We start from the raw sequence: 57,671 nt of genomic DNA on the forward strand, positions 1-57,671 counted from the left end.
GCGTGGCGGCCCGGACAGTCTCTGCGCCAGGTGATCGGCGCCGCGCAGGACTCCGCCTCGCTGTCCATGCAGCACTTCACGGTCGAGCCCGGGGCCGAGACGCCGCTGCACTTTCACGACGTGGACGAGGCTCTGCTGCCGCTGAGCGGCTGCATTCGAGTATTCCTCGACGACGCGTGGCACGCGGTGGGGCCGGGGGCGGTGTGCGTGTTTCCGGCGGGCGCGCCGCACGGCTTCACGGGTGCAGGTGACGGACCGGCGGAAATTCTGACCGTGTTTCCCGTGCCCGACGCCCTCACGGACGTGCACACCACGTATCTCGAAGGCGAGCCGCCGATTCCCTGGTCAGAGCCCTAGGGATCCGCGAGCAAGCGGCATCATCAGGAGTGGATGCCTCCGCCCCCTAGACCGCGACTTCGTCCCAAGGTTTGCCTACCCGCGAGACCGGCTCCTACACTTCCAACGCGAACTTGATTGAGTGCGGTAAGAGTTACGGGCGGGCCTGGCTGGCCTCGGTCCGAGGAGGGAATCTCGTGAACGTCTTTTCATGGAAGCGAACCGTCTCCCTGGGGCTGCTGGCCGTGCTCGTGGTGGCCGCCGTGGGATGCGGTGAGGCCGGCAGCGACGAGCCGTTTCGGATCGGCGTGATGGAGTCCGTCACGGGCCCCGGCGAGACCTACGGCACCGTGGCGGTGCAGTCCAAGGAAATGGCCGTGGCCGAGATCAACGCCGCGGGCGGCATCAACGGGCGCATGCTTGAGCTCGTCGTCGAAGACTCGAAGTGCAACGCCCAGGACGCCATCACGGCCTACACCAAGCTCACCGACGTGGACGGGGTGAAGATCATCCTCGGCACGTCGTGCAGCGGCGCAATGCTCGGCGCCGCGCCCCTGGCCGAAGCGGATGGCGTCGTCATGTTCTCCGGATTGGCGACCAACCCGGACATCGCGGAGGCCGGCGACTACATCTTCCGCACCTCGTTGAGCGACGCGACCGTGGGCGTCGACACGGGCAACGTGCTCTGGGCCGACGGGATTCGCCGGCTGGCGACCATCAGCGAGTCGACCGACTACGCCGAGGGCGTCCGGCGGACCACGGCTGAACACTTCCAGAGCCTGGGCGGTGAGGTTGTGGGTGAGGAGCGCTACGCCTCCGACACCACCGACTTCCGCACCCAGTTGGAGAAGCTGCTCGGCGCGAACCCGGACGCCGTGCACATCGCCGCCCAGTCCGAGTTCACCGGCGGAACCGTCATCAAACAGCTCCGAGAACTGGGCTACGACGGTCCGATCTACGCCGACGTGGTGCCGATCGGGACGACGGCCCTGGAAATCGCGGGCGAAGCCGCGACGGGCGTGAAGGCCATCACGCCGGACCTCGACCCGGCCAACGCCAAAGCGCAGGAAGTGCTGGCGAACTTCAAGGACCGCTATGACTACGTCACGCTGCCCTGGTTCCTCGGCTCGGCGTATGACAACGTCTACATCGCCGCCGAGTGCCTCAAGAAGACCGGCGACGACCAGGATGCCGATGGGTTCCGCGACTGCCTCTACGAGATCACCTGGAGCGGGACGATCGGCGACAACTACAGCTTCGACGAGAAAGGCGAAGTCGTCGGCCTGTCCAATGCGGTGCTGGAGGTGCTGCCGGTAGCCGAGCGCACCGAGGAGAACGGGGGCTACAAGGTCCTGGGCGCCGCACCGACCGGGTGAGCCCGTCCGCATCGTCGGCAGATCCGAGGGGGCGGCCCAGCTTTGGTGGGCCGCCCCACGGTCGCCTCAGCTGAAGCCGTGGGCCGCCACTCTTCCGCACCCGGAGCGCTAGCGAGGCGACGCCCACGCCCTGTTGCCCAATGAGTTTGGCGCAACTCAAGGTGGCCGCGCTGTCCAGCGCGCTGCGCATTCGCGAGCACCACAACCGGGCGTTGGCGACCACGCTGTCCACGGCGGTCATCGCCTACGTCGGCTGGAAGATCGTCCAGTCGCCCGAGCAAGCGTTGCAGTTCGCCTTCAACGGCCTGCCGGTGGGCGCCGTCTATGCGTTGCTGGCGCTGGGATTCACCCTCGTCTACAGCACGGTCTGGTTCTTCGATCTGTACTACGGCGCGGCCGCCGCGCTCGGCGCCTACGGCGTCTTCTATTTGCGGTCGCAGGACTTTCTGGGCGGTCGCTACGACGTCAACAATCATTTCGTCAATATCGCGTTTGCAGCCGTGGTTGCCGGGGTCGTCGCATGGGCGCTCCACGAAAACTTCCACAGCCGTCTGCGGAGCCGCGTCAGACCGAACGTGCTGCTCGGGGTTGGCGCCCTGCTCACCGGGGCGGTTGGCATCTATATGTGGCTGGTCCTTGCCAATCCAAGCAACCTCAACGGCCTGCTCAGCCCGGTCATCGGCGTGTCCGTCGCGACGGTGGCGCTCTGGGCGTTGCAGCGGGCCTACCGGCGCCTGTCATTCGGCAGGGGCCGGTCGGCCATCGTTGCTCTTGTCCCAGCCGCGACGGCCCTCGGGGCCTACTGCGGCTTCCTCGTGGCGGTTACCCCCGAATCCAAGCTCTACTTGAGCTGGGGCGTGTCCTGCCTGCTGGCGGGGGCCGTGAGCCTGGCTCTCTACCGAGGTCTCTACGTGTACATGCGCCTCAGGGCCAAGTCGCCATTGATCATGCTGGTTGCCTCGCTCGGGATCCTGTTGGCGATCACCGCCATCATCACCATCGTCTTCCGAGCCGCGCCGCGCCCCCTGCCGGAAGCCTTCGGCAGCGACGTGTGGACCATCGCCGGCGCGAACATCAAGGGTTTCAACGTCTTCGCGATCGGCGTGGCGCTCGCCGGCTTCACCGGCCTGCTGGTCCTCCTCAAACGGACCGCCTTCGGGACGGCGGTACGAGCCATCGGCGATGATGAAGAAGTGTCGAAGGTCGTGGGCATCAACACCACGGTCGTCATTGCCGTCGTCTTCTTCATTGGTGCGATGTTCGCCGCCCTCGCCGGGATTCTCAGCGGCCACGACACCGCCATCCAGCCCCGCATGGGCCTGCTGCTGCTCCTCAAAGGCTGGATCGCCTCTGTGATCGGCGGCATCGGGAATCTGCACGGTGCCATCATCGGCGGCTTCGCCTTGGGCATGATCGAGCAGTTCGGCATCTGGGATCTGGCCGGCGAGTGGAAGGACGTCATTTCGTTCGTGGTCCTCATCATTTTCCTGTCGTTCTGGCCTCAGGGCCTCTTGCCGCGGAGATAGCGCCGTGGCAATGAGTACCCAGGCCATCGGCAATCTGCTGCGGCGGACACGCGATCTGCGGCGGCGCCCCCGATTTGGCAAGGGAAACATCGAGCTCTGGGCCAACCTGGTCATCCTGTCCTGGGCGGCGGGGTTCATGCTGTGGCAAGGCGTCGGCTTCGCCATCAACGTGAGCACGTTCTTCGCCATCTGGGCGATCTTGGCGGTCAGCCTGAACCTGGTGGTGGGCTATACCGGCCTGCTGTCCGTGGGACACGTCGGATTCTTTGGCATCGGGGCCTATGCGATGGCGATCCTCAGCTCCGACGCCTCATACGAGCAGCTGCGCACGGAAGCCATCCCCACTTTCGGCTGGCCCTTCTTTGCCGCGCTGCCGGTCAGCGTGATCCTGGCCGGGTTGGTGGCGATCGTGGTGGGCGTTGCCTTCAACCGATTCCGAGACGACATTTACGTCCTCGTCTCCTTCGGTTTCGCCGTCATCGCCTTCAATATCTTCTTGAACTGGCGCGCGCTGACCCGGGGGGCCTTTGGCATTCATGAGATCGCCAGGCCCGAGATCGGCGGGTGGACGCTCAACGGCGCGTTCGAGTTTCTCGTCCTGGTGCTCGTGTTCCTCGCCACCGTCGTAGTGATTTCGTGGTTCATCGTGACCTCATCGTTTGGACGGGTGCTCAAAGCCATCCGGGAGGATGAGCAAGCCATCGAGGTCTTTGGCTACCAGACCGCCCACTACAAGCTCGCCGTCTGGGTGATCTCCGCGATGATGGCGGGACTGGCGGGCGCGCTGCTCGCCAGCAAGACCAGCTTCATCGATCCCAATTCGTTCATCCTGCTGGAATCGATTCTCCTAGTCTCCATCGTCATCCTCGGCGGGCTGGCCACGATCTGGGGATCGCTGCTGGGGGCCATGGCCTTCGTGATGCTCGAAGAGGGCATGCGCTTCCTGCCGTTTCTGCCCAACGAGCACATCGGTCAGGCCCGGCAGGTCGTGCTGGGAATCTTGCTCGTGCTGATGATGTTGTTCCGGCCGCAAGGCCTGGTCGGGAAGTTCAGGCTATGAAAACCGAAGTCGATCCCCGCGTATTCGCCCTGGAGACGAAGGCGATCTCCAAGAGCTTCGGCGCGGTTCGCGCCGTGGACGAACTCTCGATGTCCATCTTCCGAGAGTGGATCACCTGCATCGTGGGTCCGAACGGCTCGGGCAAGTCGACCTTGATCAACCTGTTGAGCGGGATGCTGCCCATTGACGAAGGCATCGTCGTCATCGACACCGTTGGAATCCGCGTCCTGAAGGCGCACGAGACGCCGGATCACGGGATCACCAGGACCTTCCAGGAAGTGCGGCTCTTCGACCAGATCAGCGTGTGGGACAACATCATGGTCGGCCTCACCGAACGCCGCCTGTTTCCCTCGCTCCTGGAGCGGACGAAGCGCCGCCACGAAGAGAAGGCCGAGGAGATTCTCCGGAGCGTCGGGATGTGGGAGAAGCGCGACGCCATGGCCGGCGATTTGTCCTACGGCCAGCGCAAGCTGCTGGAGATCGGCCGCGTGATGGCCCTGGACGTGAACATCTATCTGTTCGACGAGCCCTTTGCCGGCCTCTTTCCCCGGATGCTGGAACGCGTCAAGGCCATCCTGAAGGAGATGCGCCGGCAGAAGCGCACCGTCATCTTCGTCTCCCACAACATGGATATCGTGCGCGAGCTGTCCGACCACATTTTCGTGCTGGACAGCGGCAGCCTGCTTGCCGTGGGAGAGGTCGACGAGGTGCTCGGCAGGTCCACCGTCATCGACGCCTACCTGGGCCACTAGCTATGGACGGCAATGCCGGAACGATGTTCCTCGAGATGGTCGACATCTCCGTGCGCTACGGGGCCGTGCGCGCACTGACCGACGTGTCGCTGGGGGTCCGGAAGGGCGAAGTCGTCGCGGTGATGGGTCCCAACGGGGCCGGAAAATCCACCGTGCTCAAGGCCATCATGGGCCTCGCGCCCGTGGTCGGCGGCGAAGTCTACTGGCGTCAGGAACCGCTAGATGCGGCGACCCACGAGATCGTCAAACAGGGCATCGCGTTCGTGCCGCAAGGCCGGCGCGTCTTCACCCATCTCACCATTCAAGAGAACCTGGAGATGGGCTGCCTCTATCTGAACGACGACACCGAGAAGGCCCGCCGCCTCGATTCAGTCCTGGAGCTCTTCCCGATCCTGCACGAGAAGCGCCGCGACTACGCCAGCCAGATGTCCGGCGGGCAGCAGCAAATGCTGGCCCTGGGCCGCGGGCTCATGGCCGCCCCGGACGTGCTGCTGCTCGACGAGCCGACCCTGGGCCTGGCGCCAGTCGTGGTCAAGGAGGTGTTTCAGAAAGTCGCCGAGATCAGCGAGCGACTCAACACCACCATCATGGTCGTCGAGCACAACATCAAAGGCGTGCTCGACATCGTCGACCGCGCCTACGTCCTCGACATGGGCCGCGTCGTCCACGACGGCACGCCCCAATCGGTCCAAGAGACCGACATCCTGACCCAGGTCTTCTTGGGCAAGGTCGACGCGGGGGAAGACCAAGACGCGGAGTAGGGGTGCGAGGCACCATCAAGCGAGATCCGACGCACCACGCACGGCCTCGGGATCGTCGCACGGATCAATCCTAGACTCTCGCTCTGGGAGACGCTTGCAAACCCCGGTAGTGCTGATCACAGTCGGCGCAGGCTGGATTCCGGCCTTCGCCGGAATGGCGGACCGATTTGCAACGGAAGCCTCTCGCGACAACGGCGTGAGGATTGCGAAAGGAAGAACCACATGCCACACGTTCCCAATGATGCATTGCGGCAAGTCCAAGAGGCCCTCGAGAGGTACGAAAAAGTAGTCGAGGATAGTTGCCTAAAGAGATCAACGCGGGATACGTACATAGTGCATGCGCGAAACTTCGTACGCTGGCTCGACGATGACTTCGAGCCAGGCGGGACGTTGAAGAGCCAAGCAGGCGCCGCAAGGTAGCGATGTTCCGCCACTATGGCCGGGCGCAGTCTGGCGCAGATCCGAAATGCCGTCTCGGGGCGGCGCCACGCCTACACGTGGACGTCTAGCTCGCCGTCGTCCACTTCGACCGTGCCTGACCTGAGCCACACCTTCACAATTCGGACCGAACCAGTTCGAGCAGCATGATCTTGGGCACCGGATCGTCAGGCAAATGCGGATCGGACGGGTTGGGCGGGACGTCCACCAGGCTCCGAAGTAGGAATCCCTGCTGCCGATACGCCGTCATTAGGTCCTCGAACGATCGGTAGTAGAACGGGACTTCATACCGCGCTTGCTCCGTGCCAAAGGTTTGCGCGAGCGCTCCTGATCCGAAGTAGTCGTCCACCTTGCCGCGTGCCGCGACCGCGTAGGGGTTGTTGAGCGAAAGGAGAAACCGACCGCCGGGCTCGAGGGCATCGGCAATCGCGCCTAGAACGCCGACGTGATCCTCGCAGTCTTCGAGCACCATATTCGCCGTCGCCAGATCGAATGACCCTCGGTGGGACGGCAACCCCTCGGCCAGGTCCGCCTCGACGTACTCGATGGCAAGCTGATCCTGCTCCTCGAAGCCCCGCGCGAGGTGCAGGAGATTCGGCGAGATGTCGACGGCCACCACGTCGGCCCCTTGGCGCGCGAACAGGCGGGCCAGGTGACCTTCACCGCAGCCTGCGTCCAAGACCCGCTTGCCGGACACGTCGCCCGCCATCTCCAGCAGACGAGAGGCGAGGTGGTGGAGAAAGGCGCTCAGCGATCCCGAGCGAACTTCGGTTGCATACCAATCGGCGATGGGGTCGTACGCGGCCATCACCTCAGAGCCCTCAGGTCGGTCCAGCTCGGGTCACGCGGCTCGAAGGGCGCCCACTCGAAGGCAATGCGCCAGCGGGCGAATCCGGTCAACGGACCGCCGCTATCCGTAAGCACGCAAATCCCCTGGTACCACGGCCCCAGACCGTCGCCGGGCCGGTAGCCGGAGCTGCGAACCACGAGCGCCGCCCGGCCATTTGGAAGCGCGATACGCAGAAGCGTGGGGCCCGGAGTGTGGCCGCACAGGATCAGGTCGGCCGATGCGACGCCGTCGCGGGACAGCGCCGCGTCGATCTCTTGATCGGAAAAAGCCGGAGTGAAGGCCGGGCCAGAGTCCCAGATCGCGACGAGCGGATTGCCGGGCATGCCATGGCACACGAACACATCCCCTTCCCGCGTCCCAGCGAGCGACAGCTCGGCCGGCAAGGCCCGCAGCCATTCGAGGTCCGAGGAATTGATCGCAGCCTGCCCTCGCTCGATGTGGGACAGGAAATAGTCAGGCGAGTCCGGCCGGCGCCGCCGGGCGGCGACGGTCGATTCCCAGCGGGGCGTTCCCCAGTCACGCAGATAGGCCTCGTTGTTGCCATAGATGACGTCGACGCCCTCCGCGCGCAGGAGATCCATCGTCTCGCCGGGCGGGTCGGGCGAAAACGGTGCAGTAAGAAAGTCGCCGCAATGCACGATGCGATCCGGCGAATGGCGCCGGCATACCTCGATCGCCGCTTCGAGTCCCGGCACGAAGCCGTGCGTGTCACCAATCAGGCATATCCGCATGCCGCACACCACAAGACGCTGCCGAGCACAGGCCCCACCTGCGCAAGTCTACGGACGGTGCTGCGCTGCCATCGTCCAACCGCGGCGCCGCGCCTACTGTGGTGGAAGGCCCCGCCTAAACGTGGACGTAAAGCTCGCCGTCGTCCACCTCGACGGTGTACGCCCGGAGCCGCTCGCCGAGTCCGCGGATGCGCTCGCCGGTGTCGAGGTCGAACTCCACCTGGTGCCAGGGGCAGAGCAGCACGCGTCCGTCGAGGACCCACTCCAGCTGCCAGTCGGTGTCCGCCGAGCCCATCAGCGTGCCGCTGATCGCGCCTTCGCAGGCGGGGCCGAGCTGGTGCGGGCAGCGGTTGCGATAGGCCCGGAACTTGCCGTTGACGTTGAAGACGCCGATCTCGAAGTTGCGGTGCTTGACGAACGTGCGCTCGCCGGGCGCCAAGGCGTCGGCGGATCCGGCGTGGATGCGCGCCATCGGGGCTAGGCGGCGCGCACGGGCGCGTCAATGCCGAACAGCGCCAGCGCGTTTCCGCCCATGATCTTCCGCTTCGCGTCCACCGAAAACGGCATGTTGAGCACCTGGCGCGGATGATCGAAGTCGTGGTGGGGCCAGTCGGACGCGAACAGCACTTGGTCGGCACCGTCGAACATGTCGAGCATCGTCACCAGGTCCTGGGGACGCTCGGGCTCCTCGATCGGCTGGGTCGAGAAGTAGAACTTCCGGATGTAGTGGCTCGGCGGATGTTCCAGCAGGGGCGCCAGCGAGCGGTATTCGTGGTACTCCTTATCCAGCCGCCACATCGTAAATGGCACCCACGAGATGCCGCCCTCGGTGAAGACGATGCGCAGGTCGGGAAATCGCGCCGGTATGGCCGATTCGAGCATGCTGAACATGTTGGCCATCAGGGCAAACTCGTGCTGGATCGGGTGGCGGAACAGAATCGTGCGGAACTGCTCGACGTTGAAGGGGAACGCGGCGTGAATCAGGCCCACGCTGTGGAGCATCACCGGCAGCCCCATCTCGGCGGCGGCCTCGAAGATCGGCGTATAGCGCCGGGCGCCCCACAGCGGACTGACGCCCGCCGTCGGCAGGTAGACGCCGACGAATTCGTCGAGCGCCCCATAGCGGCGGATCTCGCGCGCGGCGTTCTCCGGGTCTTGCGGCGCGGCGACCACGGCCCCGTAGAGACCATCCGCGCGGCTCACCCACTCCTCGGCCAGCCAGGCGTTGTAGGCGCGGCCCAGCGCCGCCGCGTAGACGTCGTCGGGCAGCGCCGCCATCGTGAGCAGGTGGTCCGGGAACAAGATGCCGATATCGACCGCCAGCGCGTCCAGGTCCTCGCGCATCTGCCGCGGCGTGTGCACGGACCGCGCACCCGCCCCGCGGTCGGGCAGGGGCAGATCGATCGCGAGCCGGAGCGCATATCCCGGAATGTCCAAATAGCGGCGCGGCAACGTGCTGATGTGCTCCAGCACGCGGCGATAGGGCGGGTCCACGTAGGGCGCCAACGCCTCGGGCGTGTCGTTGACGTGGACGTCGACATCCACGATGACCATGTCGTCGCGGGTGGTGGACGGTCGATCGGCGGTGACCGCCATGCGGCAAGTCCCTCGGCAGCGAGCCAGGCGGGCCATTCTATGCCGGATCGCGAGCGGCGACCTACCGGCGACCGGAGACGCTTGTCTGGATGGTCGACATTCCACCTCCAAGCCCCGGATCACCCTCGCCCTAGCCCTCTCCCATCAAGGGAGAGGGGACCGGACCTGTCCCCCGATCTCCACTGGAGGGATGGCGCAAGCGTCTCCAATCGCGGGATTGCCGCATGACTGCCGACGGCATGGCGCGGCGCCGCACCAAGATTGTCGCCTCGATCGGTCCCGCCAGCGTTGGCCGGGTCGATGAGCTGGTGGCGGCCGGCATGGACGTGGCGCGACTCAACTTTTCGCACGGCACGCCTGCCGACCACGAGGCTGCGGCGCGGGCGGTGCGCGACGCGGCCGCGCGCGCCGGTCGGCCGGTGGCCGTGATGGTGGACCTGGCAGGTCCAAAGGTTCGGCTGGGCCGGCTGCCGCCCGGCGGAGTGGCGCTCACGACAGGAGCGACCTTCACGCTGAGACGCGGCACGGCGATCGGCGATGCGCAGGGCGCGTCATCCAATCACCACGGGCTGGCGCGCGACCTGGAGCCGGGCGATCGGATTTCGCTGGCGGACGGCGCGGTTGAGCTGCGCGTGACGACTACCGGCGACGACGTGGCGTGTGAGGTCGTGACCGGCGGCGTCCTGCGATCACGCGCTGGCGTCAACGTGCCCGCCGTGAGGCTCTCGCTGCCGGCCATCACGGACCATGATCGCGAAGACCTCGTGCGAGCTCGCGCGCTCGGCGCCGACTACATCGCGCAGTCCTTTGTGCGTCAGGCGTCCGACGTGGACGACCTGCGCGCCGCGCTTGGCGAGCCGAAGATCCCCATCGTCGCCAAGATCGAGACCGGCGCCGCCGTCGAGGCGGCAGCGGATATCCTGCACGCGGCCGACGCCGTGATGCTCGCCCGCGGCGACCTGGGCGTGGACGTGGAGCTCGAACGAGTGCCCCTGATCCAGAAGCGCCTGACCCGCCAGGCCGTCGCGCTAGGCGTTCCGGCGATCATCGCGACACATATGCTGGAGTCCATGATTGAGGAACCGCGTCCCACGCGCGCCGAGGTGAGCGACGTCGCCAACGCCGTTCTCGACGACGCAGACGCCGTGATGCTGTCGGCCGAGACGGCGATCGGCCGGCATCCCGTCGCCGCCGTGCAAACGGCCGCGTGCATTGCCACCGAAACCGAGCGCCACGGCGACGAGTTCTCGACCCCGGCGCGGCAGCCGGAACCCGGCGATTCAGCCGCGGCGGTGGCCCGCGCGGCGGCGGACGTGACGGCCGCCAACTCAGAGATCGCCGCGATCGCCTGCTTCACCAAGACCGGCGCCACCGCGGAGTTGCTCGCGGCAGCCAGGCCGCGCGTCCCCATCGCGGCCTTTTGCGCGGACGAAGCCATTGCCCGCCGCCTGACGCTGCACCGTGCCGTGCATCCGCTGCTCACCGACCCCATGCCCGATACGGACGCCGTGATCGGGATGCTGGACGCCGGCCTGAGCCGCAACTTCGGGCTGGCAACGGGAACTCCGGTGGTGCTCGTGGCGGCGTCGCCGGTGGGCAAGGCCAGCACCAACCTGCTCAAGCTGCATCGCGTCGGCGAATGGTTGGCCACGTGAGCCACGCGGTTGCGCCTTTCAAAAAGCGGCTCAGGGACGCCCTGGACTCGGACTCGCTGCCGATGGCGCTGGGACGGGTGCTGCCGCTGCTGGACGGACGCCGGCGCGAGGCGTTCCACGGACGCGACTTTCCCGCCGAGCAGGCGCGGCTAGCGGCGATCCGCAAGCGCGACGTCGCCGACGGCCCCCGCCTGCTGGAGCAGTTCACCGCGGTTGCCGAGAAGGCCGGCATGGTGGTGCATCCCCCGGCCGACGCGGACGCGGTGCGCGAAACCGTGGCGGAGCTGCTGCGCAATGCGTCGGCGCGCATGGTGGTCAAGAGCAAGTCCATGGCCACCGAGGAAATCGGTCTGAACCAGGCCCTCGAAGCCGATGGCGTGGAAGTGGTCGAGACCGACCTGGGCGAGTTCCTGGTGCAGATCGCCGACGAGCTGCCGTCGCACATTGTCGCCCCAGCGCTGCACATCACCCGCGAACGCGCCGCCGAGCTGATCGGCAGCGTCACGGGACAAGACCTGCCGCCGGATCCGGACACGCTGGTTCGGGCGGCGCGCGAATACCTGCGGGACAAGTTCATCACTGCCGACGCCGGCATCACGGGCGCCAACGCCCTGGTGGCCAGCACCGGCAGCGTGATGCTGGTGAGCAACGAGGGCAACGCGCGGCTCTGCAGCAGCCTGCCGTCGTTGCACATCGTGGTCGCCGGCGTGGACAAGCTCGTCGCCACCATGACGGACGCGGCGGCCACGCTGGACATGCTGCCGGCGAGCGCCACGGGACAGACGATGTCCAGCTACGTCTCGTTCATCAGCGGACCCAGCCGCAGCGCCGACATCGAGATGTCCCTGTCGCTGGGCGTCCATGGACCGCGCGACGTGCACGTCGTGCTGCTCGACAACGGTCGCGAGGCCATGCGGCGCGACCCCATGTTCCAGACCGCGCTGCAGTGCGTGCGCTGCGGGGCCTGCTCGAACGTCTGCCCGACCTATCAGCAGGTCGGCGGCCACGCCATGGGCCACATCTACACCGGTCCCATCGGCCTGCTGCTCACGTCGTTCCATCACGGCATGGAGAACGTGGCCGGGCCGCAGTCGCTCTGCGCGGGCTGCGGCGCCTGCGCCACGGTTTGTCCCGCCGGCATACCGATTCCTCAACTGATTCAAGAGGTGCGGACACGCGCCGTTGACGACGGCGCCGCGAAGAATCGGCTCAAATCCCTGGCGCTGGGCCTGCTGGCTAACCCACAGACATTCGAGCGCGGCCTGCGCACCTTCACCCGGATTCCCGGGGCGCAGGCGCTGGCGCGCCGGCTGCCGGGATCGCCGCTGCGAGCGCGTCCGTTGCCGCCGGTGGCGGCGCGTCCCTTCCGCGATCGACTTCCGAATCTGATCGCCGAGGACGGCGAACAGGCACAGGTGGCCTACTTTCCCGGCTGCCTCACCGACTGGCTCGCGCCGGAAACCGGCGAGGCGGCGGTGCAGGTGCTCGGCGCCGGCGCCGTCGCGCCCGTCGTCTTCGAGTCCTGCTGCGGGCTGCCGGCCATCAACGCCGGCTACCGCGAGCCTGCCCAGCGCATGGCCAAACAGACTATCGAGGCCATCGAACAGGCCGGCGTCGAGACCGTCGTCAGCACGTCCACCAGCTGCCTGGGCGCCATTCGTGACGACTATCCGCGCCTGCTTGCCGACGAGCCGGAGTGGCGGGAACGCGCTCAGGCGGCGGCTGGTCGGCTGGTCGATTTCGCCACCTACGTCGAGAGGCACGCGCCGAAGCCTGACGCGATGCCGGAGCCGCGCGGAGTTGTGACCGTGCACGACGCCTGCCAGTCGCGTCACGGGCTCGGCCTCGGGGACGGCACGCGCGGGCTGCTCGAAGCCGCGGGCTATGACGTGCGCGAGGCGCCCTACAGCGGCGAGTGCTGCGGGTTTGGCGGGTCGTTCTCGTTCGACTTTCCCGAAGTGGCCGGCCGCATGCGCCAACGCAAGCTGGACGCCTTCGAATCCACCGGCGCCCGGTTTGTCTGCGGCGACAATCCCGGCTGCCTGCTGCACCTGGACTCGAACGGCGCGACGCCCGACGCCCCGCGCCCGGTCCACCTGGCCGAGCTTCTGCGAGACGCCGCCCCGGACGCTACGTGACCGCCGACCGCCTCCAGCATCAGCTTGCGTTCATCGTCGAGATCGACAAGGCGAAGTCCATCCTCCGGAACTCCCTTGTCATCGAGGAGGGCCGGCGCGAAAACGACGCGGAGCACGCCTGGCATCTGGCGCTGATGGCCCGGCTGCTCGCCGAGTACGCGCGCGAGGAGATTGACATCAATCGGGTGATCGAGATGCTGCTGGTCCACGACCTGGTCGAGATCGACGCCGGTGACACGTTCGTCTACGACACGGTGGCCCGCGAACAGAAAGCCGTGAAGGAACGCGCCGCGGCCGACCGCATCTTCGGCCTGCTGCCGCCCGATCAGGCGGCCGCGCTGCGCACGGCGTGGGAGGAGTTCGAAGCGCGGCAGACGCCCGAAGCCAAGTTCGCCTTCGCGCTGGATCGCCTGCAGCCGCTGCTGCTCAACTTCCACACCCAGGGCCACGCCTGGCGCAGGCACGGCGTGCGCCAGGCGCAGGTCATGGCGGTGAACGCCACCATCGCCGACGGCGCGCCGGAGCTTTGGGAATTCGCGCGAGGGCTGATTGAAGAGGCCGTTCGACGTGGCTACCTGTCGGAGTAGATTGTTCCCGCGGCCGTGGCGCCAGTCGGCGAGCATTGCGAGGGGAACACGAGGGGACTTGCCATCACAAGAACCATCCGTGTACGCTCGCCTATATATATGACTCGACCGCAACCCTATATATATGACTCGACCGCAACATTGTGATACCGATTAGATTCATGAATAGAGCCTTAGTCGATGATTAGATATACCGCTCGCCAAGTATTCATTGCAGTCCAGCTCTTCCTGGGGATATCGATCGTCATATTCATTGTGATCAGCTTGTATCCCGGCGACCCGATTACAAATCTCTTCGGCCCCTACGGCCAAGCATGGAGTAATGGGCATGACACTGGCGAGCTACAAGCTCGCTTCAGCGGCGACACTCCCGGACCAGTGCGGTACTTGTTCTGGATGAAGGAGGTATTGACCGGGAATCTGGGCCACGTCGGTCAGTGGGCTCGCCCGGTTGGGGACGTAGTCCGCGAGGCGCTTCCGGTTACGCTCGGGCTAGTCGCCGTCTCCCTCGCCGTCGCCTTGATTATCGGCATTGCATTCGCGCTGATCTTGATCCTATGGCCGCATTCAACCCCGAGCCGTTTCCTGGGTGCCATTCCCATCTTCCTTGCTTCAATCCCGACAGCCTTCCTGGCCATTTGGGGAATCTACCTGTTTGCCGTTCGGCTGGGATGGCTGCCGGCAATGGGGCTCTGGACGCCCGGCGCCGAGGAGACGCTCAATCTCGATCTCGTACGCCACGCCATCCTGCCGACTGCGGTCTTGGCTCTGCCCTTCATCGCCATCTACATGCGCAACGCGCGGCATGCGATGTTGAACGCGCCCGTGGACGAACCGGCAGGACCAGGAGCCGAAGAGAGCTCGGCGAGCGAGACGGCCGTGCGCTCGTTGTCCCTGCTGCCGACTGTCGGTGTGCCGTTGCTGAGAAACCTCAGCCTATCCCTGGCGCCCCTGGTGGGCAGCGCCTTGGTGGTCGAGTCGCTGTTGTCCTTGGGCGGCTTGGGGCACGTGGCGTATCGGTCGCTGTTTCAGCGCGAATACCCGGTGGTGACGGCGGTCATCCTCGTCGGCGCGGTCGCGGTGATTGCGGCAAGGCTGCTGATCGACGTGATTTGCGGCTGGCTCGACCCGAGCACTCGCCAATCCCCCAGGACGTCGACGCCAACGCCCGGCGGGCATCCCGCGGCCGGCCGCGACGCCACCGCGCGACAGCTCGGCCCGCCGCTGGAACTGATCGACCGTCCGCTGGAGCACCGTCCATGGAGTACCGCGCGACGCCGCTTCCGGTCACAGTGGTCGGCCATGGCCGGGCTTGTCGTGCTGCTTGCCTTCCTTGCCGTTGCCATTCTTGGGCCGTTCGTGGCTCCCTTCGACCTCCACCAGGTCGTCGCCTTGCGGTCGATTGGTGATTCGAGCGCTTCCCCTTGGCTTGGGACCGACAGCTATGGTCGGGATGTCTTCAGCCTGCTTCTGCACGGGGCCCGCGGGTCGGTCGGCGTGGGAGCGGCGGCCGCGGTCATCAGCCTCGTGATCGGCTTGGCCGTCGGTGTGCCGGCGGCGAGTCGCGGGGGCTTGGTCGACGGAGTCTTGATGCGGATCACGGACGTCGTCACGACCGTTCCCGCACTATTCCTCATGATGTTCCTCGTAATCCCGCTTCTATTCGGAGTGGCCGGACCAGGCAGCGTGGTGGCCATAACGATTGGGATTGTCAGCTGGCCCGGATTTGCCAGGCTCATCCGCCGGCAACTCCTCATCCAGCGTCAAGCGGGTGCCGCCCCTGATTCAGAGGGATCGGAACGTCGAATGCCCGGCAACCTGGCGGGCCCGTTGATGGTGGCCGTCGCCTACGGTTTCGCCGCGGCGCTCTTGGCGGAAGCCGCGTTGAGCCTTCTGGGCCTTGGCAGCTCCATCCCGCCAATGACCTGGGGACAGATGATCGGGCAATCGCGAGGTCTCGCGTTCTTGACGACTGCAACAGGGGTCATACCTACGATCCTGATCGTTCTCTTGGTCTTGTCGGCTCATCTCGTCGGCGGCGGTCTTCGGCATGCCTTTGCCACGGGAATTGCGGACCCTGAGCCGGCCGGGTCCGGCGACGACCGGGCGGCGCCCGACCGTTAACTCAGTTCACGGCCAGAAGGCCGTCGTCGGCTGCGCGCCGAGTCCGACTAGCCCGGTCCCTCGGCGATGCGCTCTACGTGCCAGGGGTGGCGGTTGGCGTAGTAGGTCATCGACTCGTGCAAGGCGCGGTCAGGCGGATCGAGCACGAGCTCGAACAGGCACAGGTCGACCCAGGCGTCTCCGTCGCGGATGCGATTCGGCAGACGCGCCGCCTCGGTGAAGGCCGCGGCGTGTGCGATATCCGCGAGATCCTCGTCGGTGGCTGCGATCGGGAACTCGAGCACGCTCACGCCGATTTCGCCGGCTCGGTCGATCGCCGCCCGCAGCAACGTCACGGCGTGGTCCATGTAAGCCGGCGCCACGCGCAATGAGAGCGTGGCCACGTGCTGCTGCGAGAACGTGTCGCGGCACACGAAGACCGTCTGTCCGACCACGCGGTTCTTCGGCGTGGCTAGAACCAGCATGGCGCCCTTTGAATCCTGGACGCGGAGCTTCAGGCGCGCGAAGTGGTACTCGTAGCGGGTGTCGCGGAGACAGTCGTCCAGGACCTCCTTGAGCAGCCAGGCCGGCTCGCGCATGTTGTAGAGAATGGCGGCGCGCGGCAGATCGCCCCAGACGGCGTCCCGCACCACCGGCTCGCCGTCGAAGGCCAAATACGTCGCGTCGAATTCGTCCGCGTCCGCCACCGTGAAGCGCATGCCGTCGCCGACGCGATACCAGAAGCCGTGGTTCTCATAGAGGTGGCCGGCGACCGGATTGGTCGTGCACAGGTGAAGCGCCTGGCCACCGTTCGCCACGAACTCTTGCAGCATGCGCCCCATCAGCGCGTCGGCCACGCCCTTGCGGCGGTGCCGGTCCTCGGTCGCCACGAACTCCACGATGCCGACGTCGCGCGTGTCGGCGGGGACGTAGTAGCCCAGCGATCCGGCGTAGTCACCGTCGATGATTCCCACGAAATAGGGCGTGTAAAGCGTCTCGGCCAGCGCCCCGCCGAACAGGTCGTCTTGCAGCGGCTCCCAGGTGCGGACGCGGCCGCCGAACGTGTCCATCGGCGGGAGCAAGCGCACAATCTGCATGCGCTCGCCGTTCCGCAGCGTGACGCTTTCAGGGGCCATGGCATCGCTCGGCGTGGGCGGACGCGCGATTCTACGCGCGGGCCGGTGGTCCGGGACCGCGCGGTGCGCCACTATGGCGGGAACGGCCCCCTGCTAGGCATTGACCGGAGGATCCACCAATGGCACAGGCAACGGCGGCGAATCCCGAAGTGATCGACCAGCTCACGGCGTCGCGCGTGTACGACCTCGGCACGCGCTACGAGATGGACATGCCGGTGCATCCGGCGCACCCGCCGTACATCTTCACGCTTCAGCGACGCCACGGCGACACCTTCCGGCCCGGCGGCTACAGCTCATCCAACGAGCTGATCGTCATGTGCGGTCACACGGGCACGCACATCGACTCCCTGGCGCACGTCTCCGAGCACGGGCAGCTCTTCGGCGGCGTGGACGCGAGCTGCAACCAGCAGGGCGGCCGGGGCATGAAATCGATAGGCGTGGACACCATTGAGCCGGTCGTACGGCGCGGCGTGCTGCTCGACGTGGCGGGCGCGGAGGGCGTGGACATTCTGCCGCCGGATTACGGGGCCGATGCCGAGACCCTGCAGGGCGTCTCCAAGGCCCAGGGCGTGGAGATCCAGGCCGGCGACTGCGTGCTGGTGCGCACCGGGTGGATGCGCCATTGGGACGATCCGCCGGCGTACTTGGCCGAGAGCGAGGGTCAGCCCGGCGTCAACGCCGACGCCGCCGAGTGGCTGGTCGAGCGCGGAATCTTCCTGGGCGGGTCGGACACGGCCGCGTTCGAGCAGGTCATCCCCGGCGCGGCCATGCCGGTGCACCTGATCTTCCTCGCGCGCAACGGCATCCACATCCTCGAAATGGCCGACCTGGAAACCCTGGCCGCCGACGGCGTCTACGAGTTTGGATTCGTGCTCTCGCCGCTCAAGCTGGTCGGCGCGACGGGCTCGCCGGTGCGCCCGCTGGCGCTGGTTTAGGGCGCCCCTGCGGCTATCCCGGACCGCGCCTAGCCCAGAAAGAGGTCGTAAGGTCCTGGAATCGGCGACTCGACCGCGGCGCGTTGGAGCAGTTCACGCGAGGGGCTGAGCGCGCGCGCGGCGATGGCGCGGTTGATCTCGGGAACCTTGTCGAGCGCGTCGATCTCCTCCATGGTGAGGAAGCGGGCGGCGTCGACTTCGTCGCCGGGCGTGGGCTCGCCGGCGACGCGCCGGAGCAGGAACACCACGTAGGTGGAGTGGTCCTCGGCGTGCCGCGAGCGCACCGCCAGCAGCCCCTGGACCTCGGTCGTGATACCGGCTTCTTCCTGGACCTCGCGGACGGCGGCCTCGGGCAGCGTCTCGTCGGCCTCGCAGAACCCGCCCGGAATCTGCCAGCTGCCGCGCCCGTAGTCGGTGGCGCGGCGCACGAGCAAGACGCGGTCACCGTCCACGACGGCGCCGCCCACGCCGACGTTGTAGCCGGTGTTGTAGCGCGCGGGAATCGGGCTCATCGCGCCATAGTACCGGCGTGATGAGCGCCGACACGTCTGGAGACGGCACCGGCAGACTTCAGACCGCGGCGCATTGAGTCCCCGGCATGCAGGCTCATAGAATCAGGAGCCTCCCCGGACATTCGGCGTGGCTTTCGTGCTCTTCGACTTTCACACGCACACGTTTCTCAGCGACGGCGAGCTTTCGCCGATCGAGCTCTTGCGGCGCTGCCACGTCGCGGGCTACACCGCCGTGGCCGTGACGGATCACGCCAGTCCCGCCAACGTCCACACGCTCGTGCCGGCCCTGGCCCGCGATTGCCGCATCGCGGAGGAGGCATGGGGCATCGTGGCCATTCCGGGCGTGGAGATCACGCACGTGCCGCCGGGCGAGATCGACGCGGTGGCGCGAAGCGCGGCGGAAGCGGGGGCCGAGATCGTGGGCGTCCACGGCGAGACTATCGCCGAGCCGGTCGCCGCCGGCACCAATCGCGCCGCGCTGGAGTCGGACTACGTGCACGCGCTGGTGCACCCGGGTCTGCTGAGCCCGGAGCTGGCGCAGTTGGCGCAGCGCAACGGCAAGTGGTTGGAGCTCTCGGCGCGCCGCGGGCACTCGCTCACCAACGGGCACGTGGCCGCGCTGGCCCGGGCGTCGGGAGCGCGGTTGCTGGTGAACAGCGACGCGCATTCCCCGGGTGACCTGCTGTCGGAGCCCTTGGCCCGACGCGTGGCGCGCGGGGCGGGTTTGAACGCCGACGAAACCGAGACCGTGGTGGCGGACAACCCGCTGGAGTTCCTGCGCCAAATTGGGCGCTCGGTTCCAGAGATCAGCCCGGTCCCGTGACCATCCTCGAGCACGAGCCGATTCCGCCCGAACTCGAGATCATCGACCCCGACGATCAGGACGCAACCGGGACCGAGCGAGTGGAGCTGCCGGTGCTGCCCCTGCGCGCCGAATCGCTCTACCCCATTCCCGAGACCATGACGCCGTTTCTCGTTGGACGCGAGGGCTCCGTGTCGGCCATCGAAGACGCGTTGGCCCGCGACCGGCGCATCCTGGCCGTGGCCCAGCGCGAGCCCAACAAGGAGGAAGTCGGCTTCGAGGACCTGCACGAGATGGGGACCGAGGCGCGGATCATCCGCATGTTGCGGTTGCCCGACGGGACGACCAGCGTGCTCGTGCACGGCGTGCGGCGCGTCCGCGTCGTCTCGGTCCTCAGCGAGTACCCCATCGTGCGGGTCGTGGGCCAGGTCGTGGAGGACCTGGACGAGGACCCCGCGGCCTCACGCGCGGCGATGCCGGAGGTGCTGGAGCTCTTCCAGCGCGTCGCCCGGCTCAGCGACACGATTTCGGAAGAGGCGCAGATTCGCGCCATGAACGCCGAGACACCCGGGCTGCTGGCGGACGTGGTGGCGGCGTCGCTCAGCCTCTCCTTGGACGATCACCAGACGCTGCTGGAAATGCGCGACGTGGCGGAGCGGCTGGATCGCGTGCGCACGTTGCTGGACGAGGAAATCCGCGTGCTCAAGCTCGAGCAGGAGATCCGCGAAAGCACCCGCAACGACGTCGATATCAAGCAGCGCGAGTTCTACCTGCGCGAGCAGATGCGGGCGATCATCAAGGAAATCGGGGAAACCAACGCCCAGAACGCCGAGATCGCCGCCATTCGCGAACGGCTGGAGTCCGGCGCATACCCCGAGGCCGTCGTCGCGCGTGGACTCAAGGAGATCGACCGCCTCAACGCTCTGCCGCACGGATCGCCCGAAACCAGCGTGCTGCGCACCTACCTGGAGTGGCTCACGGAATTGCCCTGGCGGCGCCGATCCAGGGACAAGACGGACGTGGCGCGGGCGGAGGACATCCTCAACCAGCACCACCACGGCCTGAAGGACGTGAAGGAGCGCTTGCTGGAGTACATCGCGGTGCGCCACCTCGCGCGACGCTCGCGTAGCCCCATCCTCTGCTTCGTGGGACCGCCGGGAGTCGGCAAGACGAGCCTGGGTCGCTCCATCGCCGAGGCCCTGGGCCGGACCTTCGTGCGCGTGTCGCTGGGCGGCGTGCGCGACGAGGCCGAGATTCGCGGCCATCGCATGACCTACGTGGGCTCCATGCCCGGCCGCATCCTGCAGAAGATGCGAGAAGCCGGGACCGTCAATCCCGTCTTCATGATCGACGAGATCGACAAGCTGGGGCTGGATTTTCGCGGCGACCCCGCCGCCGCCCTGCTCGAAGTGCTGGACCCGGAGCAGAACCACACCTTCAGCGATCACTATCTGGAGTTGCCCTTCGACCTCAGCAAGGTGATGTTCATCGCCACGGCTAACACGCTGCACGGCCTGCCGCCCGCGCTGGTCGACCGCATGGAGGTGATCGAGCTTCCGGGCTACGTCGAAGACGAAAAGGTGGCCATCGCAGAGCATTTCCTCGTCGCCCGGCAGCTGCATGAGCACGGGCTGAGCGCCGATGCGCTGGAGTTCGAACGGGACACCCTGCGGCGCATCGTGCAGGCCTACACCCGCGAGGCCGGCGTGCGCGAGCTTGAGCGCGCCATCGCCACCATCGCCCGCAAGCAAGCCCTGGCCCGCGCCGAGGGGCGCGAGGCGCAGCAACGGATTCGACCCGCGGACATACCGGAATACCTCGGCCCGCCGAAATATCGCTATGGAAAGGCGGAGAGCGAAGACGCGCACGCCGTGGCGACCGCGGTGTTCACTACGCCGGCGGGCGGAGACTTGTTGCCGATCGAGGTCTCCATTGCCGAGGGCGCCGGCAAGGTCACGCTGACGGGCTCCCTGGGCGACGTGATCCAGGAGTCCGCCCACGCCGCCATCACCTATGCCCGGGCGCACGCCGACGAGTTTGGCTATGGCGCGTCCGACTTCGACGCCGTGGACATTCACGTGCACGTGCCCCAGGGCGCCCTGCCGAAGGAAGGCCCGGCGTCGGGCGTGGCCATCGCCGCCGCGCTGGTCTCGGCCCTCGCCCGGCGCAAGGTGCGCGGCAGCGCGGCCATGACCGGAGAAATCACGCTGCGCGGGCGCGTGCTGCCGGTCAGCGGAATCAAGGAGAAAGTCCTCGCCGCCCAACGCGCGGGCATTGAGACCTTCGTGCTGCCGCATGGCAACCGGCAAGACTTGGACGAGCTGGACGCGGACACCCGGCAAGGCCTCGAATTCGCCCTCGCGACCACGGTTGACGAGGCGCTCGCGCACGTTCTGGTGGGCTAGCGCGGCGGGATCCGCCGCCAGGGGCGACTCTGGCGACCGAAGGGAGTGGCTATTCTGCGTTACGCGTCCGCGGCGCCGCCCGCGGAATGGAAGAGCTGAGCAAGCGGTCTGATGTTTGGTCCGTTCAACACGCTTCTCGGGCTCTTCTCGCGCGACCTCGGCATCGACCTTGGCACGGCGAACACCCTGGTCTATGCGAAAGACCGCGGCGTGGTGCTGTCCGAGCCGTCGGTGGTCGCGACCGACCAGAACACGATGCGCGTGCTGGCCGTGGGCGCCGAGGCCAAGAAGATGGTGGGCCGAACTCCGTCCAACATCACGGCCATGCGACCGCTGCGCGACGGCGTGATCGCCGATTTCGACACTGTGGAAACCATGCTGCAGTACTTCATCAGCCGCGTGCACGATGAGCTGCCGTTCGCGCCGCGTCCCCGCGTGATCGTCGGCGTGCCCTCCGGCGTCACCGAGGTTGAGAAGCGCGCCGTCCACGAGGCGAGCCTGCAGGCCGGCGCCCGCGAGGTGTACCTGATCGAGGAGCCGATGGCTGCCGCCATCGGCGCCGGACAACCGATTCAGGAGGCCACGGGCAACATGATCGTGGACATCGGCGGCGGCACGACCGAGGTCGCCGTGATTTCACTGGGCGGCGTGGTGGTGAGCCACAGCATTCGCGTGGCGGGCGACGAGATCGACGAGCAGATCGTGGAGTACTGCCGCAACGAGCACATGCTGCTCATCGGCGAGCGCACGGCGGAGGCTTGCAAGATCGCCGTCGGATCGGCCTACGCCGGTTTGCAGGAAGACACCGTGCTTGTCCGCGGCCGTGACCTGCAGAGCGGGCTGCCGCGCCAGGCCGAGCTGACCTCCGGGCACATCCGCGAGGCGATTGGCGGGCCGGTGACCGAAATCGTTGACAACGTGAAGCTCGCCATCGAGGCCACGCCCCCTGAGCTGCTGGCCGACATCATGGAGCACGGCATCTATCTCGCCGGCGGTGGGGCGTTGCTGCGCAATCTGGACAAGCGCATCGAGCAGGAGGCCGACATTCCGGTACACGTCTCGGAGAATCCGCTTGAGGCGGTCGTGCGGGGCACGGGAGCGTGCCTGCACAACCTCGAGGCGTACCGCGAAGTCTTCGTCGCCGAGAACAGATCGCCCTACGGCTAGGTGGTCACGAGCATGCGGGGGGGGCAACGAGCCGCGATCGTGCTGATCGGGCTGATCGTCGCGGCGGTCGTGCTCTCGATGCTGCACAACACCGGCGCCAGCGTTCCGGTGGAGGGCCTCGTCCTGCGGGTGGTGGAACCCGTGCGGAGCGCCTTCACGACGGTCGCCAACGGCGCCTCGCGAGCGCTGACCGACCTCGAGCGGTTTGGCGAAATGCGCGAGGAGAATGCCGCGCTGCGGGTTGAAGTGGCCGAGCTTCGAGCGCAGGCCACCCGCCTCAGCGACGCCGAACGCGAGAACGAGCGCTTTCGAGAGGCCCTGACCTACCTGGACGAAAACCCCGAGCTGGAGTTGGTGACCGCCCGCATTGTCGGGCGCGACAGCCTCGACATGCTGGACACGATCGTGATCGATCGCGGCGCGTCCTCAGGCATCCGGGCGGGTATGGCGGTGGTGGCCAACGGGGGATTGGCGGGCCGCGTGACCAAGGTGACCGACACCACCGCCGACATCCTGCCCGTGCACAGTCCGCAGAGCACGGTGAGCGTGCTGGCTCAGGGTGACGAGGCCACGGCGGACGGCACATTAGACGGGACCAACGGCGCCGATCTGGTGATGCGCCACATTGACGCCGAGGCCGCGATCATGGTGGGCGACCCGGTCGTGACCTCCAGCCTTGGCGGCAGCCTCCCGCGCGGGATCCCGGTGGGGCGGATCGTGGCCATCGAGGTCTCGCCCACGAGCGTGCTGCGCCAGGCGATCGTGGCGCCGCTCGTGCAGCCCGAGCACTTGGACGTCGTCCAGGTCATCCTCGGGCAGACCGCCGGGGCGTAGGCATGGTTTCGCATCTGGGCACGGCCGCGCGCGGTGTGCGCTGGCTCCCATCGCCCGGCACATTGGCGGCGGCGCTGTTTCTGGCGCTGCTGGCCCTGGTGCAAACCTCGGTGCTGCCCTACTTCGAGATCATGGGCGCGCAACCGTCGCTGGTCCTCGTCAGCGTCGTGATTCTGGCCACGATGCAGGTGGGGACGCGGGCCCTCGGCTGGGGCTTCGGCGGCGGGCTGCTGGTCGACCTGTTTTCAGCCGCGCCCCTCGGAACCAACGCCCTGCTGTTCACGCTGATCGCCTACGTGGCCGGAGGGGGCTTTGGCGGTGTCGACCGCGCGAACCTGCTCATCCCGGTCGTCGCGGTCGCGCTCGCAACCGCCGCCTACTACCCAAGCGTGCTGCTCGCCCTTCAGCTGCAGGGGTTCGATGTCGCGTGGGAGGCCCATCTGCCCGCCCGCCTGTGGCCGGCGATCGTCGTCAATCTGGGCGCCGCGGCGGTGCTCTACTACCCCGTGCGGGTGCTCGAACGCTGGACGCACGGTCGCCCAATTCCGACGTTTCGAGGAGTACGCTAGAAGCTATGGCGGCGAACAGCGGGCCGGGCGATCAATCGGCGGCGGGGGCGCCCGGAACCAAGAGCGACGGCGGCGCGAGCGCCAATCGCAAACTCCGGCGCGGCCTGATCCTCGGAGGCGCCGTGGTGGCGGCCAACACGGCTCTGGCGGGACGACTCTGGCAGCTCCAGGTCGTTGAAACCGAGGCCTACCAGGAACAAGCGGCGCGGAATCGCCTGCGAACCGAACCGGTGCGGCCGATCCGCGGTCTGGTCTTTGACCGCAACCGCGAGCCCCTGGTGCGCAACATCCCCGTTTTCGGCGTGTGGGTCACACCGGCCGACGTGCCAAAGTCTCGCGAAGGCTCAATCATCGCCAGCCTGGCCGCCCTCACGGGCGAGCGACCGGACGACGTGCGCCTCAAGCTGTCGCAGGCCCGCTACGATCCGGGTCGCCCGGTGCAGGTGGCGGCGGACGTGCAGCGGGATTCGGCGCTGGCGATCGAGGAGCGACGCCACGACCTGCCCGGCGTGCAGGTTCGTTCCGGGATTCGCCGGAACTATCTCCACGGCGACGTCTTTGGGCACATGCTGGGATTCGTCGGCCCCGTCCCCGCCGAGGCGCTGGAGGAGTACCAGGCGCTTGGCGTGGGCTTCGATGAGACGGTCGGGCTGGCCGGCTTGGAACGCCAGTTTCAGGGGGCGCTGCGCGGCGCCGACGGCTCGCGGAAGGTCCAGATCGACGCGCTGGGGCGCGAGCTGAACGAGATCGAATCCCAAGCGCCGGTCGAGGGACGGCACCTCGTGCTGACGGTCTCCGTTCGCGAGCAGCGGGCCATCCGCGAGATTCTGGCGCGGCATCTGGCCCTCCGTGACTCCGGCGCCGGCGTCGCCGTCGTCATTCGACCGGAGGACGGATCGGTCGTGGCGCTCGCCAGCCTGCCGGACTACGACAACAACGCGTTCGGAGTGGGCGGAGACCGCAGCGTGCTGACGCGGCTGGTCACGGACTCGCGCCGCCCCCTCATCAATCATGCGGTGGCCGGCCTCTACCCGCCCGGCTCCAGCTACAAGGTCATTGCGGCCTCGGCGGCGCTCGAAACGGGGATCGTCTTACCGCAAACCAAGATCCGGTGCGACGGTCAGTTGGTGCTGCCAACCGGCTGGGCCTTCAACGACTGGCTGGCGACCGGACACGGCATGGTCGACCTGCACCGGGGCATTTCGGAGTCCTGCAACATCTACTTCTACAACATCTCCGGGGGCAATCCATATACCAATCTCACCGGGTTCGGCAATCGGCGGCTGGTGGAGTTCGAGCGAGGGTTTGGGTTCGGCGAAGTCAGCGGAATTGACCTTCCCGGCGAGGCGGCCGGACTGGTGCCAACCGCCGAGTGGAAGCAGGGCAACCTGGGACAGTCTTGGGTGACGGGCGATACCTACCACGCGGCCATTGGCCAGGGGCTGGTGCAGGTCACGCCGCTGCAGATCGCCATGATGTATGCGGCCGTCGGCAACGGCGGGCGCCTGCTGCGCCCGCGCCTGGTGGACCGCATCGTCGACACGCAGGGCAACGTGCTCCAGCGCCTGCCCATCAGCGAGCGTGGGCGATTGCCCGTCTCGGATGAGCACCTGCGCCTGATCCGCAATGCGCTTCTGGAGGCCGTCAACGGTCGCAATGGCACCGGCAAGTGGGCACGCTCGGAGTTCGCCGTCGTGGCGGGAAAAACCGGCACCGCCGAATACAGTGGAACGCGGGACTCCCAAGGCAAGCTCCCCAGCCATGCGTGGTTTGCGGGCTACGCCCCGGCAGGCAAGCCCGAATACGCATTCGCCGTCCTGGTTCGCGACGGTGGCGAGGGCGCATTCGCAGCCGCGCCGATCGCACGGGACATCATCGACTACTTGATGTCGGGTGAAATGCCTCCGCTGCCCCAGGACCGTCCGGACTTCATCCCGCCAACTCGGCGGCTGGCATGACGCACACCCTGCGGCGCTTCGATCTCGCCGTCATCATTCCGTCGATCGCGCTGGTTTCGGCGGGAATTCTCATGCTCTCCACCACCGGCGATCCCGGCCAAACCGGCCTGGACCACAAGGCGGTGCAGCAGGGCGTGTTCGTGGCCATCGGTTTCGCCGTCGCCCTGGTGATGGCCTTCCTTGACTATCGCCTGCTCAATGCCGTGGCCCTGCCGGCGTTCATTCTCGGGACGATCCTGGTTGCCGCCGTGGTGGTGTTCGGCGACGCCAGCCTGGGCGCCCAACGCTGGTTCGTGGTCGGTCCCATCGTCATCCAGCCGTCCGAGATTATGAAGCTCGCCGTCATCATCTTTCTGGCACGGTTTCTGGCGCGGCGCGGCGAAGGCGTTCGTTCCATTCGGACGCTGCTGCTGAGCTTGCTCATCGTGCTGGCGCCCGCGGCACTGGTATTCATCGAGCCGGACCTCGGCTCGGCGTTGGTATTCGTGGCGATCTGGTTGGCGATGGTGTTCGTCGCCGGCGCGCGCTGGTGGCATGCGCTGATTCCGGCGGGGATGGCCTTGGCCGCATTCCCCTTTGGCTGGTTCTTTGCGCAGGACTATATGCGTGAGCGCTTCGTCGCGTTCCTCGACCCTGGGAGCGATCCACTTGGCGCCGGCTATAACGTGCTGCAGGCTCGGATTTCGATTGGCTCGGGCGGCTGGTGGGGACAGGGCATCGGCCAGGGCACGCAGTCGCAACTCGAGTTCTTGCGCGTCCGCGACACCGACTTCATCTTCGCCGTGCTCGGCGAGCAGCTGGGATTCGTCGGCGCCCTGGGCGTCATCTTGTTTTTCGCCATCCTGCTCATTCAGGCCGTGATCATCTCCATTCGCGCGCGCGACGATTTTGGCCGCTACCTCGCCATCGGCATTGCGGGCATGCTGTTCTTCCAATCCTTCGTCAACATCGGCATGAACGTGGGGCTGATGCCAGTGACCGGAATCACGCTTCCGCTGCTGAGCTTCGGCCGAAACTCTCTGGTGGTCACGCTGGCGGCCATCGGCATTCTGCTCAGCATCAATGCGCACCGAATGGCCGCCCCGCATCGGCAACAGGGCGTCTGGTGGGTGTCGAGCGTCAGGCGGCTGACGGCCGGTCCCGGGACTTCGCCGCGGCCGTGAGCGGCCCCGGATGGGCCGAGGTTGCCGTCCCGGCGTCGTCGGGGAATCTGGGCGCCGGGTTCGATGCGCTTGGGCTGGCCCTGGAACTGCGGAACACCTACAGGTTCGAGCCCAGCAGTCACGACCACATCGAGGCCACGGGAAAGTTCGCCGAATTCGTGCCGCGCGATGTCCGGCGCAATCTGGCCTTTCGCGCGTTCCGGTCTCTCGCGCCGCCGGCGGCCGGCCCCTATCGGCTCCACGCTCGGCGGATCATCCCCGCCCAGGGGGGCCTGGGCAGCTCGGCCAGCGCCATCGTTGGCGGGCTCGTGGCGGCCACGCTCGCCTTCGACCTCGACGTACCCCAGGACGACCTGCTGCGGCGGGCGGTCGAGCTCGAGGGGCATGCGGATAACGTGGCGCCCGCGTTGCTCGGCGGCATGGTGGTCACCGTACCGGACGGACCCGACCTTGACTGGCTGCGGCTCGAATTCCCGGCAACGGTGGGGATTGTGCTGGTCGTGCCGGGCTACCGGGTACCGACCCACCGCGCGCGTCAGGTCCTGCCCGATCAGGTTCCGCGGGCCGACGCCGTGGCCAACCTCGCCCGCGCGGCGTTGATGGTGGGCGCCGTGAGCCAGGAGCGTTTCGACCTGTTCCAAGAGGCAATGACCGACCGGATCCACCAGCCCTACCGCGCCGCACTCAATCCGGCGCTGGAGCCCTGCATGGCGGCGGCGCTGGAAGCGGGCGCCCATGGGACAGCCCTCAGTGGGTCGGGGCCCACCGTCATTGCGTTCGGTCCGCGCGACCGCAACCTCTCGGTGGCCAGCTCGATGGCCGACGCCTGCCTCGACAGCGGTCACTCGTGTGAGACCTACGTGGTCAGCGCAGCCGTTGAGGGCGCCCATCCAACCGAGGCCTGGCGAACGCAGACACGGCCAGCCGATCTATAATCGGGCGTCGGCGTGCACCGTCGCCTGAACGCGCGACGGGCGCCGCAGGGAGGCCTACTGCTCACCGAATCGAGCGCCCGCGGAGTTGTCCCACGCCCGGACGCGATCGGCGCCGGCGCGGACATCGCTGCATCGATCGGACACGAGACCATCGCGGTCCTCGATTTCGGGTCGCAATACAGCCAGCTCATCGCTCGGCGGATTCGCGAAGTCGGCGTCCGCACCGAGCTCCTTGCCCCTGACCAACTGCGCACGGTCGACCGCCGCAACCTGCGCGGCATCGTGCTCTCCGGCGGTCCGGCCAGCGTCTATGCGCCGGGCGCGCCTCAGCTTCCGGCGGACGTGCTGGACGCGGGCGTTCCGGTCCTGGGCATCTGCTACGGCATGCAGCTCCTCAGCCACAGCTTGGGCGGCCGCGTGCAACGCGCGTCGCGGCGCGAGTACGGCCCGGCGCGCGTGCGCGTCGCCGACGGGGCGCATCCGCTGTTCGCCGGCCTGCCGCCGGCGTTTGACGTGTGGATGAGCCACGGCGATGTGGTCGAAGAGCTGCCGCCCGGCTTTCGCTCGGTCGCCGCAACCGCACACTCGCCCACGGCGGCCATGTCCAACGGCAACGGCGTCAGCGCGCTGCAGTTCCATCCCGAGGTCCGGCACACATCGCATGGGCTGGATCTGCTGCGCAATTTCGCGCGCGACGTTTGCGGCTGCCGCGGTGATTGGACCCCGGCGTCCCTCGTACGCGAGGCCATCGCCGACATCCGCCGCCGTGCCGCCGACGCCCGCGTGATTTGCGGGCTCAGCGGCGGCGTCGACAGCGCCGTCACCGCCGCGCTGGTGCACGCCGCGATCGGCGACCGGCTCACCTGCATCCTCATCGACACCGGCTTGCTGCGCGCAGGCGAGGTCGCGCAGGTCCGCGACGCGCTCCGCACCAGCCAAGACCTCGATCTCATCGTCGTGGACGCGGCGGAGGAGTTCCTAACCGGCCTGCAAGGCGTGACCGAGCCCGAGCGGAAGCGCGCCATCATCGGCGAGGCCTTCATTCGCGCCTTCGAGCGCGAGGCCGCCCGCATCGACGACGCACGCTTCCTTGCACAGGGCACGATCTACCCCGACGTGATTGAAAGCGGTGGTCGCGAGGGCGCGGCGGTCATCAAGTCGCATCACAACGTCGGCGGGTTGCCCGATCGCCTGGGCCTGGAGTTGCTGGAGCCGCTGCGCGAGCTCTTCAAGGACGAGGTGCGCGCCGTGGGGCGCGAGCTTGGCCTGCCGGGATCGATCGTCGACCGCCAGCCTTTCCCCGGGCCGGGCCTCGCCGTGCGCGCGCTCGGCGACCTGACGCCCGCGCGGGTCGAAACGCTGCGGGCGGCGGACGCCATCGTGCTCGAAGAGTTAGAGCCCATCGCCGCCACGCATTCCCTCGCGCAGTACTTCGCCGTGCTGCCGGGAGTGCGCAGCGTGGGCGTGATGGGCGACGAGCGAACCTATGGCGAGCTGGTGGCGGTCCGCGCCGTCACCTCCGACGACTTCATGACCGCCGACTGGGCCCGCATCCCGGCCGAAGTGCTGGCGCGAATCTCGAGCCGGCTGGTAAACGAGGTTCCGGGCGTCAATCGTGTGGTCTACGACATCACCTCCAAACCCCCGGGGACCATCGAATGGGAATGAACATTCAGCAGGCGGCCCCCAAGCTGCTGGTCGTGGGCGGCGGCGGTCGCGAGCACGCGATCTGCTGGCGGCTGCGCCAAGACCGACCGCATGCCGAGATCTACTGCGCGCCGGGCAACGCAGGCACCCAGGATGTCGCCCGAACGCTCGACATCGGCGCGGGCGACATTGACGACCTTGTCCGGTGGTCCCGATCGGAACGTCCCGACATGGTCGTGGTCGGGCCCGAGGATCCGCTGATCGACGGTCTTGTGGACGCATTGCAAACAATCGGCGTGCCGGCCTTTGGACCGACGCGGCGCGCGGCGGAGATCGAAGGCAGCAAGGCCTTTTCGAGCGCCCTGGCCACGCAGCTCGGCGTGCCGGCGCCCGCCCACGCCACGTTCAACGATGTCGACGAGGCGCTGGCCTACGTGGAGGACGAACCGGGAGGAGTGGTGGTCAAGGCCGACGGTCCGGCTCTTGGCAAGGGCGTGATTGTCTGCGGCACCCCCGAGGAAGCCGATGCGGCGATTCGCCACATGATGGTCGACGGCGCGTTCGGCGCCTCCGGCGCGCGCGTGGTGGTGCAGGAGCTGCTGCATGGTCCCGAGCTATCCGTGCTCGCGCTGTCGGACGGCACGACGTTTCGCACCATCGGCGTGGCCCGCGACTACAAGCGCATCGGCGATGGCGACCGAGGACCGAACACCGGAGGCGTCGGCAGCTACACACCCGTGCCGGACGCGCCCGCGGCGCTCGTGGCGCGCGTCGAGCGCGAGATCATCGCCCCGGTCCTGGCCCGCATGCGGGCGCAGGGACGCCCCTACGTCGGAATCCTGTTCGCCGGACTCATTCTGACGGCCGAGGGACCCAAGGTGATCGAGTTCAACTGCCGCATGGGCGACCCGGAGACCCAGGTCGTGTTGCCCGTGCTGCAAGGCGACTTCGTTGACCTCATCGACGCCGCGGTGAGCGGCACGCTGGATCGCGCAAGCATTTCCACTCCGACACAGGCGGCGGTGGCCGTCGTGGTGACGTCCGAAGGCTACCCGGGCCCATCCGAGAGCGGTCTTCCGATCGACGGGCTGGACGCCATCGACCGCGGGCTGGTCTTTCATGCTGGCACTGAGCGCCGAGACGGCGCGGTGCGGACGGCGGGAGGGCGCGTCCTCGCCGCCGTGGGCATTGCCGACGACCTGGGTGAGGCGCGCGACGAGGCTTATGCCCTCGCCGCCTCGATTCGCTTTCGGGGCGCGGGATACCGGTCGGACATCGCCGCCGACGCGCTCGGCATGGCGGTCGCATCGTGATTCCGCGCTATACCCGGCCCGAGATGGGCGCGATCTGGGACCGCCAGATGTACTTCGAGTTCCAGCGGCGCGTCGAGCTGGCGGCGGTCAACGCCTGGGCACGGGACGGCCGCATTCCCGCCGACGAGGCCGAGCTGCTGCAGCGCGCCAGCTTCACCCTCGAGCGCATCGACGAGCTCGAACGAACCAGCGACCACGAGACCAACGCATTTGTGGATGCCCTGGCCGAGTCGGTGGGTCCCGAGGGCCGCTGGCTGCACCTGGGCCTCACCTCGTCCGACGTGCTGGACACGGGGCTGGCGCTGCAACTCGTCGCGTCCGCCAATCAGTTGCTCGAGCGCCTGGACGACCTGTCGCGAGTCCTGACACGGCTGGCGCTGGAACATCGCCGCACGCTCATGATCGGGCGCAGCCACGGCGTGCACGCGGAGCCGATCACCTTCGGTCTCAAGCTGCTGATTTGGATCGACGAGGTGCGGCGCCAACGTCAGCGCCTGTGCGACGCGAAGGCGACCGTGAGCGTGGGCAAGTTCTCGGGCTCGGTGGGCACGCATGCCCACGTGCCGCCGCGGGTCGAGGAGTGGGCCTGCGCCGAGCTTGGGTTGACCGCGGCGCCGGTTACGAACCAAATCGTCCAGCGCGACCGCCACGCGCATTTCATGACCACGCTGGCCGGCATCGCCAGCTCGCTCGACAAATTCGCCACCGAGATCCGCAGCTTGCAGCGCACCGAGATTCGCGAGGCCGAAGAGCCGTTCGAAGAGGGCCGCCACGGGTCGTCCTCCATGCCGCACAAGCGCAATCCGTCGCGCTGCGAGCGCGTTTCCGGCCTCGCGCGGCTGGTCCGGTCCAACGCTCAGGCGGCGCTGGAAAACGTGGCGCTGTGGCACGAACGCGACATCAGTCATTCGTCGGCGGAGCGCGTGCTCATCCCCGACTCATGCATGGCGCTGGACTACATCCTGTGGCTCTTCACCAACGTCATGCGCGACCTGCGGGTCTACCCGGAACGGATGCGCGCGAACGTGGACATGACCGGCGGCCTCATCTACTCGCAGGGGGTATTGCTGGCCCTGGTGCGCGCCGGCATGTCGCGCCAGGAGGCCTACGCCATCGTGCAGGACCACGCCGGCACGGCTTGGACCAGTGGAGCGTCATTCCGCGACCTGATCACCGGGGATCCGCGCGTAACCGATCGGCTCACACCCGACGACTTGAATTCGGCCTTTAGCCCGGATCCGCATTTGAAATGGATCGACGCCGCGTACGAGAGACTAGGCTTGAACGAAGACGCCGCGCCGGACGCCCCGGCGCCATAGGCGGAGGTGAGCGCGACATGACAAACACGGTTACCCAAACCGATCTGGAGGGCTTGCGGCTCATCAACCGCGGGAAAGTGCGTGACATCTACGACCTAGACGACAAGCTGCTGATCGTCACCACCGACCGCATTTCGGCATTCGACCACGTGCTGCCAACGGCCATTCCAGACAAGGGCGCCGTGCTCACGGGCATGTCGGAGCGCTGGTTTGGTCTCACCGAGGACATCGTGCCGAACCACCTCATCACGACCGACGTGGACGCCATGGGCGACGACGTGCGCCGGCACGCCGACGTACTGCGCGGCCGGACCATGCTGGTCAAGCGCGCCGAGCGCATCGACGCGGAGTGCGTGGTACGCGGCTACATCACCGGCTCCGGCTGGGTGGACTATCAGCGCACGGGCCAAATCTGCGGCATCGACATCCCCGAAGGCATGCAGGAGGCCGAGCCCTTCGCCGACACGCTGTTCACGCCCGCGACGAAAGCCGAGACCGGCCACGACGAGAACATCAGCTTCGCCCAGCTGAGCGACCTGGTGGGAGCCGAGTTGGCCGGGCGCCTGCGGGACGTCAGCATTGCGGTGTACTCCCGCGGCCGCGACTACGCGGGCGAGCGCGGCATCATCCTCGCCGACACCAAGTTCGAGTTCGGCTGGGTCGATGGCGAGCTGACCCTGATCGACGAGGTCCTCACGCCGGATTCGTCCCGCTTCTGGGACGTGGCGGAATACGATGTCGGCCTCTCGCCGCCGAGCTTCGACAAGCAGATCGTGCGCAACCACCTGATCGAGATTGGCTGGGACCGGGAGCCCCCGATTCCGGCGCTGCCGGACGCGATCGTGGAGCGCACCGCGGCGCGCTATCGCGAGATCCGCGAGCGCCTGGCGGCGTGAGCGGCCTGCCCCAGATCTACACCGCGCACGTATTCGTGCGCCTCAAACCCGGCGTCAACGATCCGCAGGGAGCCACCGTCGCGGGGGGACTCGGAGATCTTGGTTTCGACGGCGTTCGCGACGTGCGCGTCGGGAAGATCGTCGATGTCGAGTTGGTCGCGCCGGACGCCGCCACCGCGCGCGAGCGCGTCCAAGCCATGTGCGAGCAGCTGCTGACCAATCCCGTGATTGAGGACTTCGAGCTGGAGCTGATCGAGCCGCAACCGCTCAAACTCAGCGACACCGCCTGGTAGACGGCGTGCGCGCGGCGGTCATCGTATTTCCGGGCAGCAACTGCGACACCGACACGCACCATGCGCTGGCGGAAGTGATGGGGGTGCCGACCGACTTGGTCTGGCACGCGACATCGTCGCTCGACGGCTATGACCTCGTCGTGCTGCCCGGCGGATTCAGCTATGGCGACTATCTGCGCACCGGCGCCATGGCGGCGCAGGCCCGCGTGATGCGCGCCGTGCGCGAAGCGGCCGAGCGCGGCATACCGGTGCTCGGGATCTGCAATGGCTTCCAGATCCTGCTCGAATCAGGCTTGCTCCCCGGCGCGATGCTGCCCAACGCCTGCGTCGAGTTCCGTTGCGAATGGGTGCACGTGCGCGTGGAGACGCAGCGCACGCCGTTTACCGGATCGGCCGACGTGGGCCAGGTCCTGCGCATGCCCATCGCACACGGCGAGGGCAACTATGTCGCGGACCGCGCCACCCTGGAGGAGCTGCACGACAACGACCAGATCGTCTGGCGCTACATCGACGCCGACGGCAGGCGCGCGGCGGAGGCCAACCCCAACGGCTCAGTCGGCGATATCGCGGGCATCTGCAACGCTCGGGGCAACGTGGTTGGACTGATGCCCCACCCCGAGCGCTGCAGTGAGACCGCGCTTGGCGGCACGGACGGGCGAATGGTGTGGGAGTCCGTGCTCGCTCGCGTGGCCGCGTGACCGCGCCCACCGATCGGGCCGTCCCCGACGACGCCACCCTGCGCGAAGTGGCGCTGACGCGCGACGAATATCATCACGCCTTCGACCTGCTCGACCGCGCCCCCAATGCGGTGGAGCTCGGAATCATCGGCGGCATGTGGAGCGAGCACTGCGGCTACAAGCACTCGCGCCCGCTGCTGCGCCGCTTTCCCGGATCCGGCCCGCGAGTGCTGATCGGTCCCGGAGAGGAAAACGCCGGGGCCGTGGACATCGGCGACGGGCTGGCCATCGTGATGAAGGTCGAGAGCCACAACCACCCGAGCGCCGTCGAGCCGTTTCAGGGCGCGGCTACCGGAGTGGGTGGGATCCTGCGCGACATCTTCACGATGGGCGCGCGGCCCATTGCCATTCTGGACAGCCTGCGATTCGGATCCCTCGACGACGCCCGCAGCCGATTCTTGGCAAACGGCGTGGTCGGGGGCATCGCCTGGTACGGCAACTGTGTGGGCGTGCCCACGGTCGGCGGCGAGATTCAGGTGGCGTCGTGCTACGCGGGCAATCCGCTGGTCAACGCCATGTGCGCGGGCCTCATTCGCCATGAAGACCTGACCAGCGCCGCCGCCTCGGGACCGGGCAATCCCCTGATCCTCGTTGGCACGGACACGGGTCGCGACGGCATCCACGGCGCCACGTTCGCCTCGGTGGAAGACCCTGAGGCCTCGCATCGCGGCGTGGTGCAGGTCGGCAATCCCTTCATGGAAAAGCTGCTGCTCGAGGCGTGCCTGGAAGCGCTGACGACGGGAGGCGTGGCCGGACTGCAAGACCTGGGAGCGACCGGCCTCACCAGCGCCACGATCGAAGCCGCGGAACGCGGCGGCTGCGGCGTCGCCATCGACGTGGCCCGCGTCTCGCGGCGCGCCGACCGCATGACGCCTTATGAAGTTATGTTAAGTGAAAGCCAGGAGCGCATGCTCGTCGTGGCGCACGCCGGGCGCGAGGATGACGTCCGCGCCGTCTTCACCAAGTGGGGACTGCATAGCGACGTCATCGGCCACGTGGCCGACGGGAGCGACATCCGGGTTACCGAGGGTTCGGTCGACGTGGCGCAGCTGCCGGTGTCGATGCTGGTCGATGCCCCGACTTACGAGTTTCCCGTCGAGCGACCGGCCTACCTGGACGACGTGCAGCGGCTGAACGTTGAGGACGTGCCCGAGCCGGAGAATCTCTCGCGGACCCTCCTCACGATGCTGGCGTCCCCCAACATTGCCAGCCGGCGCGGCGTCTACCGGCAATACGACCACATGGTGGGCACCCGGACGATGGGTCCGCCGGGCGGAGACGCGGCGGTGATGCGCATCAAGGGGACGGACCGCGCGATCGCGCTGTGCACCGACGGCAACGCGCGGCATTGCTACCTGGACCCGTTCCACGGCGGCGCCATGGCGGTGGCCGAGGCCGCGCGCAACGTGTCCTGTACCGGCGCCACGCCGCTCGCGATCACCAACTGCCTCAACTTCGGCTCGCCGGAAGACCCGGCGGTCTACTACCAGCTGGCGCGCGTGATCGACGGCATGACCGCGGCCTGCAGAGCGCTCGGCACCCCGGTGATCAGCGGCAACGTGAGCCTCTACAACGAATCGGGCGACCAGGCCATCTGGCCCACGCCCGTGGTCGGCATGCTCGGCCTGCTGGCGCACGCCGACGCGAGTTGCGGAGTCGCGCTGGGCACCGAGGGCGATGTCGTGGGATTGCTCGGCGACACGCCGCCGGCGCTCGATGGCAGTGAGTATCTGGCGGTTGTCCACGGGCAAGTTGCCGGCGCCCCAACCATCGACCTTGAAGCCGAGTTGGCCGTCCAGACCGCGCTCCGTGACCTGATCCAGGCCGGGCTGCTGGTCTCGGCCCACGACTGCAGCGACGGCGGACTGGCCGTCGCCGTTGCCGAGAGCGCTTTCGCAGGCGGCATCGGCGTGCGGCTCGAAATCGGTTCGTCTCACGAGCGAGACGACGTCGCGCTCTTCGGCGAAGCTCCGTCGCGAATCGTGATCAGCTCCACCGCCGCGGCGTGGCCGGACGTGGAACGACTCGCTCTAGCGGCGGACGTCCCCCTGCGCGCGCTGGGCCGCGTCGGCGGCGACCGGCTGCGCCTCGGCTCCATCGACGTGCCGCTCGACGAAGCTCATCGAGCATGGGACCAGGGCTTGGATGCCGCACTCGCCGGACGCCAGCCGAACGGTTAAGATGCGGCAGGGAGGGAATCCGGGGTAGCCCCGCTGGCATTCACGCGCTCCAGTCCATGCGGGCCGACGCCGTCCAACGCACCGGCGCCGGCAAGATTCCGAGTCCCATCACACCCTCTCCCAATCTACGAACCTGCTGCCCCTTTGGGGCTGCCCAACCTGCGCGAAGCCTGCGGCGTCGTCGCGGTCTATGGTCCCGATGCGGATGTCGCCGCCCTGGCCTACGTGGGGCTCTACGCCGTCCAGCACCGGGGGCAGGAAGGCGCGGGCATCACGCTGGGGAACGGCGAGGACCTCTACACCGTCAAGGACGAGGGGCTGGTTTCGCAGGTATTTCGGGGCGACATCCTGGCCGAAGCCCACGGGCACCTCGCGATCGGGCACTGCCGCTACTCCACCAGCGGCTCGAACACCACGCAGAACATCCAGCCGGTGCTGCAAGCGACCGAGTTGGGGCCGATATCGGTGGCCCACAACGGCAACATCGTCAACGCCCTGCACCTGCGGGACTCAAATGGCGAAGCCGGCTATCACACCACGGCCACGTCCGACACGGCCGTTATCGCCCAGGCAATTGCCGGCGCGCCCGGCGGCAGCGTGTTCGAGCGGGTGTGCCACACCGTGCCGCGGCTCCAGGGCTCGTTCTGCCTGGCGGTAGCCACCCCCAACGAGGTCATCGTCGCGCGTGACTCCATGGGCAACCGCCCGCTGTGCCTCGGCTCGATCGACGGCGCGTGGATCGTGACGTCGGAAACCTGCGCGTTGGACGCGGTGGGCGCCCAATTCGAACGGGAAATCGAGCCGGGCGAGGTCTTGTCCATCGGCGCCAACGGCCTGAAGTCCCAGCACGCAACGCCGCCGCACCGTCACGCCCTCTGCACCTTCGAGTACATCTACTTCACACGGCCCGACTCGTCCCTCAGGGGCGAATTGGTCCACTCCGTGCGCCGCGAGATGGGACGCCGGCTCGCGCTGCAGAATCCGGTAGACGCGGACCTGGTCGTGGGCGTGCCGGACTCGGCCATCGCCGCCGCGACCGGCTACGCCGAGGCCAGCGGCCTGCCCTACGCCGACGGCTTCCTGCGCAATCGCTATATCGGTCGCACGTTCATCGAGCCGTCCATTGAGCTGCGCAAGCTCTGGGTGCGTCTCAAGTACAACGCGCTCCCCAGCGTCACGCAGGGCAAGCGGGTGGTCATGGTCGACGACAGCATCGTGCGCGGCACGTCGCAGCACCAACTGGTGGATCTGCTGCGCGAGCGGGGCGGGGCGAGCGAGGTCCACGTCCGGATCACCGCCCCGCCGATCCGCTGGCCCTGCTTTCTCGGCATCGACATCCCCGATCCCGACGAGTTGATCGCGCATGAGCGGCCGGTGGCGGACGTTTGCGAAGCCATCGGCGCCGACAGCCTCGACTACCTCAGCATTCCGAACCTGGTGGCCGCCACCCGCCAGGCGCACGGCGAGCTGTGCCTGGGTTGTTTCACGCGTGACTACCCCATCGACGTGCAGCTGGCCTTCGACAAGTTCGAGCTCGAGCGGCCAACCGAGTTGCAGACCGCGCCGGTGTTCCCCCGCCAGGCCGCGATGTTTCCGCTGGAGGAATCCGAGGCCGAGTCCGCCGAGCACGGCCCATGAGCACCGCGCCGCGCTCGGCCTATGCGGACGCCGGCGTCGACCTCGACCACAACGACTCGCTCAAGGCGGCGCTGCGGAACGCCGTGGCCAGCACGTCGGACGATGCGTCGCTGCCCGGATTTGGAGCCTTTGCCGGCGGCCTGCGGCTGCCCGCGGATATGAGAGACCCGGTGCTGCTGGCCAGCACGGACTCGCTGGGCACCAAGCTCCTGCTCGCGTTGGATTGGGATCGTCCCGAGCTTGCCGGCGGCGACATCGTGCGCCACTGCATGAACGACCTGGCCGTGCAGAACGTGCGCCCGCTGGCATTCCTCGACTACGTGGCGGCGGCGCACCTCGAGCGCGACGTGGTGACGCGTTTGGTGCGCGGCATCGCCGAGGCCTGCCGCGCCGAAGGCGTGACGCTCATCGGCGGCGAGTCGGCGCAGTTGCCCGACACCTATCGGTCCGGGGCCTACGACCTCGCCGGCACCGTGATCGGCGTCGCCGAGCAGGTCGACCTGGCGGATCCAGACAAGATTCGCGTGGGCGATGTCTGCGTGGGGCTGCCGGCGGCGGGTCCGCATACCAACGGCTACAGTCTGGTCCGGCGCGCGCTGGAGCGCGGGAATCCGGCGGCGCCGCTTGGCGAGACCACCGCGATCGATGCGGCGCTCACGCCGCACGAATCCTACGTGGAGGCGCTGCTCCCGGCCTTTCGGGTTCCCGGCGTGCTTGCGGCCGCCCACATCACCGGCGGCGGACTCGTTGACAACCTGCCGCGCATCCTGCCGGACGGGCTTGCGGCGCGGCTGTCGCCCGCGGCGTGGGTGACTCCGCCGCTGTATGCGTGGATCGAGGAAACCGCAGAGGTCACCCGTGAGGAGATGTACCGGGTCTTCAACATGGGCGTCGGCGTGATCATCGTGTGCCGGCCCGATGCCGGCGAAGCGCTGCTCAACGAGCTTTCCGGCGCGTTCGTGGCCGGATCGGTGGCGCCGCGCGACGGCGCGGCGGTGGAGCTTATCGACGCGTGAGCGCGCCGGATGCCGCTTGATGCGGCTCGGCGTGATGGCCTCGGGCCGCGGCTCCAACGCGCGCGCGATCCTCGAGGCCATTCGGGAGGGTCGGCTGCGCGCGGAAGTGCCGGCGCTGGTGTGCAACCGCGCGGGCGCCGGGGTGCTCGATCTCGTACGCGAGTTCGCCGTGCCCGCCCACCTCATCGTCCGCCGCGACTTTCCCACGCGCAGCGCGCAGCAGCGGCACATGCTGGAGGTCCTGCAGGACGCGCGGGTCGACACCATCGCGCTCGCCGGATTCAGCGCGATCTTTCGTCCGTTCTTCCTGGAGGCATTCCCTTACCGGATCTTGAACATCCACCCGTCGCTGCTTCCGGCATTCGGCGGAACGATGGCGCCCAGACCGCAAGCCGACGCCCTGGCCGCGGGCGTCAAGCTCTCCGGCTGCACCGTGCACCTGGTGACGGAAGACCTGGACAGCGGGCCGATCGTGGCGCAGGCGGCCGTGTGCGTGCATCCTGACGACACGGTGGACACGCTTTCGGCACGCATCCTGGAGCAGGAGCACCGCATCTATCCCGAAGTGCTGCAATGGTTCGCGGATGGGCGAGTTCACGTTCGTGACGGCGTCGCGCACGTTGATCCGCCGGTGACCACGGCATGAGCGCGCCGCGCGCTCTGCTGGCCGTCGCCGACAAGCGCGGCATCGACCGCCTGGGCGCGGGCCTGCACGCCCTGGGCTGGGAAATCGTGGCCTCGTCGGGCACCGCCCAGGCGCTGCGGGACGCCGGCGTTTCGGTGCGGTCGATCGACGAGGTGACCGGTTGGCCCGAGATGTTCGACGGCCGGGTGAAGACGCTGCACCCGGCGATTCACGCCGGCCTGCTGGCGCGACGCGACCTTGAATCGGACCAAGACCAGCTAGTCGAGCATGGGTTGGCGCCGATCGACCTCGTGGCCGTGAACCTGTATCCGTTCGCGGCGACCCTGGCCCGAACCGACGATCACGCGGAGCTGGTCGAGAACATCGACATCGGCGGTCCGGCCATGATTCGGGCCGCCGCCAAGAACCACGCCGGCGTCTGGACCGTCACCGATCCAGACGACTACGACCGCGTCCTGGCCGCCATCGAGGCCGGTGGGGAGGGCGCGGATCTGCGGCGCGAGCTGGCGGCCAAGGCCTTCGCGCTCACGGCCTTCTATGACGCGCACGTGGCCGGATACTTCCAGGCGGAGGCCGGGGACGACTTTCCACGCCGGCTGACGGTGCCGCTGCAGAGAGTGCAGGACCTCCGCTACGGCGAGAACCCCCACCAGCGCGGCGCGTTCTACGCGGCTGGCGATCCGGAGCTCGGCCACGGCGCGCTCGCGGGCATCGAGCAGCTGCACGGCATGGAGTTGTCTTACGTCAACATTCTCGACCTACAGGCCGCCTGGGCCGCCGCGAACGACCACGACCGGCCGGCCGTCGCCATCGTCAAGCACACCAATCCGTGCGGCCTTGCGGTGCGGAACTCACTGCAAGAGGCGTATGTGAGCGCGCACGCCGGCGATCCGCTGTCCGCATTCGGCGGCATTGTGGGATTCAACCGCGAGGTCGACATCGAGACCGTCGCGGCGATGAAGGGCCACTTCTATCACGTGGTCGTGGCGCCCGGGTACGCCGACGACGCGCTGCGACGGCTGCGCCGGCGCAAGAGCCTGCGCATCATCTGCTGGTCCGATCCGCCGGACAGGCGCCCGCTGCGGTTCGAGTCGGCCCACGTGTGGGGCCTCGACCGCGGCTATCTGGTGCAGGACCCCGACCGAAGCCCCGGGGAAAACCTCGAAATGCGGTCGGTGTCGGCCGTGCCAGCAACGGATGCGGATCTGGCGGAGTTGCGATTCGGGATGCGGGTGATTCGGCACGTGAAGTCCAACGCCGTGGTGCTCGTCAATGACGGCATGCTCGTCGGAGTGGGCGTCGGCCAGATGAACCGCGTCGACGCGGTGCGCCACGCCATCGCCCACGCAGGAGCCATGGCCGCGGGGAGCTATCTGGTGTCCGATGCCTACTTTCCCAAGACGGACGGCCCGGAGGAGGCGCTGGCAGCCGGCGTGCGGGCCATCGCGGCTCCCTCCGGCTCGGTCGAGGACGACGCGGTGGTGACCGCCGTCGATGCTCACGAGGGCGTGCTGGTGTTCGTGGGCGAACGCCACTTCAAACATTGAATTCAGCCGACGCGCGCCCGCTGCGGGTGCTGATGCTCGCCGCCGAGTGCACGCCCTACGCCTGGACCGGCGGCTTGGGCGACGTGGTCGGGTCGCTGCCAACCGCGCTGCGCAACCTTGGCGCCGACGTGCGGGTTGCGCTGCCGCACTACGGAGCGATCGATCCCGCAGTGCATCCGATCACGTCGAACGGCGCCGCGTTGAGGGTGTCCATGAATGGGGCCGTCGAGCAGGGCAAGGTCGGGCAGGTGGAGCGGAGCCCGTTCCCGCTATACCTGATCGGCAGCGACGACTACTTCGCAGGCCGGCCCGACCTGTACGGCTACCCAGACGACGGCCATCGGTTCGTGTTCTTCTCGCGCGGTGCGCTGGAGGCCACGCGGACGCTGGGATGGCGACCGGACGTTGTCCACTGCCACGACTGGCATTCCGGCCTGGTTCCCAACTGGATTCACGCCGCGAGGTCCAATCGGGCGCACGCCAACGGCCCGGCGACCGTGCTGACGATTCACAACCTGGCCTACCAGGGGCATTTCGGCGAAGAGCTGTTGCACGCCGCGGGGCTTGCGGACGGGGAATCTCCGGAACACACGACAGGTCCCGAGCCTTCGCCGCGGGTGAATTTCCTCGCGCGCGGCATTCGCTTTGCCGACGCCGTCAACACCGTCAGCGCCACCTATGCCCGGGAAATCTTGACGCCGGCCTACGGCGAGCGACTGGACGCGCTGCTCCGTGAGCGGCAGGACGGCATCGCGGGCATCGTCAACGGCATCGACACGGTTACTTTCGACCCCGCAACCGACCCGCACCTGGCGGGCAACTTCAGCTTGCGAGACATGACGCCTCGTGCTCGAAACAAGGCCGCGCTGCAGCGCGAGCTCGGGCTGCCGGTTGAAGCCGACACGCCCCTGCTGGGCATGGTGTCGCGACTGGCCGACCACAAGGGGCTGGATTTGCTGGCGCCGGTGTTGCCCCACATCGTCGAGCGCGGGGCGCAACTCGCGGTGCTGGGCACCGGCGACCCGCGCCACCACGAGCTGCTGTCCCAGGCCGCCAGCCAGCACCCCGATCACGTCGCGGTCGCTCTCCGCTTCGACCCGCCGCTGGCGCAGCGGATCTACGGCGGGACGGACATGTTCCTCATGCCGTCGCGCCACGAGCCGTGCGGCCTGGGCCAGCTCATCGCCATGCGCTACGGCAACGTGCCGGTCGTGCGCGCCACGGGCGGGCTCGCCGACACGGTGCCGGATTTTGACGCGCGAACCAAGCACGGCACCGGGTTCGTGTTTCATCGCTACGACCCCATCGACTTCTTTGGGGCCATCGCGCGCGGGCTGGAGACCTACCGTTACCCGGACGCCTGGCGCGCGCTCATGCGCCAGGGCATGGCCCACGACGCCTCCTGGGACGCCGCCGCGCGCAGCTATCTCGATCTCTACAGCCGCGCGCTCGACAGCCGACGGCCCGCCGGACTCGCCTAAGCCAGCGTCAATCCAGGTTCGGGTTCGAGGGGATTGGTCGCCACCTCGCCGCGCTCCAGTCGCCAGGTCCCGGCGACCGCGATCATGCTGGCGTTGTCCACGCAGTGCTTGAGCGCGGGCACGTGCACGGGAACCGGCGAAGCCGCGTCCAGCGCCGCGCGCAGCCTCGCATTCGCCGCCACGCCGCCGGTGAGCGTGATCGTGGCGGCGCGCATCTGTTTGGCCGCGCGCACGGTCTTGGCCACGAGAACGTCAACCACGGAAACCTCGAACGCATGGGCCACATCCGCCACGAAGTCGGCATCGTCGATGCCGGCCGCGCCGTTGTCCGCCGCACCAATCCGCGCCGCCTCGACCGGACCCAGCTCGTCGTGGACCAGCCGCCGCACCGCGGTCTTGAGCCCGCTAAAGCTGAAGTCGCTGGTGCCCGGGAGCCAGGCTCGCGGCAGCTCGAAGGGGGATCCGTCGCGCCCTTCCGCCGCCCGCTGGATGGCCGGCCCGCCCGGATATGCCAAGCCAAGCATCCGCGCCACCTTGTCGAAGGCCTCCCCGGCGGCGTCGTCGCGCGTGCGGCCGATGACCCGGTATTCGCCGAGCGCGGCGCCATAGACAAGCTCGGTGTGACCGCCGGACACGATTAGCGCCATCAGCGGAAACTCCGGCGGATCGCCGTTGTTGAGCCACGGCGAGGCGAAGTGGCCTTCCAGGTGGTTCACCGGAATGAGCGGGCAGTCCACGGCCGCCGCCAGACCCTGCGCGAAGCCCAGACCCACCAGCAACGAGCCGGGGAGTCCGGGGCCCTGCGTGACGGCCAGCGCATCGATCTCGGCAGACTCGACTCCCGCGTCCGCCAGGCACGCGTTCCACACGGCGTCGATGGCCTCGACGTGGATGCGAGCGGCGGCTTCCGGCACGATGCCGCCCATCGCGGCGTGCGGCTCGATTTGGGTCTGGCTCTTCAGCGCCAACTCCTCACGTCCCGCCCGGACCACCGCCACGGAAGTGTCGTCGCAGGACGTCTCGATGGCCGCGACCAGCGGCCGGTCCGCGACCGTCATAAGCGTGCGGCCCAGCTGAGGCGCTCGGCCAGATCGCGCTCATTGCGCGTGAGGCGCGCATGGAAGTCCGGCCCGTGGATGGGTTCGCTCCACATGATCAGCGCATCCTCCCGATCGTCGCTGTAGTAGCGCGGGCGCACGCCATGGTCTACGAAGCCGTACTTGCGATAGAGATTCTGCGCCGCCCGGTTGCTCATGCGCACCTCGAGCGTGATGCGCGTGGCGCCGCGCAGCCGGCTGAGCTTGGCCATCTCGATGATCAGCGCTTCGGCGAACCCGCGCCGGCGGTAGTCGGGATCGACCGCAATGGTCGTGATATGCGACTCGTCGATCATGAGCCACATCCCACCGAACGCGACGATGTCGGTGCCCGGCGCCGGGGCGCGCGGCCACAGGTTGAACGGAAACCGTCGCGGAGGGGGCTGCGGCGGCGGCTCCACGCCGGGGCGGCGCGCCACGAAATACCACGCCCGCTGGTTATCCATGATCTCCCGTCGATACGAGTCGCGCGGCCAGGGCACGGAGAACGAGGCCCTCTCGATGCGTCGCACCTGGGGCAGGTCATCGAGCTGCATCGGCTCGATCACGATCTCCGGACCAGCGGCGCGACCGTCAACCATGGCCGGCAGCGGGGGCGTAGATTGGCCGGGCCACTTCCACGCCAACCATCGACGGATCGCGCTCGCCCGCCAGGTGGCCGACGGCTTGCGCGACCTCAACGGGCTGAATGCGTCGCAGCCGCAGTCCGGAAGCGAGGATTCCCTCCGCCGAGTCGTCGTCGACGTCACCGGCCACGGTCACGCCCGATCCAAGCTGCGCCGCGAGCTCGGGCGGGCCGATGGCGGGGCCAAGCGGCGCGCCCCGCCCAGCGGTCCAGCAGTAGAGGCGGCCACGGCCGGCGGGGATGACGATCGGCCCGGCGTGGCCGCCGGCGGCGCGAGTCACCGCCGCCGCGGATCGCACACCAACGAAGGGCACGCCCAGGCCGGTCGCCAGGCCCTTCGCGAAGGCCACGCCGGCGCGCAGTCGCGCATAACGTCCCGGCCCCATGGCCGCGGCAACCGTGCTCAGGCGCCCATGCAATTCCTGCACGGACAGATTCTGGCCCGAGTGCACGGCCCGCAGGCCGCTGATGAGCGGCGTCAGCGCGGTGTCGCCCTGCCACGACGCCAGCACATCGTCACCGTGCAGCAGCGCCATGGCGGGCGCGGAGCCTGTGGTGTCCATCGCGAGTACCATCGTCAGCGCGCCGCCATCCGTGCTCCCACGCCCGCGAGGAGTTCCCGACTGCGAGGTCCGCCGGCTGAGAGCGTCAACGTGCGCCGGTTCGTCGACTCCGCCTGGATCGCCACGAGCAAGCAGTCGGCGGGCATTCGATCACCGGCTCGTTCGGACCACTCGACAGCCGTGACCGCCGGTTCGTCGAGCAAGTCCTCCCAGTCGATGGAATCCAGGTCGAGCGCGCCCGCCAGGCGGTAGAGATCAACATGCTGCAGCCGCAATCGGCCCGACCCATAGACCGACACGAGCACATAGGTCGGCGACGTCACGCCCTCCACGACGCCAAGCCCCTGGGCAATGCCCTGGGCGACCACGGTTTTGCCCGCACCCAGCTCGCCCTGAAGCGCGACGAGGTCTCCCGGCCGCGCAGACCGACCAATGGCGGCGCCAACGGCCCGCGTAGCGTCAGGCCCGTCGGACACGAATTGGGTTTGGGCATCCGTACGGATGGTCAATGCACCCTCCACGAAAGACGACGGCGATGAGCCTTCGCGTCGCCATGATCGCGCCGACGGGATTCTTCGCGGACTACGGGTGTCACGTGCGGATCCTGGAGGAAGCCCGTGCGCTGCAAGCGCTGGGCCACACCGTCACAATTTTTACCTATCCGACCGGCGCCACGCCGGACGGGCTACGCGTGGTGCGACTTCCGGCGTTTCGCCGTCAGTCGGGCGCGCACGTCGGCTCGCACCGGCGCAAGCTGCTCCTAGACCCACTGCTGGCTGGATTGGTGCTCGCTCGCGGCCTGCGCCAACCCATTGACGTGGTGCACGGCCACCTGCACGAAGGCGCGGCGATTGGCTGGCCGCTCGCGCGCGCTCGTCGGGTGCCGCTGATCCTGGACTACCAGGGAAGCCTGACCAGCGAGATGGTGGACCATCGATTCCTCTCGCCGGACGGTCCCGGACTGCAGATCTTCAGCCTGATCGAGCGTGTGACCGAGGCTGCGGCCGACCGCGTCGTCACGAGTTCGGCGTTTGCCCGGGACCAGCTTGCCGGGCGCAAGTCGTGGTCGGCGGGACGGATTCTCAGCGTTCCGGACGGCGTCGACGTGGCGCGGTTTCGCCCGCGAGCGCCCGAAGATGCTGCCGACCTCTCCACGATGCGCCGGCAGCTCGGCATTCCGCCGAGTCGGCTGGTGGTCGGCTACCTGGGCCTGCTCGCGGAATACCAGGGGACCGGCGACCTCATTCGGGCCGCGCGCCTGGTGGTGGACGCCGAGCCCGGAACGCACTTCCTGATAATGGGCTACCCCAACGCCGCGGAATACGAGCAGGCGGCCAGACAGGCCGGGCTCGCGGAGCACGTCACGTTCACGGGCCGAGTCCCCTATGCCCAAGCCCCGGCGCACCTGCGGCTCTGCGACCTCGCGGTGGCGCCCAAGCGGTCGGAAACGGAGGGCAACGGCAAGGTGCTGAACTACATGGCCACCGGCCTGCCGACCGTGGCCTACGCACGTGGAGTAGCCGCCGAGTTCCTGGGGCCGGAGGCCCGGCTGGCCGAGCGGGGGTCGGTGCCGGCGCTCGCCGTCGAGATCCTGGGCCTCGTGCGAGACGCCGACACGCGCCGAACTTACGGCGAGAATCTGCGAGCGCGCGCCGAGCAGGAGTTCTCCTGGCGGCGACAAGTGGGCAAGATTCTCGACGTCTATGCGTCGGTTGGCGCGGAAGCGCGGCACGACTGATTGCTACCGTAACCCTGACGCCCGCCACACGTCGGAGGGTCGCATAGAGCCTGGGTTGGCGATCGGCCTGGCGGCCGGCTTCGCCTTCGTCATTGCCGCGGGGGGCTCTGCGGCGCTTCGACGTTGGTTGCCGCACTTTCGTTCGGCCGAGGTCAAGCGGGGGGCGCACCAGATCGCCACGCCGCTCGGCGTGTCCGGCAAGCTGCCGCTCGTGGGCGGCCTTGCCGCCGCCGTCGCCGCGGTTGTCGCCGCGGCGCTGTTGTCGGCGGGCCCAGCCGCATCCAGCGCCTGGTGGGTGCTGGCCGGCGCGGCCGGGTTCTTTCTATTCGGGCTCGCCGACGACCTGCGCAAGACGCGCGTCGGACGCGGCGTGCCCGAGGGCGCCTACCTGGTCATCGCGCTCATCCTCAGCGTCGGCGCGACGGCGCTCGTGGTTGGCCCCGGCGCCCACGAATCCGGCGCGGCATCGCCCTACGCGCTGGCGCACTGGCTGGGAACGGGCGCGCACGTGCCGCTGAGCGTCTGGTACCTGGCGCTGATCCTCGGAACGACGCTGGCAACCAGCTTCAGCGACGGCATGGACGGCCTCACGCCCGGCACGGTGGCCATCGCGACGGCCGGCGCCGCGCTCGCGGCCGGGATTGCCGCCGGTGTCGGTCATGCCGGTTGGCCGCTCGGCGTCGCGGCCATTGCCGCCGGGCTCCTAGTGTGGAATTTGCCTTCGGAGTGGTCGCCGGCAAATCGCGGCGCCAATCGGCGGGCAAGCATCTACATCGGCGACAGCGGAGCCCTGATGCTCGGTGCGGCCTCGGCAGCCGCGGCAATCGTGGCCGGCGTCGACTTGCTGTGGCCGCTGATCGCGGCGCCCCTGCTGCTGGAAGGCCTCTCGTCACTGCTGCAAGCCAAGATCCTGGTGCCGCTGTACCGACGCTGGCGCGATCCCCGGCTGTCGGACGGCTCGCCGGTTCCGCATCAGCGATTCCCACTGCCGCTGTTGGCGTCGCCGCTGCACTACCACTGGGAGATCGTCGGCCTGAATCGGCAAAAGATCGTGCTGGGATTCTGGGCCGGCACCCTCGCCACCGCAGGCCTGTGCGCCATCGCGGCTGCGATGCTGGAGTCGGCGTGGGCGGCGCTGGCCATCGCCCTCGCCGCGGCGGTGGGCGCGGCCTTCTGGGGCGTCGCCACGTGGACCCGTCCGGCATTCGTCGCCGCCGACGGCGACTTCCTGCTGCTCTATCACGGCCGGCCCATCAGCTTCCTTGGATGGCTGTTGGCGCGACGACGACGCGTGGTGGGCGACGCGGATGCGGTACGGGCGGCTGCAGACGGGGGTCTCCTCGACCGGCCGATGAACGCCCACGTGCTCGACGCGACCCTCGAAGAGTTGCTGGCCGACGACGCGAAACGGCTGGGGACGTGAGTACATCCGGCGCGAGTGAGGACCTGCGTGTCGGAGTGGGCGCAATACTTGAGGCGAGTGGCCAGCCGGGTCCATGGTCCTGGCATTCCGTCGCCGCCGACGCGCGGCATGAAATCTGGCGCATCCGCTCCGGCCCGGTGTCGCTGATCGTCAAGGTGTACCGGCCGCAGGTCGACCGCTACTACCACCACCGCTGGCGGCGCGAGGAGCGGGCGTTGGACCTGCTTAGCCGCCAGGCGCCCGGATTGGCGCCCGAGCCACACGGGGCCGTGCTGGCGCCGGACGCCTTTGCCGCCGTGGCCATGGAGGACCTGGGAACCGATTCCCTGGCCGACCGGCTCGAAACGGCGGACTCGGACGAGCGCGCCGGCTCGGTGAAGCGCGCCGTTGAAGCACTGACCGCCTTTCACCAGGCCGCGGCTCGCAACTCGGGCATGCTGAGGGCGCTCGCCTACCAGAGCGATCTGGACCGCATCACGCGCGACACGCTGCGCCGGCGCCTTGCCATTGCCGCGGCCCGGCTCGGCGATCCGTCGACCGCTCCCGAGCCTGACGCCACGCCGCGTGCCGTGGCGCCGCAACTCCCTTGGCAAGACCTTGAGGCCGGCATCGTGCGACCGCTCATCCGCGCGTCGCGGCTGGTGGTGCACAACGGGTTCTCGCCGCTAAACCTGATGCCGCGTCCCGACGGGCGGCTGGCCGTCATCGACTGGGAGACCCTGGCGGTGGCCGCCCCCGCACTGGACGCGGCCGACCTGCTGACGTTTCCGGGATTCGCCCTCTCCGCGGACGCCATTGAGGATCACGCCGCCCAGCTGGCCGGCGCGTCGGATGCCGCCGCACCAATCCAGGTGTTTTGGGCCGCCGCCGCCGAGCGCAGCTTGACCTACGCCGCCACCGCCGCCGTGCGCGAGCGCCGCGGTCAGGCAGCGTCGCAAACTGATCGGGCGTCGACCTACGCCTCGCGTCGTCGGTGGTATCTCGGCGTGTTTGACGAGACCTTGGAGCGCCTGGATCTGGATGCCGGCGCGCGTCGTCGCATCCGCGGCGCGGTGTCCGGGCTCAACGGCTGATGTTCAGCCTGGCCGACGTGGCCGTCGCCGCCGAGCAGCCGGTCCCGCGCGGCGCCGACGACCTTGTCATGACCGCCGCGCACTTCGACAGTCGCCGCATCGAGCCCGGCATGCTCTTCGTGGCGCTGCCCGGCGCCCGAGTGGACGGCCACGATTTCGTTGGCGACGCCTTCGCCCGCGGCGCCGCGGCGGTGCTGTGCGCCAGGCGCGATCCGGATCAGCCCATCGAGCGCCAAGTGATCGCCGCGGCGCCGCAGTCCGCGTTCGAGCGGTTGGCGGGCGCGCTGCGCTCGCGCTCGACGGCGACGTTTGTGGGCGTCACGGGCAGCAATGGCAAAACAACCACGAAGGAAGCCGTGGCTGCGGCCTTGAGTGCCGCCGGATCCACCATTTCCACCGAGCGAAGCGAGAACGCCGAGGTGGGCGTGCCGGCCACCCTGTCGCGGTTAGCGCCCAGGCACCGCTACGCGGTGGTCGAAATCGGCGCACAGGTGGTCGGGGAAATCGCCCGCTACTGCGGCTACGCGCGGCCGGACGTGGGCGTGATCACGTCCATCGCCGGCGCGCACCTGGGGCTACTCGGTTCGATGGAGGCCATCGCCACGGCCAAGGGCGAGCTTTTTGAGTCTCTCCCGGAAGACGGGCCCGCCATCGTGAACGCCGACGATCCTTGGTCCGATGCGTTGCGGCGTCGCGCACCAGGGCCGGTGGTGTCGTTCGGCCGGTCGGACGCGGCGGATGTGCGCGTAGGCGGCGAACTGCTGGCCGATCCTCCGGGGACACGCGTGCACATCACGGCTGGGAGCTTCACCGACAGCGTTGACGTTCCCGGCACGGCCGGCGCCATCGATCTTGCGTTCGGCGCGGCGGTCGCGACGACCCAGGCTCTTGGGGTGGAACCCGCGACGGCCTGCCGCGGGTTGCGCAAGTTTCGGCCCGCGCCGCACCGCATGCGGCTCCAGGCGCTGCCCGGAGGCGGCCTACTGCTGGACGACACCTACAACGCGAACGCATCCTCCATGAAGGTCGCTCTGGACACGCTTTCCGCCGTGACCGTTGCGGGGCGCCGCATCGCCGTGCTGGGCGACATGTTCGAGTTGGGCAGCTTTGCCCCAGCCGCCCATGAGCAGGTGGGACGGGATGCCGCCACTGTGGATCGATTGGTCTGCGTCGGCGCGCTGGCCACCGAGATTGCCGCGGGCGCCCGTGCGGCGGGTCTGCAATCCGTGGACTTGATTCCCGCCGACACCGAGGACGCCGCATCGATAGCTGCAGCGGTGGACGCGGCGGCGGTATGGCTGCGCCAGGAACTGGCAGCCGGCGACGCAGTGCTGCTGAAAGCCAGCAACGGCATGGGCTTTGCCCGCCTGGCAGACGCGGCTACGGAAGCCCCGCAGCTCTCCGCCGGCTGATTCAGCCCCCGGCGCGTTTGGCCTTGCGCGCCTCTTCGCGAGCCTGCTCGGCGCGGTAGTTGGAGATCCAGTTCATGGAGTACTCATCGCGGCCCCGGATGAGGTTGGCCGCCAGCACCGCGTGCCGGATCTCCTTGTGCGTCATGTCCAGGATCGCCGCGGTCAATCCGGCCTCCATCGCCATGAGCAGGGTCGCCCCGTTCAGGGAGCGCCGGGCCGGCAATCCGAACGACACGTTGCTCAGCCCGACGGACATGTTCAGGTCGTCCTCCCGATGCAGCGTGCGAATGGCGCCCAAAAGACCCGGCCCGAAGACATCGTTGGCCCCCACCGGCAGGCACACCGGGTCAATGACGATCCGGTCGGCGGCAATGCCGTGCTCGGCGGCGCTCGCCACCAGCGCGCGCGCATTTTCAACCCGTTCCTCCGCCGTTTCCGGCATGGCGGCGCCGCCCTTGGTGCACATGCCGATCATGCAGGCGTCGTGCTCGGCAATGGCCGGGAGCAACTCCTGCATGTAGTCCGCCTCGAATGGGACGGAATTCACCAGCGGCCGACCCCGCGCAACTTCGAGCCCCGCGAGCAGCACGTCGATGGTGTACGAGTCGATCGAGACGGGCACGTCCACCACCTCTTGCACCGCGCGCACGGCGTCGCGCATCTTGCGCGCCTCGATCTCGTGGTGCGGATCACCCGTGTTGACGTCGATGACCTTGGCGCCCGCCGCGACCTGCCGCGTGGCGTCACGCTGGACGTAGGTCCAGTTGCCCTCGTCGTAGGCGCGCTGGAGTCTCGGCTTGTTCGTCGGGTTGAGGCGCTCGCCGATGGGCACGAAAGCCTCATCCGGGCTGATCACCACTTCCAGGCCGTCACGGCCGCGAAGCACCGTGCGCACGGAACCTCGATTCACGGCGTGGGCGCGGCGCCCTGGCATGAGGCGTGCGCAAAGGAGTGGTTGAGCATACGAACGGCGAGGCAGCCTGGCAACGCGTCCAGAATTGCGAAGCCCAGTTTCAACAGATTCGTCATTCCCGTGGAGCCTTTCCCCGCGGAGGCGGGGAGCGGGAATCTACCCTTCATTGAACCTGCGGGCGGATGGGACTCGCCCGGTCATCGTCAAGCTTGGCTGGATCTTGCAGCGATCTCCGGAGGGAGAGTCCTTGCTGAATCCGGTAGGGGCGGGTCTGAGACCCGCCCGATGCCAAGCGCCCGGCGCGCCTCCAGATTCGACCGGACTGGATTCCGGCCTCCGCCGGAATGACGGAGGGGTCACGCCGAAGTCTTCGGAGGAGCGCCTCCCATCTCGGCTCGCCCGCCGTCCGCCTAAGCGCCCGGACGATAGATCGCGTCGGCCATCGCCAGCGCTCGCCTGGTGGCTTCCACGTCATGGGTCCGTACCAAATCCGCGCCATTGGCTACCGCGACTACGGCAGCTGCTAGTGAGCCCTCGAGACGCCGATCGGCCGGCAGTCCCAGCACATAACCGACGAACGACTTGCGAGACACGCCTACCATGAGCGGCGCCTCAAGCGTCTTGAGCGCCGGCATTCCCCGGAGCAGGTCGACGTTCTGCTCCGGAGACTTTCCGAATCCGAATCCCGGATCGAAGACCAGTCGATCGCGCGGAATGCCGGCGCCCAGCGCCCGGTCGAGCAGCCGCTCGCCGTCGCGGCACACATCGCGCACCAGGTCGTCGTAGTCCACGGCTCCGACGTGCGGGCCGATTGCGGAGCGCCGCACTTCGCCGCGACGATTGTGAGTGACGACGAAGGCAGCTCCGGATTCAGCGGCGGCTTCGAGAATCTCGGGATCGTGCATGCCGCCGGTCACGTCGTTCACCATCACCGCGCCCATGTCGAGCGCCGCGCGCGCGACGGCGGCCTTGCGCGTGTCGATGGACAGCGGCATGTTCGGCGACCGCTTTCGCAGTTCCGCAATCGCCGGACTGACGCGGTCGATCTCCTCGTCCGGCGGTACCTCCGCCGCACCGGGCCTCGTGGATTCGCCACCCACGTCGATGATGTCCGGCGCCGCGTCCAGCAGCGCATCGATGCGGGCTTGCAGCGCCTCGGCATCGTTCGCCACGCCGTCGCCGCTGAACGAGTCCGGGGTCACGTTCAGCACGCCCATCACGAACGTGCGCGTGCCCCAGTCGAGGACGCGAGAGCCGAGCCGCAGCGCGCCGCGGTCTACGGACGGGTCATTCACGTGGGTCGCGCGACATCGCCTTTGGACATGTGACGCACGGTCTTGCCGGAGTCGGCGAACGTCCGCATGACCTCCGGCTTGCCGTAGGTCCAGGCGATGCGCATCGCCTCCGTGCCCTCGTTCCAGAACCGGTGGTGCGAGCCCTCGGCGATCCAGATGTGGTCGAAGGGCCGCAGTTTCAGCACTTCGCCGTCGACCGAGCACATCGCTTCACCCTCGACGCAGGTGATGCACTCCTCCGTGTCGTGGAAGTGCATGGGCAGGCCCGCGCCCGGTTCCATGATGGTCATGCCGGACGAGACGTTCTGTGAGCCGCGATCGCCGTTCATCAGCGGGATGCTCCGGACTCCCGATCCTCGATCGAAAACCTGCGCGTCGCTCTCTCGTATCACGACCTTCGGCATCTAATTCTCCCTGCAACGCGCCGACGCACGCCGGCGCAGCGTCATAACGCTACCCCACCCGGACCGAGTTCGGCGTGGTAGCTTCAGCGGCGACGACAGTGGACGCCTTGAGCCCCACTCGCGCGAGGAAGGCCGCACCATGCCCAAGGTGGCCATGATCGGCGCCGGCAGCACCGTCTTCGCCACACGCCTTATCGGCGACATGCTGACCTATCCGGAACTGGCCGACTCGACCATCACGCTCGTCGATGTCGATCAGCGGCGGCTGGCCACCACGCGGGCGCACGCCGAGCGGGCCGTCGAGCAGCTCGGCGCCGGCATGCGCATCGAAGCCCCGGCGACCAGGCGCGAGGCGCTGGAGGACGCGGACTACGTGATCGTGATGGTGATGATCGGCGGCGTGGCGCCCTTCGAAATCGACATCCAGGTTCCCGCCCGATTCGGCATCGACCAGACGGTCGGCGACACGCTGGGTCCCGGCGGGGTCTTCCGCGGCCTGCGGACCATTCCGTTTCTGCTGGAGCTTGCCGACGAGATGGAGGAAGTCTGCCCCGACGCGCTGCTGCTCAACTACGCCAACCCGATGGCCATCAACTGCTGGGCCATGAACGCCGCCACCGACATCGAGACCATCGGCCTCTGCCACAGCGTGCAGGGCACCGCCCGGCAGCTGGCCGGGTACTGCAACATCCCCGCCGACGAGGTGACCTACTGGGTCGCGGGAATCAACCACATGGCGTGGTTTCTGCGATTCGAGCACCAGGACCAAGACGCCTACCCGCTCATTTGGCAGGCGAGCGAAGACCCGGACATCGTGGCGCAAGACCCGATTCGATTCGACCTCTTCAAGCACTTCGACTACTTCGTCACCGAGTCCAGCAACCACATGTCGGAATACATCCCCTACTACCGCAAGAACGCCGATCTGATCACGAAGTACCTACCGGAGAAGTGGGACTATCCGAACTTCTGGCCCATCGATCGCGAGGCGTCACAGGAGAAGGTCAGAAAGCAGCTGGCCTCGACGGAGCCGCTGGATCTCTCCCGCAGCCACGAGTACGGCGTGCAGATCATTCACGCCATCGAGACCGACACGACGCTCCGCGTGAATGCCAACGTGGAGAACACCGGGCTCATCACCAACTTGCCTGCGGGCGCCTGTGTTGAAGTTCCCTGCCTGGTGGACAAGACCGGCGTGCAGCCCTGCCACGTGGGCGACCTGCCGACGCAGCTTGCCGCGCTGAATCTCTCGAATATCAGCGTGCAGGAGATGTGCGTGACGGCGGGCCTCGCCGGCGACCGCCGCATGGCCATGCAAGCCGTGCTGCTGGACCCGCTGACGGCCGCCATCCTCACCCCGGCCGAAGTCGAGCGAATGGTCGACGAAATGCTCGACTCGCAGACCGACTACCTCGGCTACCTGCAGTAAGTGCCAGGGCCGATCCCGCCGTCCTCCGTCCACCGAGTCAGGAAGCACCCATGATCATTGACGCGCACACCCACATCTTCGACCGCTCGGTTGGCGGCGCGAGCGAGAACTTCCCGCTCTGGCCGGGCAACCGCTGGGGCGCGAGCGCACCGGACCTCATCGAGCAAATGGACCGGGCCGGCATCGACAAGGCCTTCCTCATCAGCTACACGCCGGTCGACGTCATGGCGCACTATCCAGCCGACGAGCGCGACCACAAGCTCGCCGTCTTCCAGCACTACCTGACCAAGGAATACTTCGTGCGGATGTGGCGGCAACATCCGGACCGGTTCGTGTGGATTTCAGACTCGATCGACCCGCGGGTGCCCGGATACGTGGAGCGAGCGGCCGCGGACCTGGACCTCGGCGCAGCCGGCCTCAAGCTGCTGCCGCTCTTCGTCGATACCGAGATGGGCGATCCGCGCTGGCGGCCAATCTTCGAGCTGCTGCGCGACCGCGGCAAGCCCTGCATCATCGACATCTCGTGGTGGTACGCCCACTTCCCCTGGTTCGCGCCCAGCGTCCTCGGCAAGTACGCCTCGTTCACGGAGTACGTGAAAGGCTTCGGCGAGCTTGTGGCCGATTTCCCGGATGTCGGGATCCAGTTGGCCCACTACGGCACGCCCGCGCTGCGGGACCGCGAGAATCCATCAGCGCCATTGCGCTATCACCTGCTCGATGAAGTCATCGAGTTCATGCTGGCCTACCCGAATCTTCACTGCGATCTGGGGGCGTATCAGCACGTGATCGGCGCCGACGAGCCCTATCCGTACCTGAGCGCGCTAACAATCCTTGAAATCCTGGTGCAAGGAATCGGAACCGACCGCATTCACTGGGGCACGGATTGGCCCTACCTGGGCGTGCAGCCCTACGAGAACCTCATCCGCGCCATCCGCGAGGCGCCGTTCCTCAACCAGGACGGGGTGGACAAGATCCTGGGGCAGAACGCGCAGCGATTCTTCGGACTCTAGGTACCGAGCAGAACCCGGCCCCCGACGTATCCGGTCAAGGCAGCGACGCCTCGATCACCCGGAGCATGTTGCCGCCCAGGATCTTGAGCGTTTCGTCCTCCGTGTAGCCACGCTCGAGCAACGCCACCGTCACGTTCGGCAGCGTGCTGGTGTCCTCGAAGTCCTTGGCCCAGGTGAAGTCGTCCTCGGCAATCCGTTGATTGAAGCTCACGTTGCGGGTCCGCTGGGTGCCGTCCAGGAGGTAGTCGGGACCGAGGCCGACGCTCTCAATCCCGCCCGCGTCAACCAGGTAGTCGATGTGCGTCAGCACGTCGTCGATGGTGGCGTGGCCACTGTCGAGCAGCACCCGCGAGCAGAAGTGGACGGCCGCCACGCCGCCGTTGTCGGCCAGGTCCTTGATCTGATCGTCCCAGAGCAGCTGGGTGCTCCTGGGGTTGAGCTCACGGGCGCCGGTGTGGGAGTTGATGACGGGCCGATCGGTGATGGCCAGCACGTCGGCAATCGTGGCGACCGATGAGTGCGACACGTCGAGCAGCATCCCCAGCGCGTTCACTTCGGCCACGACCTCGCGGCCAAACTCCGTCAGGCCGGGTTCGTCGGTGTCCGACTGCGCCGTTCCCACCTGGTTGCGGGTGGCCCAGTGGAGCTGCAAGTGGCGCATACCGAGGCGGTGGAAAACCCGAAGTGCCGCCAGACTGCCCTCGAGCAGCTTCGCGCCTTCCGCGCCCAGGATGAGGCCCAGGCGGCCGGTGCGCTTGGCCTCCAGGATGTCGGCCGCGCGGCGCACCACGAAGACCTCGTCGGGCATGGTCTCGATGGTGGCGAAGATCTCGTCGTAGGCCTCCATGGCGTCGCGCATGAAGCCCTCGCTGCTGTAGAGCGAGCGCTCGAACTCGGCTCGGCTGTCCGAGAAGGCGCGCCCCGACACCGTCGCCTGCACCACCTTGGCCGTCACGCCGCCGGCAATATCCCGCCGCAAGTCCTCCGCCCGCACCATGTGGTCGTGCGCCAGCACTACCAGCGCGCGCTCGTGCAGGGCATGCCCGGCCGAAATCTTTGTACGCAATTGTTCGTTTCCCGATCTGTCTGACTCTATAACCGCCGCCCAACGATACCGCCACACCGAGCGACTCCCTGCGCCGCCCCAAGTCGAGCCGAAATGGCGCTGCGTGGTAGCCTCGCGCCCACCCAATTTCCGGTGCAGGCGGCGCCGTTGAAGATTGCGCATCACATTGGGGCCATGCCCCCCGTAGGGTCGCGGCTGCTCGCCACGCAGGTGAAGGCCGCCCGCCGTCGGGGAATCGACGTGCTGCCGCTGATGCCCTACGCCGAGCGGCCTCCATCCCCGGAGGCAATCGAGGCCGTGGCGCGCGAAATCCGCCTCAACCGCGAGGCCCCTTCGCGCGGCCTGTCCGAGCTCCGTGAGGTCGTGGCGGAGGGCATCGGCGCCGAGATTGGCCAGCCCGTGGACCCCGAGGCCGAGGTGCTCATCACCAACGGCTCCATGCAGGCCCTCAACCTCGTGTTTCGGGCGATCCTCGACCCCGGCGACGAGGTCATCATTCCGGCGCCCTGCTACTTCTTCGGCGGCTGCGTCGAAATGGCCGGCGGTCGCCCAGTGCACGTGGCCATGGACGAGGCCGGAGACTAC

The 57,671-nt window shown here is 68.0% G+C and carries 52 protein-coding genes (2 of these 52 cut by a window edge); 38 read left to right on the forward strand and 14 right to left on the reverse strand.

What is annotated here, in order from left to right:
• From OXG33_01995 to OXG33_02020, 6 genes are all read left to right on the forward strand, one after another.
• On the forward strand, window positions 1–357 hold the 3' portion of the coding sequence (locus OXG33_01995) for a cupin domain-containing protein (protein MCY4112696.1). 36 nt of this gene lie to the left of the window's left edge; the window shows 357 of its 393 coding nt (coding positions 37–393); its start codon lies off the left edge, out of view; its stop codon occupies window positions 355–357.
• 176 nt (window positions 358–533) lie between these two features.
• Window positions 534–1,712 (forward strand): ABC transporter substrate-binding protein, encoded by a 1,179-nt coding sequence (locus tag OXG33_02000; GenBank protein MCY4112697.1) that lies wholly within the window; start codon window positions 534–536, stop codon window positions 1,710–1,712.
• A 140-nt stretch (window positions 1,713–1,852) separates the two neighbouring features.
• Entirely contained in the window at window positions 1,853–3,238 is a 1,386-nt protein-coding gene (locus OXG33_02005) for a branched-chain amino acid ABC transporter permease (protein ID MCY4112698.1), read from the forward strand.
• 10 nt (window positions 3,239–3,248) lie between these two features.
• Window positions 3,249–4,298, forward strand: coding sequence for a branched-chain amino acid ABC transporter permease (locus OXG33_02010; protein ID MCY4112699.1), 1,050 nt, complete (start codon window positions 3,249–3,251; stop codon window positions 4,296–4,298).
• Window positions 4,295–5,050, forward strand: a complete 756-nt coding sequence (locus tag OXG33_02015) for an ATP-binding cassette domain-containing protein (protein MCY4112700.1) — start codon at window positions 4,295–4,297, stop codon at window positions 5,048–5,050. Before OXG33_02010 ends, OXG33_02015 begins: the two co-directional genes overlap by 4 nt.
• 2 nt (window positions 5,051–5,052) lie before the next feature.
• Window positions 5,053–5,811 carry an ABC transporter ATP-binding protein gene (locus tag OXG33_02020; protein MCY4112701.1) on the forward strand — a complete coding sequence of 253 codons (759 nt, stop codon included), beginning with the start codon at window positions 5,053–5,055 and terminating at the stop codon, window positions 5,809–5,811.
• A 553-nt stretch (window positions 5,812–6,364) separates the two neighbouring features.
• Here the strand turns inward: OXG33_02020 and OXG33_02025 are convergent.
• The 4 genes from OXG33_02025 to OXG33_02040 all read right to left on the reverse strand — a co-directional run bounded on the left by OXG33_02025 (window position 6,365) and on the right by OXG33_02040 (window position 9,426).
• Entirely contained in the window at window positions 6,365–7,057 is a 693-nt protein-coding gene (locus OXG33_02025) for a class I SAM-dependent methyltransferase (protein MCY4112702.1), read from the reverse strand.
• Window positions 7,057–7,830, reverse strand: a complete 774-nt coding sequence (locus OXG33_02030; GenBank protein MCY4112703.1) for a metallophosphoesterase family protein — start codon at window positions 7,828–7,830, stop codon at window positions 7,057–7,059. The genes OXG33_02025 and OXG33_02030 overlap by 1 nt, the downstream gene beginning before the upstream one ends.
• A gap of 115 nt (window positions 7,831–7,945) precedes the next feature.
• Window positions 7,946–8,302 carry a Rieske (2Fe-2S) protein gene (locus tag OXG33_02035; protein MCY4112704.1) on the reverse strand — a complete coding sequence of 119 codons (357 nt, stop codon included), beginning with the start codon at window positions 8,300–8,302 and terminating at the stop codon, window positions 7,946–7,948.
• 5 nt (window positions 8,303–8,307) lie between these two features.
• Entirely contained in the window at window positions 8,308–9,426 is a 1,119-nt protein-coding gene (locus tag OXG33_02040) for an amidohydrolase family protein (GenBank protein MCY4112705.1), read from the reverse strand.
• Between the two features lie 224 nt (window positions 9,427–9,650).
• On the opposite strand from OXG33_02040, the gene pyk reads away from it, so the two are divergent.
• From pyk to OXG33_02060, 4 genes are all read left to right on the forward strand, one after another.
• The gene (pyk, locus tag OXG33_02045; protein MCY4112706.1) at window positions 9,651–11,081 is read left to right on the forward strand and encodes a pyruvate kinase; all 1,431 of its coding nucleotides are present in this window, start codon (window positions 9,651–9,653) and stop codon (window positions 11,079–11,081) included.
• Entirely contained in the window at window positions 11,078–13,219 is a 2,142-nt protein-coding gene (locus OXG33_02050) for an LUD domain-containing protein (protein ID MCY4112707.1), read from the forward strand. The genes pyk and OXG33_02050 overlap by 4 nt, the downstream gene beginning before the upstream one ends.
• Window positions 13,216–13,806 carry an HD domain-containing protein gene (locus tag OXG33_02055; GenBank protein MCY4112708.1) on the forward strand — a complete coding sequence of 197 codons (591 nt, stop codon included), beginning with the start codon at window positions 13,216–13,218 and terminating at the stop codon, window positions 13,804–13,806. Before OXG33_02050 ends, OXG33_02055 begins: the two co-directional genes overlap by 4 nt.
• 180 nt (window positions 13,807–13,986) lie before the next feature.
• Window positions 13,987–15,930 carry an ABC transporter permease subunit gene (locus tag OXG33_02060; GenBank protein MCY4112709.1) on the forward strand — a complete coding sequence of 648 codons (1,944 nt, stop codon included), beginning with the start codon at window positions 13,987–13,989 and terminating at the stop codon, window positions 15,928–15,930.
• A 47-nt stretch (window positions 15,931–15,977) separates the two neighbouring features.
• On the opposite strand, the gene OXG33_02065 is transcribed toward OXG33_02060, so the two are convergent.
• Window positions 15,978–17,045: a GNAT family N-acetyltransferase gene (locus tag OXG33_02065; GenBank protein MCY4112710.1), complete on the reverse strand. Its 1,068-nt coding sequence runs from the start codon at window positions 17,043–17,045 to the stop codon at window positions 15,978–15,980.
• Window positions 17,046–17,164: 119 nt separating this feature from the next.
• On the opposite strand from OXG33_02065, the gene OXG33_02070 reads away from it, so the two are divergent.
• Window positions 17,165–17,980 carry a cyclase family protein gene (locus tag OXG33_02070; GenBank protein ID MCY4112711.1) on the forward strand — a complete coding sequence of 272 codons (816 nt, stop codon included), beginning with the start codon at window positions 17,165–17,167 and terminating at the stop codon, window positions 17,978–17,980.
• Window positions 17,981–18,009: 29 nt separating this feature from the next.
• Here OXG33_02070 and OXG33_02075 read toward each other — a convergent pair whose 3' ends face one another.
• Window positions 18,010–18,492: an NUDIX domain-containing protein gene (locus tag OXG33_02075; GenBank protein ID MCY4112712.1), complete on the reverse strand. Its 483-nt coding sequence runs from the start codon at window positions 18,490–18,492 to the stop codon at window positions 18,010–18,012.
• A gap of 127 nt (window positions 18,493–18,619) precedes the next feature.
• Here OXG33_02075 and OXG33_02080 point away from each other — a divergent pair, with 127 nt between their 5' ends.
• The 20 genes from OXG33_02080 to OXG33_02175 all read left to right on the forward strand — a co-directional run bounded on the left by OXG33_02080 (window position 18,620) and on the right by OXG33_02175 (window position 43,038).
• A complete protein-coding gene (locus OXG33_02080; protein ID MCY4112713.1) occupies window positions 18,620–19,315 on the forward strand; it encodes a histidinol phosphate phosphatase domain-containing protein in 696 nt (231 codons plus the stop codon).
• On the forward strand, window positions 19,312–21,699 hold the full coding sequence (gene lon, locus OXG33_02085) for an endopeptidase La (protein MCY4112714.1): 2,388 nt from the start codon (window positions 19,312–19,314) through the stop codon (window positions 21,697–21,699). The genes OXG33_02080 and lon overlap by 4 nt, the downstream gene beginning before the upstream one ends.
• 111 nt (window positions 21,700–21,810) lie before the next feature.
• Window positions 21,811–22,866 carry a rod shape-determining protein gene (locus OXG33_02090; GenBank protein ID MCY4112715.1) on the forward strand — a complete coding sequence of 352 codons (1,056 nt, stop codon included), beginning with the start codon at window positions 21,811–21,813 and terminating at the stop codon, window positions 22,864–22,866.
• A 12-nt stretch (window positions 22,867–22,878) separates the two neighbouring features.
• A complete protein-coding gene (mreC, locus tag OXG33_02095; GenBank protein MCY4112716.1) occupies window positions 22,879–23,700 on the forward strand; it encodes a rod shape-determining protein MreC in 822 nt (273 codons plus the stop codon).
• A 2-nt stretch (window positions 23,701–23,702) separates the two neighbouring features.
• Window positions 23,703–24,269: a rod shape-determining protein MreD gene (gene mreD, locus OXG33_02100; protein MCY4112717.1), complete on the forward strand. Its 567-nt coding sequence runs from the start codon at window positions 23,703–23,705 to the stop codon at window positions 24,267–24,269.
• Between the two features lie 5 nt (window positions 24,270–24,274).
• Complete coding sequence (gene mrdA, locus OXG33_02105; GenBank protein ID MCY4112718.1) at window positions 24,275–26,227, forward strand: penicillin-binding protein 2; 1,953 nt, start codon at window positions 24,275–24,277, stop codon at window positions 26,225–26,227.
• The gene (gene rodA, locus OXG33_02110; GenBank protein MCY4112719.1) at window positions 26,224–27,390 is read left to right on the forward strand and encodes a rod shape-determining protein RodA; all 1,167 of its coding nucleotides are present in this window, start codon (window positions 26,224–26,226) and stop codon (window positions 27,388–27,390) included. The genes mrdA and rodA overlap by 4 nt, the downstream gene beginning before the upstream one ends.
• Window positions 27,387–28,325: a homoserine kinase gene (thrB, locus tag OXG33_02115; GenBank protein MCY4112720.1), complete on the forward strand. Its 939-nt coding sequence runs from the start codon at window positions 27,387–27,389 to the stop codon at window positions 28,323–28,325. The genes rodA and thrB overlap by 4 nt, the downstream gene beginning before the upstream one ends.
• 135 nt (window positions 28,326–28,460) lie before the next feature.
• Complete coding sequence (guaA, locus tag OXG33_02120; protein ID MCY4112721.1) at window positions 28,461–29,993, forward strand: glutamine-hydrolyzing GMP synthase; 1,533 nt, start codon at window positions 28,461–28,463, stop codon at window positions 29,991–29,993.
• Entirely contained in the window at window positions 29,984–31,285 is a 1,302-nt protein-coding gene (gene purD / locus OXG33_02125; protein MCY4112722.1) for a phosphoribosylamine--glycine ligase, read from the forward strand. The genes guaA and purD overlap by 10 nt, the downstream gene beginning before the upstream one ends.
• Window positions 31,282–32,604: an adenylosuccinate lyase gene (purB, locus tag OXG33_02130; protein MCY4112723.1), complete on the forward strand. Its 1,323-nt coding sequence runs from the start codon at window positions 31,282–31,284 to the stop codon at window positions 32,602–32,604. The genes purD and purB overlap by 4 nt, the downstream gene beginning before the upstream one ends.
• A 17-nt stretch (window positions 32,605–32,621) precedes the next feature.
• The gene (locus tag OXG33_02135) at window positions 32,622–33,500 is read left to right on the forward strand and encodes a phosphoribosylaminoimidazolesuccinocarboxamide synthase (GenBank protein ID MCY4112724.1); all 879 of its coding nucleotides are present in this window, start codon (window positions 32,622–32,624) and stop codon (window positions 33,498–33,500) included.
• Window positions 33,497–33,793: a phosphoribosylformylglycinamidine synthase subunit PurS gene (gene purS / locus OXG33_02140; GenBank protein MCY4112725.1), complete on the forward strand. Its 297-nt coding sequence runs from the start codon at window positions 33,497–33,499 to the stop codon at window positions 33,791–33,793. Before OXG33_02135 ends, purS begins: the two co-directional genes overlap by 4 nt.
• 5 nt (window positions 33,794–33,798) lie before the next feature.
• Window positions 33,799–34,491, forward strand: a complete 693-nt coding sequence (gene purQ / locus OXG33_02145; protein ID MCY4112726.1) for a phosphoribosylformylglycinamidine synthase subunit PurQ — start codon at window positions 33,799–33,801, stop codon at window positions 34,489–34,491.
• Complete coding sequence (purL, locus tag OXG33_02150; GenBank protein ID MCY4112727.1) at window positions 34,488–36,710, forward strand: phosphoribosylformylglycinamidine synthase subunit PurL; 2,223 nt, start codon at window positions 34,488–34,490, stop codon at window positions 36,708–36,710. The genes purQ and purL overlap by 4 nt, the downstream gene beginning before the upstream one ends.
• 144 nt (window positions 36,711–36,854) lie before the next feature.
• Window positions 36,855–38,348, forward strand: a complete 1,494-nt coding sequence (gene purF, locus OXG33_02155; protein MCY4112728.1) for an amidophosphoribosyltransferase — start codon at window positions 36,855–36,857, stop codon at window positions 38,346–38,348.
• Window positions 38,345–39,364, forward strand: a complete 1,020-nt coding sequence (gene purM, locus OXG33_02160; protein ID MCY4112729.1) for a phosphoribosylformylglycinamidine cyclo-ligase — start codon at window positions 38,345–38,347, stop codon at window positions 39,362–39,364. Before purF ends, purM begins: the two co-directional genes overlap by 4 nt.
• 19 nt (window positions 39,365–39,383) lie before the next feature.
• A complete protein-coding gene (gene purN / locus OXG33_02165; protein ID MCY4112730.1) occupies window positions 39,384–40,010 on the forward strand; it encodes a phosphoribosylglycinamide formyltransferase in 627 nt (208 codons plus the stop codon).
• Complete coding sequence (purH, locus tag OXG33_02170; protein MCY4112731.1) at window positions 40,007–41,557, forward strand: bifunctional phosphoribosylaminoimidazolecarboxamide formyltransferase/IMP cyclohydrolase; 1,551 nt, start codon at window positions 40,007–40,009, stop codon at window positions 41,555–41,557. Before purN ends, purH begins: the two co-directional genes overlap by 4 nt.
• Window positions 41,554–43,038: a glycogen synthase gene (locus OXG33_02175; protein ID MCY4112732.1), complete on the forward strand. Its 1,485-nt coding sequence runs from the start codon at window positions 41,554–41,556 to the stop codon at window positions 43,036–43,038. The genes purH and OXG33_02175 overlap by 4 nt, the downstream gene beginning before the upstream one ends.
• On the opposite strand, the gene tsaD is transcribed toward OXG33_02175, so the two are convergent.
• From tsaD to tsaE, 4 genes are read right to left on the reverse strand one after another with little or no spacing between them, the layout of a single operon-like run.
• Window positions 43,035–44,096 carry a tRNA (adenosine(37)-N6)-threonylcarbamoyltransferase complex transferase subunit TsaD gene (tsaD, locus tag OXG33_02180; GenBank protein MCY4112733.1) on the reverse strand — a complete coding sequence of 354 codons (1,062 nt, stop codon included), beginning with the start codon at window positions 44,094–44,096 and terminating at the stop codon, window positions 43,035–43,037. The genes OXG33_02175 and tsaD overlap by 4 nt on opposite strands.
• Window positions 44,093–44,716: a ribosomal protein S18-alanine N-acetyltransferase gene (gene rimI, locus OXG33_02185; protein MCY4112734.1), complete on the reverse strand. Its 624-nt coding sequence runs from the start codon at window positions 44,714–44,716 to the stop codon at window positions 44,093–44,095. Before rimI ends, tsaD begins: the two co-directional genes overlap by 4 nt.
• The gene (locus tag OXG33_02190; protein ID MCY4112735.1) at window positions 44,709–45,323 is read right to left on the reverse strand and encodes a hypothetical protein; all 615 of its coding nucleotides are present in this window, start codon (window positions 45,321–45,323) and stop codon (window positions 44,709–44,711) included. The genes rimI and OXG33_02190 overlap by 8 nt, the downstream gene beginning before the upstream one ends.
• 14 nt (window positions 45,324–45,337) lie before the next feature.
• The gene (gene tsaE / locus OXG33_02195) at window positions 45,338–45,832 is read right to left on the reverse strand and encodes a tRNA (adenosine(37)-N6)-threonylcarbamoyltransferase complex ATPase subunit type 1 TsaE (protein ID MCY4112736.1); all 495 of its coding nucleotides are present in this window, start codon (window positions 45,830–45,832) and stop codon (window positions 45,338–45,340) included.
• 26 nt (window positions 45,833–45,858) lie between these two features.
• On the opposite strand from tsaE, the gene OXG33_02200 reads away from it, so the two are divergent.
• The 4 genes from OXG33_02200 to OXG33_02215 are packed head-to-tail and all read left to right on the forward strand — an operon-like array spanning window position 45,859 to window position 50,969.
• Window positions 45,859–47,061 (forward strand): glycosyltransferase family 4 protein, encoded by a 1,203-nt coding sequence (locus OXG33_02200; GenBank protein MCY4112737.1) that lies wholly within the window; start codon window positions 45,859–45,861, stop codon window positions 47,059–47,061.
• A gap of 55 nt (window positions 47,062–47,116) precedes the next feature.
• Window positions 47,117–48,484, forward strand: a complete 1,368-nt coding sequence (locus OXG33_02205; protein MCY4112738.1) for a hypothetical protein — start codon at window positions 47,117–47,119, stop codon at window positions 48,482–48,484.
• A complete protein-coding gene (locus OXG33_02210) occupies window positions 48,481–49,557 on the forward strand; it encodes a phosphotransferase (protein MCY4112739.1) in 1,077 nt (358 codons plus the stop codon). The genes OXG33_02205 and OXG33_02210 overlap by 4 nt, the downstream gene beginning before the upstream one ends.
• Window positions 49,557–50,969: a UDP-N-acetylmuramoyl-tripeptide--D-alanyl-D-alanine ligase gene (locus OXG33_02215; protein MCY4112740.1), complete on the forward strand. Its 1,413-nt coding sequence runs from the start codon at window positions 49,557–49,559 to the stop codon at window positions 50,967–50,969. The genes OXG33_02210 and OXG33_02215 overlap by 1 nt, the downstream gene beginning before the upstream one ends.
• Window position 50,970: 1 nt before the next feature.
• Here the strand turns inward: OXG33_02215 and OXG33_02220 are convergent, their stop codons facing one another.
• The 3 genes from OXG33_02220 to OXG33_02230 all read right to left on the reverse strand — a co-directional run bounded on the left by OXG33_02220 (window position 50,971) and on the right by OXG33_02230 (window position 53,581).
• Complete coding sequence (locus OXG33_02220; GenBank protein ID MCY4112741.1) at window positions 50,971–51,879, reverse strand: dihydropteroate synthase; 909 nt, start codon at window positions 51,877–51,879, stop codon at window positions 50,971–50,973.
• Between the two features lie 413 nt (window positions 51,880–52,292).
• Window positions 52,293–53,177 (reverse strand): dihydropteroate synthase, encoded by an 885-nt coding sequence (gene folP, locus OXG33_02225; GenBank protein ID MCY4112742.1) that lies wholly within the window; start codon window positions 53,175–53,177, stop codon window positions 52,293–52,295.
• Window positions 53,174–53,581, reverse strand: a complete 408-nt coding sequence (locus OXG33_02230) for a cupin domain-containing protein (protein ID MCY4112743.1) — start codon at window positions 53,579–53,581, stop codon at window positions 53,174–53,176. Before OXG33_02230 ends, folP begins: the two co-directional genes overlap by 4 nt.
• A gap of 139 nt (window positions 53,582–53,720) precedes the next feature.
• On the opposite strand from OXG33_02230, the gene OXG33_02235 reads away from it, so the two are divergent.
• Window positions 53,721–55,010, forward strand: coding sequence for an alpha-glucosidase/alpha-galactosidase (locus tag OXG33_02235; protein ID MCY4112744.1), 1,290 nt, complete (start codon window positions 53,721–53,723; stop codon window positions 55,008–55,010).
• A 50-nt stretch (window positions 55,011–55,060) separates the two neighbouring features.
• A complete protein-coding gene (locus OXG33_02240; protein MCY4112745.1) occupies window positions 55,061–56,020 on the forward strand; it encodes an amidohydrolase family protein in 960 nt (319 codons plus the stop codon).
• Window positions 56,021–56,054: 34 nt separating this feature from the next.
• Here OXG33_02240 and OXG33_02245 read toward each other — a convergent pair whose 3' ends face one another.
• On the reverse strand, window positions 56,055–57,086 hold the full coding sequence (locus OXG33_02245) for a membrane dipeptidase (protein ID MCY4112746.1): 1,032 nt from the start codon (window positions 57,084–57,086) through the stop codon (window positions 56,055–56,057).
• Window positions 57,087–57,179: 93 nt separating this feature from the next.
• Here OXG33_02245 and OXG33_02250 point away from each other — a divergent pair, with 93 nt between their 5' ends.
• Window positions 57,180–57,671 carry the start of a pyridoxal phosphate-dependent aminotransferase gene (locus tag OXG33_02250; protein ID MCY4112747.1) on the forward strand. 774 nt of this gene lie beyond the right edge of the window, so only the first 492 of its 1,266 coding nucleotides appear in the window; it begins with the start codon at window positions 57,180–57,182; the stop codon falls past the right edge of the window.

Source organism: Chloroflexota bacterium (assembly GCA_026708035.1).
Lineage (GTDB): Bacteria > Chloroflexota > UBA11872 > UBA11872 > UBA11872 > JAJECS01.

Coding starts and splice junctions, on each gene's coding strand:
- OXG33_02005 (MCY4112698.1), top strand. CDS start 1,853: ATGAGTTTGGCGCAACTCAAGGTGGCCGCGCTGTCCAGCGCGCTGCGC.
- OXG33_02010 (MCY4112699.1), top strand. CDS start 3,249: ATGAGTACCCAGGCCATCGGCAATCTGCTGCGGCGGACACGCGATCTG.
- OXG33_02015 (MCY4112700.1), top strand. CDS start 4,295: ATGAAAACCGAAGTCGATCCCCGCGTATTCGCCCTGGAGACGAAGGCG.
- OXG33_02020 (MCY4112701.1), top strand. CDS start 5,053: ATGGACGGCAATGCCGGAACGATGTTCCTCGAGATGGTCGACATCTCC.
- OXG33_02025 (MCY4112702.1), bottom strand. CDS start 7,057: ATGGCCGCGTACGACCCCATCGCCGATTGGTATGCAACCGAAGTTCGC.
- OXG33_02030 (MCY4112703.1), bottom strand. CDS start 7,830: ATGCGGATATGCCTGATTGGTGACACGCACGGCTTCGTGCCGGGACTC.
- OXG33_02035 (MCY4112704.1), bottom strand. CDS start 8,302: ATGGCGCGCATCCACGCCGGATCCGCCGACGCCTTGGCGCCCGGCGAG.
- OXG33_02040 (MCY4112705.1), bottom strand. CDS start 9,426: ATGGCGGTCACCGCCGATCGACCGTCCACCACCCGCGACGACATGGTC.
- pyk (MCY4112706.1), top strand. CDS start 9,651: ATGACTGCCGACGGCATGGCGCGGCGCCGCACCAAGATTGTCGCCTCG.
- OXG33_02060 (MCY4112709.1), top strand. CDS start 13,987: ATGATTAGATATACCGCTCGCCAAGTATTCATTGCAGTCCAGCTCTTC.
- OXG33_02065 (MCY4112710.1), bottom strand. CDS start 17,045: ATGGCCCCTGAAAGCGTCACGCTGCGGAACGGCGAGCGCATGCAGATT.
- OXG33_02070 (MCY4112711.1), top strand. CDS start 17,165: ATGGCACAGGCAACGGCGGCGAATCCCGAAGTGATCGACCAGCTCACG.
- OXG33_02075 (MCY4112712.1), bottom strand. CDS start 18,492: ATGAGCCCGATTCCCGCGCGCTACAACACCGGCTACAACGTCGGCGTG.
- OXG33_02090 (MCY4112715.1), top strand. CDS start 21,811: ATGTTTGGTCCGTTCAACACGCTTCTCGGGCTCTTCTCGCGCGACCTC.
- mreC (MCY4112716.1), top strand. CDS start 22,879: ATGCGGGGGGGGCAACGAGCCGCGATCGTGCTGATCGGGCTGATCGTC.
- mreD (MCY4112717.1), top strand. CDS start 23,703: ATGGTTTCGCATCTGGGCACGGCCGCGCGCGGTGTGCGCTGGCTCCCA.
- mrdA (MCY4112718.1), top strand. CDS start 24,275: ATGGCGGCGAACAGCGGGCCGGGCGATCAATCGGCGGCGGGGGCGCCC.
- rodA (MCY4112719.1), top strand. CDS start 26,224: ATGACGCACACCCTGCGGCGCTTCGATCTCGCCGTCATCATTCCGTCG.
- purD (MCY4112722.1), top strand. CDS start 29,984: ATGGGAATGAACATTCAGCAGGCGGCCCCCAAGCTGCTGGTCGTGGGC.
- OXG33_02135 (MCY4112724.1), top strand. CDS start 32,622: ATGACAAACACGGTTACCCAAACCGATCTGGAGGGCTTGCGGCTCATC.
- purM (MCY4112729.1), top strand. CDS start 38,345: ATGAGCACCGCGCCGCGCTCGGCCTATGCGGACGCCGGCGTCGACCTC.
- purN (MCY4112730.1), top strand. CDS start 39,384: ATGCGGCTCGGCGTGATGGCCTCGGGCCGCGGCTCCAACGCGCGCGCG.
- purH (MCY4112731.1), top strand. CDS start 40,007: ATGAGCGCGCCGCGCGCTCTGCTGGCCGTCGCCGACAAGCGCGGCATC.
- tsaD (MCY4112733.1), bottom strand. CDS start 44,096: ATGACGGTCGCGGACCGGCCGCTGGTCGCGGCCATCGAGACGTCCTGC.
- rimI (MCY4112734.1), bottom strand. CDS start 44,716: ATGGTTGACGGTCGCGCCGCTGGTCCGGAGATCGTGATCGAGCCGATG.
- OXG33_02190 (MCY4112735.1), bottom strand. CDS start 45,323: ATGGACACCACAGGCTCCGCGCCCGCCATGGCGCTGCTGCACGGTGAC.
- OXG33_02200 (MCY4112737.1), top strand. CDS start 45,859: ATGAGCCTTCGCGTCGCCATGATCGCGCCGACGGGATTCTTCGCGGAC.
- OXG33_02215 (MCY4112740.1), top strand. CDS start 49,557: ATGTTCAGCCTGGCCGACGTGGCCGTCGCCGCCGAGCAGCCGGTCCCG.
- OXG33_02230 (MCY4112743.1), bottom strand. CDS start 53,581: ATGCCGAAGGTCGTGATACGAGAGAGCGACGCGCAGGTTTTCGATCGA.
- OXG33_02235 (MCY4112744.1), top strand. CDS start 53,721: ATGCCCAAGGTGGCCATGATCGGCGCCGGCAGCACCGTCTTCGCCACA.
- OXG33_02240 (MCY4112745.1), top strand. CDS start 55,061: ATGATCATTGACGCGCACACCCACATCTTCGACCGCTCGGTTGGCGGC.